Here is a 57,671-nt window from a genome sequence, read left to right as displayed (position 1 = left end):
TCTGTCGCAACAACGGGTTGTCCACCTCGATCAATATTCAGGAAATGTTTTGATCGATATGAGCTATGCAGACTATGGGCCGCTTGGAAAAGCGCTGGAATGGGGAATTAATACCCATATGGGCCAGCAGTTCGGTCTCGCCAACCAGATTATCCTGGCGCTTGCCTGTATTGGCATCGTGCTCTTGGCGGTTTCTGCCGGGGTTATGTGGTGGAAGCGGCGTCCCGAAGGCTCTCTTGGCGTTCCGCCGATACCGGGTGACAGGCGGGTATTCAGAGGCCTGTTGCTTATTCTCGTGATTGGCGGAATTGTGTTCCCACTCGTGGGAGCATCCCTGCTCGTGATGCTCGTCCTTGACTCGATTTACACACGCTCGCGAGACCGAGCGAGAGCCAATCGGAAAGCACGAGCCTAGCATCCACTTTGCTATTTCTTAGAGCACGAAACTGACCATCCTCGATGGTCAGTTTCGTAAAATTGAGGCCGATCTGGAAAGCTGGCCAGCCTTCGCGTAGCGGACTTAAAACTCCCAGTCTTCATCCTCTGTCGCCACGGCCTTGCCGATGACATAGGAAGAGCCCGAACCGGAGAAGAAGTCGTGGTTTTCGTCAGCATTCGGCGAAAGTGCTGACAGGATAGCCGGATTGACCTTACAGGCCTCAGCTGGAAACAACGCTTCATAACCGAGATTCATCAGCGCCTTGTTCGCGTTATAATGCAGGAACTTCTTGACGTCTTCGGTCAGGCCGACGCCGTCATAAAGCGCTTCCGTATAGCGAACCTCATTATCGTACAGCTCAAGCAGCAGCTCGAAAGCAAAGTCCTTAATTTCCTGCTTCTGCGCTTCGCCCAGCACTTCAAGCGTACGCTGGAACTTGTAGCCGATATAATAGCCATGTACGGCTTCATCGCGGATAATGAGCCGGATAAGATCCGCCGTATTGGTGAGCTTGGCGCGGCTCGACCAAAACATCGGCAGATAGAAACCCGAATAAAACAGGAAGCTCTCCAGAAACACACTGGCGATCTTCTTCCTGAAAGGATCATCCGCACGGTACTGTTCGAGGATCAGTTCAGACTTGCGTTGCAGGAACTCGTTTTCTTCCGACCAACGATAGGCGTCATCAACGTCTGGTGTCAGACAAAGCGTGGAGAAGATCGAAGAATAGGAGCGCGCGTGGACCGCTTCCATGAAGGCGATGTTGGAAAGCACCGCCTCCTCATGGGGCGTTGCCACGTCCTCCATCAGCCCCACTGCGCCGACGGCGTTCTGGATCGTGTCGAGCAGGGTCAGACCCGTGAAGACACGGATCGTCAGCTGCTTTTCCTGCGGCTTCAACGTTTCCCAGGACTGGATATCATTGGAGAGCGGCACCTTTTCCGGCAGCCAGAAATTACCCGTCAGTCGGTTCCAGACTTCCAGATCCTTGTCGTCTTCGATGCGGTTCCAGTTGATGGCGCGCACGAGACCCGGGGTCTTTCCTTTGCCGGTTTTGAATTGCATGTTCATTGGATTTCCTCTGGTCACATCTGGAACTTACAAAGCGCAGGAAACGCAGCCTTGCACCTGTGTCCCCTCAAGCGCCATCTGGCGCAGCCGGATGTAGTAGATCGTCTTGATGCCTTTCTTCCAGGCATAGATTTGAGCCCGGTTGATGTCGCGGGTCGTGGCCGTGTCGCGGAAGAACAAGGTCAGCGACAGACCCTGATCGACATGCTGGGTCGCAGCCGCATAGGTGTCTATGATCTTTTCCGGCCCGATCTCATAGGCGTCCTGATAGTAATCGAGATTATCATTGGTCATGAATGCAGCCGGATAATAGACGCGACCGATCTTGCCTTCCTTGCGGATCTCGATCTTGGACACAATCGGATGGATCGAAGAGGTGGAGTGATTGATATAGGAGATAGACCCGGTCGGCGGCACGGCCTGTAGGTTTTGGTTATAGAGGCCACCCTCCATCACCGCCTTTTTCAAATCGCGCCAGTCATCCTGCGTGGGGATCGCGATGCCTGCCTTTTCGAAAATCTCACGTACCTTTTCGGTCGCGGGCTGCCAACACTGATCCGTATATTTGTGGAAATATTCACCTGACGCATATTTGGATTTTTTAAAACCGCTGAACGATTTGCCCGCTTCGACGGCAATGCGGTTGGAAGCACGCAGAGCGTGGTAAGTCACGGTGTAGAAATAGATATTCGTGAAATCCACCCCTTCTTCCGAACCGTAGAAAATCCGCTCACGGGCCAGATAGCCATGCAGGTTCATCTGACCAAGGCCGATGGCGTGGCTTTCATCATTACCGCGCGCGACAGACGGCACCGAGCTGATATGGCTCATATCAGAAACCGCCGTCAGCGCCCGAATGGAGGTCTCGATGGTCTTTCCAAAATCCACTGAATCCATCGCGGCTGCAATGTTGAGCGACCCCAGATTACACGAAATATCCTTGCCGAGATGGGCATAGGAAAGGTCTTCATTAAAGATGCTGGCTTCGCTCACCTGCAGAATTTCCGAGCAAAGATTGCTCATGGTGATGCGCCCGTCGATTGGGTTGGCGCGGTTCACCGTGTCCTCGAACATGATATAGGGATAGCCGGACTCAAACTGGATTTCCGCCAGAACCTGGAAGAATTCGCGCGCGTTGATCTTCCGCTTGTGGATGCGCGCATCATCGACCATTTCACGATATCTTTCCGTGACCGAAATCTCGGTCAGCGGCTGACCATAGACCCGCTCCACGTCATAAGGCGAAAAGAGATACATATCCTCATTGTTGCGGGCGAGTTCAAAGGTGATATCCGGGATCACCACACCGAGCGACAAGGTCTTGATACGGATTTTCTCATCGGCATTCTCGCGCTTGGTGTCGAGGAAGCGCATGATATCGGGATGATGGGCATGCAGATAAACCGCACCGGCTCCCTGTCGTGCGCCAAGCTGGTTGGCGTAGGAGAATGAATCCTCCAGAAGCTTCATCACGGGAATAATGCCCGAAGACTGGTTCTGGATCTGCTTGATCGGCGCGCCGGATTCGCGAATATTCGTCAGGCTCAAGGCCACGCCGCCACCGCGTTTGGAAAGCTGCAATGCGGAATTGATGGAACGTCCGATGGACTCCATATTGTCCTCCACCCTCAACAGGAAACAGGACACGAGTTCGCCGCGCTGCTTCTTGCCCGCATTGAGGAATGTCGGCGTTGCAGGCTGATAGCGACCGGAAATGATCTCATCGACAAGGTCACGCGCCAGTTGCTCGCTGCCGCGCGCCAATACCAGCGCCACCATGCAGACGCGGTCTTCATAGCGCTCCAGATAGCGCTTCCCGTCGAAGGTTTTCAGCGTGTAGCTGGTGTAATATTTGAAGGCGCCCAGAAATGTCGGGAAACGGAACTTTCTCGCATAGGCCTCATCGAAAAGATCACGCACGAAATTGAAGGAATACTGGTCGAGCACGGCCTGCTCGTAATAGTTCTCGGTTACCAGATAATCCAGCTTCTCCCGCAGATTATGGAAGAAGACCGTATTCTGATTGACGTGTTGAAGAAAATATTGCCGCGCAGCTTGCCGGTCACGGTCCAGTTGGATGTTGCCTTCATCGTCATAGAGATTGAGCATTGCGTTCAGCGCATGATAGTCCAGCCCATCCGTAGATTTGACGGGCTTGGGGCTGTTCCACGCTGCCGCTTGTGGCGCGTCCTCCGCAATCGGCTCTGCATCGCGCTCGCGGATCAGGGTTGTGTCTGCCGTGTCCAAAATCGTTCCATCCCGTTCCTGACATTGCCAATGTCTTCATCGGTTCCCAAAAGCTCGAAGCGATAAAGATAGGGAACCTGACATTTGGCAGAGATTATTTTGCCGGCTATGCCAAAAGCTTCGCCGAAATTGCTGTTGCCCGCGGCGATCACGCCGCGGATCAGCGAGCGATTGCCCGCATTGTTGAGAAACCGGATGACGGGCTTTGGCACCGCCCCCTTGTTTCCACCGCCGCCATAGCTTGGCGTCATGAGCACGAATGGCTCGTCTATCTGCAACGGGCTCGTGTCATCCTCACCCCTTTGCAGGATGGGAATGCGCCTCGCGCGCATTCCAAGCCGCTCTACGAAACGGTGCGTGTTCTCGGAGCGACTGGAAAAATAGACAAGGAGACCCATTGCAGAACTCATGCAAAGCCACGGTCACGAAAGGCCGTTGATCATATCCGGGCGAAAACCGGCCCAGTGGGTTTCACCGGCCACGACGACCGGCACCTGTCGGTAACCCAGCCCCGTCACGAGATCGAAAGCCTCCATATCTGCAGAAATGTCGATGACCTGATAATCGATCCCCTGGCGGTCGAGGGCGCGGGTTGTTGCGGTGCACTGGACGCAAGCGGGTTTGCTATAGACGGTAACGTTCATTTCTTCCTCACTGGATTGGGAGCAAGCTGACTGGGACCCGTCCGCCGTATGGGGGACAGATGCGCATAAAAAATCGTTCGCGCACGGGACATGCGCGTGAAGACGGACAAAATGGGGAAAGTCAGCGATGCATGAGCACCACTGGACCGCGCAAAATCACCTCTGGAAAGGTGGTCCTGAACTGAAAGGACAATACAAACTGGACAATGTGTCAGACATGGACTTCACCCCGAAGCTAGTGAGCGGGTATTCGGGGTAACAATCGGCAAGAAGCACAACTCGCCTCAATGACTGCACACCAACCGGACACCCCGCCCGTGGACGTTCATTGCTCAAGGCAGGTCTCCTGGCTCACGGGTTAGCGCCCTTGTCGGTCTTCCCAGCTTACGCCAGTGACATGATCAACAAGAACTCACCGTTTACAGTTGCGGGGGCAGCTTCGGCTTCGTCTCAACCTTCATGGCGGCGACTCACCGAATTCCCTCTTAGCTTTCGACCCATCGAATCGAAAGAACCTAGAACACTATATATAGTATTCTAAGTTAAAAATCGGTCAATAGATAGTTGCGGAAAACGCGCGTCGGTGGGCGAATACGTCAATCGCGACGACGAAACGACGAGGCATCGATGTCGTGCCTTTGCAGCCTTGCATAGAGACTACGGCGCGGCAGTTGCAGCACTTCAGCAGCAACGCCCACATCGCCATTGCATCGTTCGAGCGTGGCGCGGATGACCCCTTCCTCGAACCGATCCATCTGTTCGGATAACGGCAATGTGCTCGGTTCATGTTCAGGGTCATGCCGCAAGCCAAGCACCACCTGTTTGGCATAATTGCGCAGCTCGCGCACATTGCCCGGCCAGTCGTCGGAATGGAGCCGTGACTCGATGGCTGCATCGATTGCGGGGCGCGGTTGCCCGAACTGGCTGGCGGCCTCGTCGAGAAAATAGGCAAAAAGGAGACCTATATCCTTGCGGCGTTCACGCAAGGGCGGAATGCGCAACCGCACCGTTTCTAGCCTATAGAAAAGATCAGAGCGAAAACGCCCCGCTGCAACGGCACCGTCCAGATCGCCTTTGGCGGCCGCAATCACCCGCAGATTGACAGCACGAGGCTCTCCGGTCAGCGAAGGCAACTCGCGCTCCTCCACAACCCGCAGCAACTTGCCTTGCAGGTTGATTGACATGCTGTCGATCTCGTCAAGAAAGAGCGTACCCCGATCAGCATCGGCAATCCTGCCGCGCTGAATACGATTGCCAAACAGGACGTCATCTGCAACCGCATCGGGGAGCGCAGCGCAATCAATCGCAACGAAGCCGCGAGCATGGCGCGCACTCCAGCGATGCAACAGTCGGGCGACAAGTTCCTTGCCCGTACCAGTCTCGCCTTCGATCAGTACATCAACATCGACGCTCGCCAATTGGCGAATCGTGTCGCGCAGCCGCACCATGACCGGCGTTTCGCCCAGCAATGGATAATCCTGCTCGGCTTCCGCCGCAGCACGGCGCAGACGCCGGTTTTCCAGCACCAGACGGCGCATTTCCAGCGCACGGCGCACACTGGAAATCAGGTGATCGGCTGCAAAGGGTTTGGCAATAAAATCGAAGGCGCCCTTCTTGAGCGCCGTGACGGCCATGCCGATATCGCCATGGCCTGTCATCAGAATGACCGGCAATTCGGGGTCACGCGCCAGCAGCGCTTCCATAACGGCATGGCCATCGATACGCGGCATCCGAATATCGGTGACGACAACGCCGGGAAAATCGGCGGTCAGATTGGCTAGCGCCGACTGGCCATCGCCGTGGGTTTCAATATCGATCCCGGCAATCTCGAAGGAATCCGCAAGGGCCGTGCGAAACGGCGCATCGTCATCGACCAGCATCACGCGCAAGGGTTCACTTTCCGTCATGCTCACCGTCCTTATGCACCCGCTTCCACGTCGCAGCAAAAGCCGCACCACCCAGTGGTGAAGGAACGACCAGCAACGTTCCCTCCAGTTCCGTCATCAGATCGCGCGCGATACCGAGCCCAAGACCAAGCCCGTCCGGTTTGCCGGTGACAAAGGGGCTGAAAATCTCGTCATCCAGTTCCGGATCAATACCCGGACCGTTATCTGCAACGATCAACGACACTTGCTCATCGTCTTGCTCGATGATGATTGCGACATGTGGATCGGGCTGCGCCGTCACGGCATCGAGCGCGTTTTGCAGCAAATTGACGAGCACCTGTTCCGAGCGGATACGGCAGGCGAACACCATCAATTCTGATTGCTCCGGCATATCCAGCGGTACATTGGCATTGCGAAAACGGTCGCCCATCAACACCATCGTGCCATCGACCAGTTCGTTCAGTGGTATCGGACGCGCAACGCTGCCGCGTCGACGGGCAAAGCGGCGCATCTCCTGCGTAATGGAGCCGATGCGCGCCGTTAGATCGACGGAGGTCGTCAGATTTGCGGCAACCTTGTCGAGCTTGCCCTTGGACAGATAGTGCTGCGCATTCTCGGTCAGCGTACGGATGGTCGCGACCGGCTGATTGATTTCATGCACAAGGCCCGCAGTGATCGAGCCAAGCGAGGCCAGCCTGTTTGCTTGCGCCAACTCCTCACGGGCATCACGAAAGCGCTTGTCGGCGCGCTCGCGCTCGATCATCTCGGCACTTAGTTCCGCCGTGCGTTCGGCGACAGCTTTTTCCAGCGCAGCGCGATCAGCAGTTGCACGCGCAGCGTGCGTCATGCGCCAGTAGACGGCAGCGGCAAGCAAAAACACCACCAGCATCGCCGCAACGGTGATCAGTCGCGCCAGATCATGTGCCGCCTGCATGGACGGTGCGGTCGGCTCGATATGGACCAGTTTCAGCGCGGTCCCGGCAATGGGTTCTTCAACGACGACGAACAGATCGCCGGAAGGTCCGCGCATCACCCCTCCAGACTCAAAAACATAACGGCTCGGCTGGAGATCGGCGGCATGGAACTGCCCGCTTTGGATAATTTTCGTCCGTTCGGCGGTGGTAATCGGCTGGAAAGACCGCAGCGCTTCCGGCATATCGGTCGAGGCCAGAATGATTCCGCGTGGATCAATCACAAAGGTCTGACCCGGATCGTTCGTCCATGTGGTGACCAACCGGTGAAACTCAAATTTCACCACCACCACGCCGACCGGATTGGTCTGATCACCGATGCGCCGGGAAAGGAAAAGACCGAAACGTCCGCTCAGATCGCCGATGGCGTAATATTCGGCGTCACCGGCAGCCATGGCGCCCTGAAAATAGGGGCGATAGCTATAGTTGCGTCCAACAAAGCTTTCCGGCGTGCCTGCATTCGATGAGGCAATAACGACACCGTCACGGCCGATGACATAGATGATCGGCGAGCCGATCTCGCGGGCCAGAAAACCGAGATTGGCATTCAAGCGCGCGACGGCGTCCTGCGCCCCGCCTGCCAGCACATCCCGCAGATCGCTATATTCCTTCAACGCGACAGGAAGGAGACGAAACTTGGCCAGTTCACTGTCGATCAGACGTGTTTGCTGACGCGCAACAAGCGTTGCGTTCTGACGCAACCGTTCGGTCGCGCCCTGCTCCGTCCATAGTTTTGCAGCCGTCCAGATACCCGCCGCCAATATAATAGCAAAAGCAAGAAGCAGGAGTTTCACCGCGTTTCGGGACATCTTCATTTGTGCAGAATTATGCAATATCCAACGTAAAGTCACGCAGATTTTTGCACAAATTTTGCGGACTTACGCAGCCGCGGACCGTCTTTTCCAAATAATTTCAAAGAATTAAACTTTTTAACGTCGATCTATGGCGATTGAAATTCGCGTCCCGCATCTTATCGCCACCACGAAAATGGGAGTTTCGTCAGGAGGGGTTCACCTATGCAGCGATATCAATGCCCGCCTCAAGTTAGCCGAACGGGGATTTCAATTTCCTCAAAGCCAATGGCGCTTTTGTGGCGGAGCGCGGTTCATAGCTGAACCCTCCTTTCACAATTCAGACAATCCGGCTTCGGTTTTCAAGCCGTCCGGCACCACAGCCTTTTAAAACCCTCAACACAACAGAACCCGACTGGCAGCGCAACGAAGCTGCGCTTCTGCAACGGGTTGATCCTCAGATATCGAGACATGTGAAGGAACAATAATGGCCTCAATAACATCCGAACGGAGTGATGCGCCGAGCACCAACAGTCGGCTTAAATCGATCATCGGTGGTTCTACCGGCAATTTGGTCGAATGGTTCGACTGGTATGTCTATGCTGCTTTCACGCTCTATTTCGCACCGCATTTCTTCCCTTCCGACAGCCAGACCGCGCAGCTTTTAAGCGCCGCAGCCGTCTTTGCCGTCGGCTTCGTGATGCGTCCGATCGGTGCGTGGATCATGGGCATATATGCGGACCGCAAGGGCCGTAAGGCTGGTCTGGCACTCTCCGTGACACTGATGTGCGCTGGTTCGCTGATCATCGCGCTCACCCCAGGCTATGAGACCATCGGCATTGTCGCGCCAGCCCTTCTCGTCCTCGCACGACTGATGCAGGGCCTGTCGGTCGGCGGCGAATATGGTGCGAGCGCCACCTATCTTTCTGAAATGGCGGGGAAAGACCGTCGCGGCTTTTTCTCATCGTTCCAATATGTGACGCTGATCTCGGGCCAGCTCTTGGCCATTCTTCTCCTGATCGTTCTGCAATCGACCATGGAAACCTCGGCGCTGGAAGCCTGGGGCTGGCGTATTCCATTCTTCATTGGCGCTCTGCTTGCCGTTGTCGTCTTCTGGCTGCGTCGCGGCCTTGCGGAAACCGAAAGCTTCAAGAACGCGAAAGCGAAGGATGCGCCAAAATCGGGCTTCTGGACCCTGATCAAGTACCATCCGAAGGAAACTGCGCTGGTCATGCTTCTGACCGCTGGTGGTACGCTCGCCTTCTATGCCTACTCGATCTATATGCAGAAATTTCTGGTCAACACGTCGGGCTTCAGCCGTGAAGTGGCAAGCCAGATCAATGCCGTGACACTGTTTGTCTTCATGTGCCTGCAGCCGATAGCCGGTGCGCTTTCGGACAAGATCGGTCGCAAGCCCCTGATGATCGCCTTCGGTGCGGCCGGCGTGCTGTTCACCTACCCGATTTTCACCACGCTGGAACAGACCCGCGATGCATGGACTGCCGGGATTCTCGTTATGGCGGCACTGATCATTGTGACCGGTTACACTTCGATCAACGCGGTAGTAAAAGCAGAACTTTTTCCGGCTCACATCCGTGCGCTTGGCGTGGCGCTGCCCTATGCTCTCGCCAATACACTGTTTGGCGGCACGGCGGAGTATGTCGCGCTGAGCTTCAAGAATGGCGGCTGGGAACGTGGCTTTTACTGGTACGTCACCGTCATGATCGGCATTTCCTTGATCGTCTATCTCCGTATGCGGGATACGAGCAAGGACAGCATGATCAAGGAAGACTGATCATATTGCCTCCCAAGCGCAAAGAATGCCGGGCCTTATAGCCCGGCATTCTTTTAGGAAGGCTCTATTTTAAGAACGTAAAGCACTCTTTCCGATCCATTGGCATTAGCTTACCCAAACGGTCACCGGCGTTCTGAAACGGTGCGTGCGGCATTTTCGACGAGTGGCCCGAAACTGTCGCTGAAGCCTTCCGCCGACCATTCCTGCAGGCTGCCAGCCACATGAATTGCGCCGACCGGATTTCCGCCCGCATCAAGAATGGCCGCGCCAATAGCAACTTCGTTATGCAGAAGCTGGCGACACAAGACAGAATGCCCGCGTTCCCGCGTGGCATTCACCTGCTCCATCACCTCTTCCAGGGAGCGAATCGTATGGGGCGTGAAAGGCGTCAGGTCGGAACGGCTGACGATATCCGCGATTTTTTCGTCGGGCAGTCGTGAAAGAATGGCAACGCCACCCGCCGTGCAATAGGTCGGAACGGCATGGCCGACGAGCGTCGCGCTGAAGATTTCGTGCTTTGATGGCATGCGCACGGCGTAGACAACCCGGACATCGTCGAAAAGCGAAAGATCGACGCGTTCACGCACGCGGCGACGGAGCTCCAACATGATCGGGTTGGCGCGTTGTAGCATCGGATTGAGCCGCAACAGATCATGAGTCATATCGAGGATGCGCAAGCCCGGCAGGTAACCGCGATCTGCGGGATCGCGGGCGATCACATCAAGTTTTTGCAGTGAATGGACGATGCGCTGGGCTGCGCTTCGATCGATCCCAGCTGCAGTCGCTATCTGGCTCAGCGACAGCGGATGCCGTGCCTTCTGAAACGCCATCATGACAGCCACGGTCCGCGCAACAGAGCGCAGGAACAATGGATCTTCATTATAGGCTTCCCCCTCATCGGGGTCAAAAGTGGAGATGCCGCCCAAGTCTCGAAATGTGTTCATGGGAAAAATCTTTAGTCGCCGTTCAAGGATTGACAAGTACCAAAATTGGTCCCTAAGATAAAAATAGATATAGATGTATCGCTGACAGATACACGTTCCTGCCCGAGGGGGCAAATCGATGAAATGGGAGTATGCTCGTGTCAAAACGCGTGGCTGTCGCTGGCTTTTTGCATGAAACAAACACGTTTGCTGCGGCTCCAGCCGATATGGCGGCATTCGTTCAAGGTGGCGGTTATATTCCGCTGTCGCGCGGTGACGCGATTGTCGATCACGCGCAAGATGTCAATCTGGGCATTGCCGGTGCGCTGAAATTTGCACATGAAGCGGGATGGGAAATTGTGCCGATCCTGTGGGCAGGGGCCATACCGTCTGCACCGGTCACAGAAGATGCTTATGAAACCATCGTCTCGGAAATCGTTGCCGGGCTGAAGGATTGTGGTCCGCTCGACGGGATTTTCATCGACCTGCACGGTGCAATGGTTGCTGCGCATGTCGATGACGGTGAAGGTGAATTGCTTGAGCGGATTCGCGTCGTCCGCCCGGAAGAGCCGATTGCAGTCGCGCTCGATCTGCACGGCAACATTACAAAGCGCATGTTCGAACTTTCCGATGTGATGGTCGGTTTCCGCACTTATCCGCATGTCGATATGGCTGAAACCGGTTATCGTTCGGCCAAGGCGTTGCAGGCCCTGATTGATAAATCGGATGTCTGGCCGCATGGCTGGCACAAGACCATGCGTCAGGGCGACTATCTCATCCCGATTGCCTGGCAATGCACGGACGAGCAACCCGCCAAGGCCCTCTATGGCATGACGGTTGACCTGCCGGAAAATGTGCTGACAGCCTCGCTTTTCATGGGGTTTCCCGCCGCTGATTTTGCTGAATGCGGCCCTTCTGTCTTCGCCTATGGCTGGGACCACGCCGCGGTTGAGCGTTGCGCGGACGCCATCGCCAATGCGCTGGCCGCGGCGGAAGGGTCGTTTGCAGGCATTGCCTATCAACCCGAGGAAGGGGTCGAAAAGGCGATTGAACTCTCCCGCGATGCAAAGCGACCCATAGTAATTGCCGATACGCAGGACAATCCCGGCGCCGGAGGCAGTTCCGACACGACAGGAATGCTCCGGGCACTTGTGGCCTGCGGTGCCAATAGGGCATCCATCGGCTGCATGCACGATCCGGAGGCGGCGGCACTCGCCCATCGCGCTGGCGAGGGAGCAGAAATTGAAATTTCGCTGGGCGGCAAATCCGGGATAGCCGGCGACGAGCCGTTCACAGCCCGGTTTCAGGTCGAGAAACTGTCTGACGGGAAAGCCCATGCAACCGGGCCCTATTATGGCGGCACGTGGCTCAACATGGGACCATCAGCATGTCTGCGGCTTGGCGGCACGCGCGTGGTCGTGACGACCAATCTGGCGCAGATGGCCGACCGCGCCCTGTATCGCATGGTGGGTATAGAGCCGGAACAGGAAGCCATTCTTGTCAATAAAAGCTCTGTCCATTTTCGCGCAGATTTCGCGCCGATTGCCGAGAAACTTTTAGTCTGCACGGCTCCCGGAGCCATGCCGCTGAGCCCGGCCCAACTATCATGGAAACATCTTCGCTCGGGCATCCGGCTCGAGCCGCTAGGGAAAGAATTCAATCCATAAATAAAGAAAAAACCTTCAGAGGAACCACATAAATGCTGTTTTTCAAATCCCCCACCTCCGGTCCCATTCTTCGCCGGTTGAAATACGGAATAGCCGCTTCTCTGATCGCACTCGGTGCTGGCAGTTTATCAAGCAACGCATGGGCTGAAACAACCCTGACAGCCGTCATGCATTCGGATCTGCGTATCCTTGATCCAGTTATCACGACGGCGCATATCACACGCGATCATGCCTATATGATCTATGATGTGCTGATCGCCGTGGACGAGAATTTCAAACCGCAGCCACAAATGGCAGACTGGACGATTTCAGACGACCAGAGAGTCTACACTTTTACGCTGCGTGACGGTCTCAAGTTCCACGATGGCGCACCTGTCACCGCAGCCGACGCTGTGGCGTCACTGCAACGCTGGGCCAAGCGCGACGCGGGCGGCCAGCTCATCATGGACATCACGGAGTCGCTCAAGGCCACCGACGACAAGACGCTGGTATGGACGCTGAAGGAACCTTTCGCGCCGTTCCTCGATACGCTGTCCAAGCAGGCGGCCCTGCCGCCTTTCATCATGCCAGCCCGCATCGCTGCGACCCCCGCCGATACGGCGATTACCGAACATATCGGTTCGGGCCCTTTCAAATTCGTGCCTGCGGAATTCCAGCCAGGCGTCGGCGTCAGTTATGTCAAGAACGAGGATTACGTCCCGCGCAAAGAGCCTGCGAGCTGGATGGCCGGGGGCAAGATCGTGAATGTGGACAAGGTCCGCTGGGTCACGATGACCGACGCGCAGACTGCGGTCAACGCGCTGATGAGCGGCGAAGTCGATTACATGGAGCAGGTGCCGGTCGATCTGGTCCCGCTGTTCGACGGCGACGATTCCGTCGTTCTGGAAAAGCGCGATCCGCTCGGCTACCAGACCATGGGGCGTCTGAATTTCAAGCATCCGCCCTTCGACAATCCGGATATCCGGCGCGCTGCCTTTCTGGCAATGTCGCAGGAACCGGTGCTGGCAGCGCTGATGGCGGACCCGAGCTATTACAAGGTTTGTGGCGCGATTTTCGGTTGTGGCACACCGAATGCCACGGATATCGGCGCCGAAAGCCTAACGGCGAAGGGCAATATCGAGGAAGCCAAGGCGCTCCTGAAAAAGGCTGGTTATGACGGCACGCCGGTCGTGATGATGCAGCCGACCGATGTGACCAGCCTGTCGCCCCAGCCGGTTGTTGCCGCGCAGCAATTGCGTGCGGCCGGTTTCACGGTCGATATGCAGCCGATGGACTGGCAGACGCTGGTTGGTCGCCGCGCCTCCAAGGATGAGCCTTCAAAGGGCGGCTGGAACATTTTCTTCACCAACTGGCAGATTCCCGAAATTGCAACGCCGCTCAATTCGGTGATGCTCAATGGTCGTGGCGATCAGGGCTGGTTCGGCTGGCCGAAGGACGACCAGATCGAAGCCCTGAAGAAGGACTATATAGCCGCGCAATCGCCGGAAGACCGCAAGGCCGTGGTCGAGAAGATACAGGCGCATACGCTTGAAAATGTGCTCTATATCCCGCTCGGTGAGTACAACCCGCCACAGGGCCGCCGCGCCAATGTGGTCGAAATGCTCGGCTCGCCAGTGCCGGTCTTCTGGAATGTGAAAAAGACAGAGGAATAATTCTGCCCCGGCTATCGCGCTGCAAATCTCTCTGGCGCGATAACTCCCTGTCCAACGCGGAACCGGCTCCTCCCTCCGGTTCTGCCTCACACGGGACGTGTATATGGCTGTCTATCTGATAAAACGCATTTTTGCGCTCGTGCCGGTTCTGTTGCTGGTATCGATCTTCGTCTTCCTCCTTTTACGTCTCACGCCCGGCGATCCGGCGGCAATCCTCGCAGGCGATGCCGCGACGACCGAGCAACTGGAGCGTATTCGTGAGGCCATGGGTCTCAACGAGCCGATCCTGACGCAATATTTCACCTGGATGGGCAAGATATTGCAGGGCGATCTCGGCGTGTCGCTGATCTCTGGCGTTCCGGTGCTGGACATGGTTTCGCAACGCATCGGTCCGACCATTTCGATTGCCGTTCTGACCATCATCATTGCGGTTCTGGTGGCTATCCCCATGGGCGTTGTCGCAGCCTGGCGGCATCGTTCCTGGATCGACTATCTGGTCATGAGCTTTTCGGTTCTCGGCTTTTCCGTGCCCGTGTTTTTGGTCGGTTATGTGCTGTTGTTGATCTTCTCCGTCAATCTCGGCTGGCTGCCGGTGCAAGGTTTCAAGCCGATTTCATCGGGCTTCGGCGGTTTTATGGAACGGGCCATTCTGCCCGCCCTGACATTGGCCTCGATCTATATCGCGCTTATCGCCCGCATGACCCGTGCGGCGATGCTTGATGTGTTGGGTGAGGACTATATTCGTACCGCGCGTGCCAAGGGTGTGAGCGACCGCCGCCTTCTTTTCGTGCACGCGCTCAAGAACGCTGCCGTGCCGGTCGTGACGATTGTGGGTACGGGCTTTGCCTTGCTGATCTCCGGTGTCGTCGTCACCGAGAGCATCTTCAATATTCCGGGCATCGGTCGCCTGACCGTGGATGCCGTGCTCGCGCGCGACTATCCCGTCATTCAGGCCATGATCCTTTTGACGAGCGCGCTTTATGTGTTCGTCAACTTGCTGATCGACCTTTCCTACACCCTGTTCGACCCAAGGATTCGTTATTGATGCGCTCTGAATCGACATCGGCGGGCATGCACTGGATGCTTCGCCTGTTCTCGTTGCCGCGCGTCGCTCGCGTCGGTATCGGGCCACTGGTTGCGGGCGCTCTTCTCGCCGCAATCGTTCTGCTTACCCTCATCTCACCCTGGATCGCACCGCACGATCCTCTGGCTATGAACCCGTTGATGCGTCTGAAACCGCCTTCGGATGAATATCTGCTTGGCACGGACAATTATGGTCGCGACCTCTTCTCGCGCATGATCCTCGGCGGGCGCATATCCCTCCTGATCGGGCTTCTCGCAGCGGCGGCATCGATTGCAGCCGGTGTGTTTATCGGTCTCATCGCCGGTTTCTTCCGTACTGCCGATACCATCATCATGCGCATGATGGATGCCCTGATGGCGATGCCTTCGATCCTGATTGCCATCGCACTCGTTGCGCTCAATGGGCCGTCCATCGGTTCGGTGATCGCTGCGATCACCATTCCCGAAATCCCACGCGTGGTGCGTCTGGTCCGTTCGGTTATTCTGAGCGCCAGAGAGGAGCCCTATGTTGAAGCGGCAATGGCCCTCGGGTCCAGCACACCGAAAATTCTCTTCCGGCACCTTCTGCCGAATACGATGGCGCCCTTGATCGTGCAGGGCACCTATATCGTCGCATCAGCAATTCTGACCGAAGCGATCCTTTCATTCCTGGGTGCGGGTATCAGCACTGAAATCCCGACCTGGGGGAACATCATGGCGGAAGGCCGCCAGTTCTTCCGCATCAAGCCGTCGATTGTGCTTTGGCCCGGCCTTTTGCTGACATTGTGCGTGTTGTCGATCAATCTTCTGGGCGATGCAGCGCGCGATAGTCTCGATCCACGTCTCAAGAAGCGGGAGGGCTGATATGGAACTGCGCAATCGTGATTTCTCGCAAGAGCCTGTTGTGCTTGAGGTGGAGAACCTCATCGTTGCCCTGCCGGGTGGCACGCCCGTCCTGCGTGATGTCAGCTTTGATATCCGCAAAGGTGAAACGGTTTGCCTTGTCGGTGAATCCGGATCAGGCAAATCCGTGACCTCCCTGACGGCGATGGGACTGTTGCCCAAGGATGCCCTCAAGGTGAAAGGCGGCGCAATCCGGCTGGATGGCAACGACCTTCTCAAACTGTCGCTTGCCGATATGAAGAAAATGCGCGCCACGCGCATTTCCATGATCTTTCAGGAACCGATGACGGCGCTCAATCCTGTCATGCGGGTTGGCGAACAGATCACCGAGGTCCTCGACATTCACACAGCACTGTCGGCGGAAGCCAAACGCGCCAAAGTCATCAACATCATGGAACAAGTGCACCTGCCGGATGTGGAGCGCATCTATCAGAGCTATCCGCATCAGCTTTCCGGTGGTCAGCGCCAGCGCATCATGATCGCCATGGCGCTCATTCTGGAGCCGATGCTGTTGATTGCCGATGAACCGACCACGGCGCTTGATGTGACGACGCAAAAGCAGATTCTGTCGCTGATTGCTGAATTGCAGGAAAAGCATGGAACCGCCGTGCTGTTCATCACGCATGATATGGGTGTGGTTGCCGAAATCGCAGATCGTGTCTGCGTGATGCGCAGCGGCGAGATCGTGGAGCGCGGCACCATCCGGCAGGTGCTGACGCGGCCGCAGCAGCAATATACCAAAGACCTGCTCGGTTCGGTGCCAAGTCTCGTTCCACGAGCGGCGCGCGAACCGCTGGGACATGATCCTGTTATCCGCGTCCGCAATCTTGGCATGACCTATCAGAGCGGCAGCATTTTCAGCAGAAAGCCCGGTGTCAAAGCATCGCGCGAGGTGACCTTCGATCTGCAACCGGGTCGCACGCTCGGTATCGTCGGTGAATCCGGTTCTGGCAAGACGACGGTAGCGAGATCTATCATGCGCCTGATCGAGCCGACCGAAGGTGAAATCGTTGTCGACGGTCGCGATATCGCCCATCTCGGCAAGCGCGATATGAAGCCGTTTCGTAAAAAACTTCAGGTCGTTTTTCAGGACCCGTTCCGCTCGCTCAATCCGCGCTGGACCATCGAGCAGAGCCTGACCGAAGGCCCGGTGAATTATGGTGTCCCTTATGAGGAGGCCGTGGCGGAAGCCAAGCGGCTCCTGAAGATCGTATCGTTGCCGGAAGATGCTTTGAAGCGTTATCCCCACCAGTTCTCGGGCGGGCAGCGCCAGCGCATCGCTATCGCCCGCGCGGTTGCGCTGCGCCCGGATATTCTGGTTGCAGACGAGGCAGTGTCGGCGCTTGATGTGTCGGTGCAGGCGCAGGTTCTCGATCTTCTGGCGGAACTACAGAAGGACACCGGTATCGCCATCATCTTCATCACGCACGATCTGCGGGTCGCAGCGCAAATTTGTGATGAAGTGCTGGTGATGAAGCGTGGCGAGGTGGTCGAGCAGGGTGAGGCCGCCAACGTTCTGGGCAGCCCGTCACATGACTACACGCGCGCACTGATTGAGGCGGCACCCGGTCGCTTCTGGGATTTTGCGGCGGGCCAGCCCGTCGCCTAATTGGGGGCCGCAGGGAGCGGCCCCGATTTTCCGAGTGATTTTGAACAGGAATGAAATCATGCCCATCATACCGTTTATTGAGGAGAAAGCCGGCGAGATGCGCGCGGTTTTCGAGGATCTGCATCGCCATCCCGAGATTGGCTTTGAGGAGAAACACGCTTCGGGTGTCGTTGCCGGTCTTTTGGAAAAGTGGGGCTTCGATGAAGTTCATACCGGCATTGCCAAGACCGGCGTCGTCGGCATCCTGAATGGGCGCAACGCCGGCAATCGTCGGGTCGGCCTTCGCGCGGATATGGATGCGCTGCCCATCGACGAAATTTCCGGCGTTCCTTATAGCTCGCAAAATCCCGGACGCATGCATGCCTGCGGCCATGACGGACACACAACAATGCTGCTGGGCGCCGCGCAATATCTGGCCGCAACCCGCAATTTTGAAGGCAGCGTTGTATTCGTTTTCCAGCCCGCTGAAGAAGGGCTCGGCGGTGCGCGCGGCATGATCGCGGAAGGCCTGTTCGAGCGCTTCCCGTGCGATGAAATCTATGGCATGCACAACCAGCCTCTGGGCACGCTTGGCAAAGCCGTCATCCGCAAGGGCGCGGCCATGGCCGGTGCCAGCTTCTTCGACATCAAGCTGACCGGCAAAGGCAGCCATGCCGCCCAGCCGCATAATGCGCGCGATGTACTGGTGATCGGTGCCGATCTGGTCGGTCAGTTGCAGACCATTGTTTCCCGCAACATTCCAGCGACCGAAGCCTGTGTCGTTTCCTGCACGCAGTTCCACACCGGCAGCGCCTATAACATCGTGCCGGAAGTCGCGACGATCACCGGGACGATCCGCTATTTCGAAAAGCGCGTCTGCGATCTTGCTGAAAGCCGCTTGCGCGAGATTTGCGCCGGTGTGGCTGCGGGTTACGGCATCACGGTTGATGTCGATATTCGCAATGTGTTCGATGTGCTGCGTAACGATCATGAACTGGCCGACGCCTATGTCGCGGCTGCACGCGATGTGCTGGGCGAAGAAAATGTGACCGACGACTGCCCGGCTTTCATGGGCAGTGAGGATTTTGCCGATATGCTCGCCCGTGTACCTGGCGCTTACATCAATGTGATGCATGGCGGCAAATCCGCCCTTCACAATCCCGCCTTTACGCTCGATCCCGCGACGCTGCCCATCGGGTCGTCTATCTATGCCCGGATCGTGGAAACTCGCCTGCCAGTGAATAAGGAATTAGCCGCATGAGTGCGCATGAACTGCCGTTTGATCTCGACGATATGATTGCGCGCCTGCGCCCATGGATCGAGACGGAAAGCCCGACCTTCGACGCGGCGGCCGTAAACCGCATGGTGGATGCTGCGGCTTATGATTTTGCCGCCGCCGGTGCAAGCATCGAATTCATTCCTGGACGCATGGGCTATGGCGGCTCATTGCGCGCACGCTTTCCGCATGCGGATCAGGGCAAGCCGGGCGTTCTGGTGTCCGGCCATCTTGATACTGTGCATCCACTAGGCGTCATCGATGTGAACCCCTATCGCCGCGAAGGCGGCAAGATTTATGGTCCCGGCATTCAGGACATGAAGGGCGGCAATTTCGTCGCTCTGGAAGCGATGCGCCAGATCGTTCGCTCGGGGCTGACGACAAAACTGCCTGTTACGTTCCTGCTGACACCCGACGAAGAAGTCGGCACGCCTTCGACGCGCGACCTGATCGAACAGGAGGCGCTCAAGAACAAATATGTGCTGGTGCCCGAACCGGCGCGGCGCGATGGCGGCGCTGTGGTGGGGCGCTATGCAATTGCCCGCTATAATCTCGAGACGGTCGGACGCCCCAGCCATGCCGGCTGGCTTTTGGCGGAAGGCCGTTCCGCCATCCGCCGCATGGCGGAAAAGATCATCGATATCGAAGCGCTCACTACGGATGACTGCACCTTCTCCGTCGGGGTTATTCAGGCGGGGCAATGGGTCAATTGCGTTTCCTCAAACTGCAAGGCCGAAGCGCTTAGCATGGCCAAGACCCAGAAAGACCTCGAGGAAGGCGTTGCGCGGATCATGGCGCTTGCGGGCGTGAAAGACGATGTCGAATTCATCGTGACCCGCGGCGTGACCCGCCCGGTTTGGGAAAATGCGCAGCCGCAGGATATGGAGCTCTTCAACTTCGCCAATGACATTGCCAAGGAGATTGGCTTTACCATGACCGCACAAAGTTCGGGCGGTGGATCGGACGGTAATTTCACCGGCGCGCTCGGTATCCCGACGCTCGATTCCATTGGCGTGCGCGGCGAAGGCCTGCATACTTTGGGCGAGCATATCTTCGAGGACAGTCTTGTCGAACGGGCACGGCTCCATGCGGGCCTGTTCCTCGGTCTTGAATAAAGCGTGACGGGTGCGGCATGCTCGATGCAAAGTCGGATGAGATGAAACTTGATGCCCATCAGATCACGGGCCTGAAAGAGAACGTCGCCATCACGGTGGATCGGTGGGGTGTTGCTCATATTCGAGCCAACAACCTTCATGATCTTTTCTTTGCACAGGGTTGGAACGCCGCACGAGACCGCCTCTGGCAGATCGATGTGGCGCGCAAGCGCGGCCTCGGCCTGCTGGCGCGCGACTTCGGCCCCGGTTATCTTGAACAGGACAAGGCTGCACGGCTGCTGCTCTATCGCGGCGATATGGCTCCCGAATGGAACGCCTATGGGCCAGATTCGGAAGAAATCTGCACCGCATTCGCCGGTGGCATCAACGCCTATGTCGATGCCTGCGATGCGGGGTCGATAGCACTTCCTCCTGAATTTCTGCTACTGGGCAATCGACCGGATCGCTGGAAGCCGGAAGATGTCGTGCGTGTGCGGACTCACTCGCTCACGCGCAATGCATCGTCCGAACTTCTGCGGTCGAAAGTGATGGCAGCCGGCGGGATCGAAATTGGCGCAAAACTCGATCAGTTACGGAAAGAATTGTCGCACGGTGTCGTGCCGCAACCGGTTGACGGGTTCGATCCGGTGATCATGACGGATCGGGTTCTGCGCGATTTCAATCTCGCCGTCAGCCCGGCGACCTTCTCCATGGACCGGCTTGCAGCCACGCTTGAGGAGGCCAGCCTCTGGACCACGATTACCCCGTCTGGTGAAATCGTCAGGGCTGCTTTCGAAGAAGGGTCGAACAACTGGGCGATATCAGCGGCGAAAACCAGTACGGGTCGGCCAATTCTGGCGCTCGATCCGCATCGCACACATGTCTTGCAGTCGATCCGTTATGTCGTGCACCTGTCCATGCCGGGGCTGGACGTGATCGGTGCCGGTGAGCCGATGGTGCCCGGCATATCGATGGGCCACAACGGCACTGCCGCTTTTGGATTGACCATTTTCGGTGCGGACCAGGAAGATATTTATGTCTATCGAACAAAGGAAAGCGACCCCGATCTTTATGCCTATGGCGAGGACTGGGAAGCCGTCAAGACGATAGAAGAACCGATTTCCGTCAAGGGATATCGAGATCAAACGGTTGCGCTGAAATTCACCCGCCACGGCCCTCTTCTCTATCAGGATGCTGAAAGTAATCGTGCCTTCGCATTGCGCACCGTCTGGATGGACCCGGGTATGGCGCCCTATATGGCCAGTCTTTCGGTCATGCGTGCAACCAGTTATGCGGACTATGCGGATGCACTGGCAGGCTGGGGCTGCCCATCCGTTAATCATATCTATGCCGATACCAGCAACACGATCGCGTGGAAGCCATCCGGAGCGACGCCCGTTCGCAAAAATTGGGACGGGCTTCTGCCTGTGCCGGGCGATGGGCGTTATGAATGGGACGGATATTTACCGCCGCAAGTCGGTCCTCAAGAGATCAACCCCGCTCGCGGTTTCGTGGCGACGGCTAATGCGATGAATGTGCCCGACGATTGGTCGCGTTCGAATCCGGCCATCGGCTATGAGTGGCTCGACAGCAGCAGGCATAATACGCTTCATAACGAACTATCCCGAATGGATCCAATTTCGATAGCCGATTGCGCGCGCCTGCAATGCTCAACTTTTTCACCGATTGCCGCGCGCGTGTGCGCCTGTTTATCAGCCATGCCAGCGGTGACTGCATCACGGGTCTGGCCGCTGCTTCGAGACTGGGATGGCGATCTCGCAGCCGGATCTGCGAGCGCTGCGTTTTTTGAGGTTTGGTTCAGCAAGCATCTCGGTCCGCTTGCCGCTCGATCGGAGGGCGCGACGCCGCAGATTATCCCGTTGCTCAGGCCATTTGATGCACCGAGCATCGTGACCTGGCTGGAAGGCGCACAGGCCGATGAGCAGGTGGTTGAGCGCATCATCCAAAGCCTCAATGACGGCTGGGCAGAGTGCGAAACCCTGATGGGTACTGATCCTGATTGCTGGTCATGGGGACAAATCCACAAGCTGTATTTGCAGCACCCGCTGCAAGCGCTTACCGAAGAAAACTGGTCTCTGCCACCCATCGGTCTCGGCGGAAGCAGTTCGACACTCAACTATGCCAATTATCGTCTTGAGGATTTTTCTGTTCTGGCCGGGCCGTCTGTCCGCATGGTGATCGATGTTGGGGCTTGGGATAACAGCCTGTTTGTCAATAATCCCGGACAGTCGGGCATTCCAGAAACATCACATTATCAGGACCTTCTTGAGAATTGGCACGAGGGAATTCATTGTCCGCTCGTCTATTCGCCAAAGGCGATACAAGCCGCAGCCAAGCACACGATCATGCTAAAAGCATAGTTGCGGGATATTCAGATAAATTGCGGAAGATATCAGGCCGTCACTTTCCGCCCGGCCTATTACCTTTCAGCAGTAATCATATCACCAATCATCGGACCGATTTTGACAATAAGCGAAGGAAAAATCCCCCGCCAATAAGAGAGGCAAGCAGGCCCGCCGACATGGGCCACGGATAGGCGAGATTGCGCCCAAGCCAATCTGCAAATACGAGCAGCAAGGCGCCGAGCAGAGCGCTGGCCAGAAGTCGCATCGTCATCCCTCGGAACCCGAGCATTGCTGCAAAATGCGGCACCATAAGACCAATGAAGCTGACGGGCCCGACAGTGATCGTCGCCGCCGTTGTTCCAAGTCCTGCAATGGCAAGAAGGATCGCCCGGCTTGACGAAACTTTAAGGCCAACAGAGCGCACCGTTACATCGCCCAATGGAAAGATATCCAGCGGTCGCCTGAACAGAAGGGCTGCAAGCAGAACGATAGTCGCGCAGATGCAAACCAAAGCCGCGTCATTCCAGCCGATGTTACCCATCGAACCTGAAAACCAGTTCAGGAGGCCAGCCACCCGCGGATTGCCACTGGCGAGAAGCAGGATCATCAGAGCATGGAACATGCTCCCCAAGCCAACGCCGATGAGAAGAACGCGTTCGGGCTGAAAAGCAGTACGCCAGCCGATCCCGGCAATGACACTCAGCACGACCAATGCGCCGAAGGTGGCGACGGCAAGCTTGGAAAAGCCGCTCGCATCGCCCATGAAGAGCACCGCGATTGCAAGCCCAAAACCCGCACCATAGCCAATGCCGAGCAAGTCAGGACTGGCCATCGCATTTCGCAGCGTACCCTGCAGAACAAGGCCCGCAACTGCCAGACATATGCCGGCGCCCGCCGCAGCAAAAATTCTTGGCCCGCGCCACCCTGTTACGGCCTCTGGCGCGGCAAAACTCCAGCCGTCAGGCGTATTCGACACCAGCACTGAAAGGATCATGCAAAAGGCAAGAGCGCATGAAAGTGCAAAGAGGAGGCGCAACGGCTTCTGGAGTCTCTTTCCAGTCGAGGTACCTTCTTGTGCTGACGAAACACCGGGCAGACGAACGCGGCTTGCCAGAATGACGAGAATTGGTCCTGTGAAGAGGCCCGTAGCGGCGCCTGCGGGAATATTGCCGACGAAAGGCGCAATGGCCCGCAACAGCTGATCGATACCGACAAGCAGCAACGCGCCGAGCAAAGCCGACCACACGAGCCTGCGCCCGTCCTGTCCGGGGGCAAAGGCGCGCGCAAGGTTGGGCGCGGCAAGTCCGATCATACCAATCAGCCCAAGACTGCTGGTAATGACAGCAGCAGTCGCGGCAGCGGCGGCAAGCAGAACCAGCCGCATCATTGCTGGTGAAATCCCAAGCCCCTTCGCCTGGTTATCACCGAGCGATAGAAGATTGAGCGGTCGTTGCAGAATGAAGATGAGCACTGCAAGCGGCAGGAGGCGTGGAAGCAGATAGAGACAGACTTCCCACCCACCCTGCTCCAGGGAACCTGCCTGCCAGGTCAGCAGGTTGATGAGGTAATCATGATTGAAGAGTACAAGCAGGCCGAAGATTGCGTTGCAATAAAGTCCAACCATCAAACCGGCCAATACGACAGTCGTCGAAGAAAACTGTCCGCGAGAGGCGATGAACAGCGAAAGGCTGAGTGCCATTCCCGCACCGATGATTGCTATAGCTTCATTCCTCGCGATCCACAGGCCGGGTGCGAAAACCAGGGTGAAAGCCAGTGCGATCTGCGCGCCGGAGGCGACGCCCAAAAGTCCGGGTTCAGCCAGCGGATTGCGCAGAACGGTTTGAAACACCGCGCCGCCAAGCCCGAGCGCACCGCCCACGAGCAGGCCGACCGCAAGACGCGGCAGAAAGCTGTAATAACCGATCACATGGCGCGGATCGTCGGGATTGGGAGCTGTTATAATATGCAGCCATTCTGCGGGCTTAGCGATGCTAAGAAAGCCCTGGACAATCAACAGCGCTACACATGCCACCGAGAAGGCCAGCATTATCCAGCGCAGGGAGGATTGTCGCGGGCGGGCGCAGGTTGTTTCAAGGCCGCTCACGCCATGTTCTCCAATGCCGAGGCGATGAGGTCCGCCAGATGGGCCGCGGAAGGCACGCCGCCAAAGGGATGAAACTGGTTCAGCCATGCGACGCGTCCATCGCGCACCGGTCGGAGCAGTTTCCACATGGTGTTTTGCTGTAAGGAGCGTTCGGTCTGAATCCGTTGCGAGGGAATGTCCACGACGAGAAATGCCGCGTCAGCGCTTTCCACCAGCTGATCAAGCCCGACACGAGCCATGCCGGTTCCATTCACCGGGCCAGACCAGACATTCGAAAGTGCGAGTTTTCGCAACACGGCATCGGGAAGCGTGCCTTCGCCATACATGGTCATTTCACGGCCGCCAATATCAGGCAGCATGACACCCACCGCATACTTATGTTTTGAGACCGTTTCACGCGCCTTTGCAAAGCGCGTTTCCGCATCCTCCACCACGGAAGATGGCACGGAAGGCGAAACACCACACAAATTCGCGACGCGCTTCAATATCTCGATCGCCAGCTGGTATCGTTCGACATCGGGCGTCGTGATGCTCGGCACCAGCGCGACACGGGCAACATCGGCGATGCGCGGGGTCATCACCAGATTATAATCCGTCGCGATCACAAAATCGGGCTTCAGCGCTGCAAGCGCTTCAAGATTGATCTCCCAGAAAGGCCCGACATCAACGACCGTTTCCGGTAAAACCGGCGCCGCCATACGCTGACGGTAGAAACTTGTATCGGAAAGCCCCACGGGTACAATTCCGAACGAGAGCATGGCTTCCGCCGCGGCCCAATCGATCGCCACGACACGCGGAGCAGATGCGGCGGCGACTGCGGAACCAAAGCCTGAAAGCCCCGCGCAAAGCGCGAGGCCCGAACCCAATATTATCTGGCGACGTGTCAGCACAGCAGTTGCCTTAGAAGCTGACCTTCACCCGGCCAATAACCGAGCGGCGGTCGCCTTCATAGCAGCTGACGGTATCTTCACAGGTGGTGAAATACTTCTTGTCGAAAAGGTTCGTCGCGTTGAGCTGGAAGGTCATGTCCTTGTATTTGTAGCTCACACCGGCGTCGACCAAAGTGCGGCCGTCAACCTTGACGGTATTGGCCTTGTCACCATAGCTGGAACCGACATAACGCACGCCGCTACCAAGGCTCAAGCCTTCCAAAGCGCCGCTGTTGAATGTGTAATTCAGCCATGCCGAGGCCTGATGTTCAGGCACCATCGTCGACTGCTTGCCGATATAGGCAGCGGCGTCTTCGGTGATTTCGGTATGGGTGTAGGTATAGGACCCAATGAAGTCCCAGCCATAGGAAAGGTTGACTTTGCCTTCCAGTTCCAGACCGCGTGAATGGACCTCGCCGGTTGCCTGCGGGCCATCGATGTAGCTGTAGGAAACAACATTCGACTTCACGATGTCGAACCACGCCATCGTGAACAGGCCGTCAAATTCCTTCGGCCGGTATTTGACGCCAGCTTCCCACTGACGCCCCTCCGACGGATCGAAGGTGTTGCCGCTATTGTCCGTGCCAAGATTTGGAACGAAGGATTCCGAATAGCTGACATAAGGCGCGATCCCCCATGGCGTGACATAGGTGATGCCGGCGCGACCGCTGAACTTGCCGATATTCTGGTCGGTATCGCTGTCGTCGAGACGATTGTGATTGTCGAGGTTCAGCCAGTCATAGCGACCGCCGAGTGTGACGATCCAGCTGTCGTTGAACTTAATCTGATCCTGCGCATAGACACCGGTCTGATTGTATTTCTGACGATAGCTCTGCGTCAGCGTCGTCGGCACGGCGATCGGAATACCGTAAGACGGGTTGAACGGATTGAGGCTCGGCGCCGGGTCACGATATTGCGTGACATCGGAGTTGGAATAGGAATAGTCAAGACCGAGCAACGCTTCATGCGCGATATTGCCGTTTTCAAATTCGGCAACTGCCTGATTGTCTACGACAAAGCCGCTCATGTTCTCGTCGAAACGGCGCGCCTGCCGGGTAATCCCCGTCGGTCCGAGACCGAGCGCCAGCACGTTGTCGAGGAGGAAACTCACCTGACCGTAACGCAGGTTCTGCTTCAACGTCCAGGTGTCGTTCAGATGATGTTCGAACTCATAGCCGATACTGCCCTGCTTCTGCACGCTTCTGTTGAAGTCGGGATCACCAACCAGAATATTCGGAGAGTTCGGATAGAGATTGCTGATCGTGGCGGGCAGAACGCTGCCGCCGCTGTCGTCACGCAAAAGCTGGCCGGAGACAGTCAGCGACGTGTCGGCGTCCGGCGCCCAGGTGAGCGACGGTGCAAACATGTAGCGGTCGTCCTTGACCTCGTCGCCATTGGAATATTCGAACTGCGTATCGCTTTTGCGCACCACGCCGATCATACGATAAAGCAGCGTCTTGTCTTCATTGACCGGCCCCGTCAGATCGACGCCGAGCTGCTTGCGGTTATAGCTGCCATATTCCAACGAGGCTTCATGGAAGGCTTCGGCCTGCGGCTTCTTGGTGACGCGGTTGACCAAACCGCCAGCATCGCTCTGGCCATAGAGCGATGACACTGGGCCGCGCAGCACTTCAATCGAATCCAGCTCATAGGGATCGGTGCGGAAGAAGGTGTAGCTGTTGGAAAGCTGGCGCAGCCCATCCTGATAGGAGCTTGTGGACTGGGCGTTGAAGCCACGCATCAGGATCCAGTCATAACCTTTCGGGTCGGGGCCATAGGTTTCAATGGTCACGCCCGGCACATAGCGCAGGATTTCCGTCACGCTTTGCGCATTCTGGGTTTCGATCTGCTTGCGGCTGACCACCGAAACCGACTGCGGCACTTCAATTAAGGGCGTATTGGTCTTGGTTGCGCCTCTGGAGTTTTCGACCACAACGCTGCCCGATGTATCGCCTGCCACTGCGCCTTGCAGAGTAATCGTGTCGAGAAGCAGCGAACCGTCCGCAGCCACGGCTCCCGCCACGCCAGCCTGTTGGGCTGAAATGGTCACGGTGTTACTGCGAATGCGATAGGACAGGCCCGAGCCGGACAGAATGCTCTTCAGTGCTTCCGAGCGGGTAAGCGAGCCTTTTGCGCCAGTGGAATTCTTGCCGCGCACGATATTGGCATCGTAGAAAAGCTGGACGCCGGTATTATTGGAATATTGCACCAGAGCCTTGGACAAAGGCTGCGCCGCAATATTGAAAGATATACGCTGCACCTGTTGCCCGGCACCTGCGGCCTGCGCCCAGACCGGGTTGGTCGCAAACGAAACGACGGCAACCAGTGCGCTTGCTGCCAGAAGATCCAAGAATAGCTTCGATTTGAGAAGAAGAACTGCGCGTCCCTGGCCAATCCCTGTGTGAATTCCGCTCGTCTTATCCACGCGCATGCTGCAATCCCCAATGTCTGACACCCCGCCGACGGGCGGGAAACTCTGTTTCATGGCGGCCGCCAAGCAGCCCCTCAGATGGTTAGACACCTCGGAAGCGCGAACTAATGATCGGTCCGGAAAATATTTTTGATAATTTTTGTCATATTAACGCCGCGTGACGACTGTTACCCAGCCGGAAGCGTTCATAACCTTGACGGGAAGGGTTTCCGCAATGGTGGCAAGCGCCGCTTCCGCATCGCGGGTATCGAAGATCGCCGTCACCGGCATATTGCCTATTTCGGCATCGGTCAGGAAAATCCTGCCCCGGCGATAACGTTCGAGTTCCGTTAGCACACGGCGCAGCGGTACATCTTCAAAGATAACGCGATCATTGCGCCATGCTTCGACGATCTGACTGTCAGAGCGATGCGGCGCGGCGATAGTGCCACCAATGAACGTCAGCTGCCAGCCTTCATCAAGTCGAACTGGCGCAGCATCACCAAAGGCCACCGACACGGCATGTTCAACAACGGAAACGGTCACGGCATCTTCGTCCAGCTTGACATCGAAGGCTGTGCCAAGCGCGGTAATTGTGCCACCTTTGGCGGAAACCACGAAAGGGCGCGTCGCATCGGCGGCAACCTGAAAGAAGCCCTGTCCCTGATGCAGCACCAGATCGCGGCGCTTGTCCGAAAATTCGACCGAAAGGGCGGAATAACTGCCAAGCTCCACCGTGCTGCCATCGGCAAGGGTAAAGCTTCGGCGCTCGCCCACATCCGTCTTGTAGGTCGCAAACAAGCCGGGGCGCGACAGCATATAGCCACCGGGCGCCAGTACCAGCGCCGCGAAGCCGCCCAGAACGACCCCGCGCCTGCTGACACGGTTCGATCCTTTGTACCTATCATATTCCGGTTTCACGGCATCAAAGCGCTGCCACAGAGCTTGCGCACGCTCATAAGCAAGCTGGTGGGCCGGATCGGACGCCATCCAGACCGAGAACGCACGCCGGTCATCGGCGCTAACGGCTTTGTCCTGCAAAAGCACGAACCATTCCAGCGCTTTCATGAAAACCGGGTCAGTCTCGAAATCCTTCATGCCTGTCCACAACTGCCTTGGCTCTTCCTATGCGGAGAGCCGTTTGTCGAGTTCGGCCAGAGCCGCCACAATCTGGGTTATAACCGTATTGCGCGAAATTCCCATACGCGCGGCCACTTCATCGTAAGTGAGGCCTTCGATCCTATTGAGGACGAAAGCCTGACGGCGGCGGGGCGGCAAATCCGCGATGGCCTGCAAAAGACGTCGCAGCTCGCTGCGAAATAGCGCCGTCATTTCCGGCGAAGGCGTGCCGTCGGCGTAACGCTCCGGCGCGTCGTCTTCCAACTCCACATCCGCCCTGCGACGGGCGTCACGTAAGTGATTAAGCGCAAGATTGCGCGCTGTGCGCTTCACATAAGCGGGACCCGGCACCTGTGCCGCATTGTCATAGTGGGAAAGCAGGTTCAGGAAGGCCTGCTGAACGACATCTTCGGCTGCGGCGGCGTTTCCGACAATACGACGCACAAAAGTCCGCAGACTAATCTGCTCGCTCTCATAAAGTTCAGTCAGATCCCAAAACCGGGAAGTCATTCCTTCGCGCGCTCCAGACAACATGTTTACAGCCGCATTTGCGAAATAGCAGCTGTCTCACGCCATAGAGGTCCGAAAAATATCGCGCAATCACAATGATTTAGAAGAATTCTAGGCGGACAAAATAAACATGCATAAATTACTCAGCTTTTATCGTTAGAAAACATCGACTTCGGTTGAAAAATACACGCGCCGGTCGTTGGCGGGGAAAGGCAACCATCAAAATTCTAATATCTTAATGTATCTAAAATATCACATAAATCGCCTTGATTGCTTGGGCGAATATTATCGAAACATCTTTAAACCGGATCTATGCCACCCTCCTGAAAGCCATACGGTGAAACATGATCGCCAGAAGCGCCGGCTCGACAAGCGGCGCGGTATAACGGTATTGCAGGCTGATAGCCTCCCTGTGCATGAATGCTCAGCACATGTGCCGTCCATCGCGCGATCTTCCGGGTCACAACACCGTCAGATACAAACCGTATGGCAAACCTAAAAATCCCATCTGTGGTCGTTGAAAATAGTTTGCGATATTAACGCTCTAACTAGTTCTTGTCGTTCGTTGTTCAGCACAATATGGTTTGGGTGTTAACTCCTGTATTGACCTTTGTTTTTGGACAGAATGCGCATGAATGACAAACGAGGTTCTGGCGCTTCGAAGCCACTTAATCCGGCAACATCATTCCACGAGAATGACCGGCCCACTTTGAAGACGATCGCGTTCATGACTGGGCTCGGTGTCACGACCGTTTCGCGCGCTTTGAAAGATGCTCCTGAAATCGGTCCTGAAACCCGAAAACGCGTTCAGCTTATTGCGCGCCAAATCGGTTATCGCCCCAACCGGGCGGGAGTGCGACTGCGCACAGGCAAGACGAACGTCATCGCACTTGTCCTCAATACACAGGACGAAATCATGGGCTTTACCAGTCAGGTCATTCATGGCGTGGCCGACGTTTTGGCCGAGACCCAATATCATCTGATCGTGACTCCCTATTTCGACTCCAGAGCGCCCATTGAGCCCATACGCTATATCGTAGAGACCGGCTCCGCTGACGGTATCATTTTTTCACGTACCGAGCCCGACGATCAGCGCGTGCACTATCTGATCGAGCATGATTTTCCATTCGCTACCCACGGGCGAACGGATGCAGGCATTGACCATCCATATCACGACTTCGATAATCAAGCATTTGCCCGAAGGATGGTGGGGGAGCTATGCGCTCGCGGGCGCAAAAAGCTTGTGTTGTTGACCCCTCCAGCGCAGCTGACCTATTACCGCCATATGGTCAATGGGTTTTATGAAGGGTTGCGGGAATTTGGTTGCTTCGGTTCGCCATTAGAAGGTGTTGATCTCGATACACCACTTGAATATCTTCGTGTTTATATCGCCGATCTGATGAAAAGCCTTGATCGCCCCGATGGCATCATATGTTCAGGCAGCGCAGCAGCATTGGCTGTTGTTGCGGGCATTGAAGATGCCGGATTGCATATCGGTCAGGAAGTTGATGTTGCGGCGAAGCAGTCCACTCAAATTCTACGCTGGTTCCGCCCCGGCCTGATTGTGGTGGAGGAAAGTTTCAAACTGGCCGGGCAACAGCTCGGCAAGGCGATTTTGGGGCGCATCAATGGAGCGGATATAAAATCGCTCCAGACGATAGGATAATGAAAGCACAAGTTGAGCTACAAGCCGTTCCGACGATCGAACGGCTTGCGCTATTCGAGAAAAGAAGAAGCTAGCTTATTGCCCGCTTTGCTTCGGCTTGTGCCGGAAGCAGTAAAGCCTCGGCGGCGGCAATATCAAGCGCTTCAGGTCTGGTGCACGTTGTCGCCACCTCAACGAAACGCCCCTCCTCGCCCGATTTGAGAATGGCGAGCATGACATCGACACCATGCAAGGCGCGTTCAAGCGAACAGCGCATGTCACGGCCTTCCAGAATAGAAGTCGCCATGTCGGCCAATCCGGCTGTACGATAATTCGCCATCATGCCATTGGAATGTTCTTCATTCGCAATGCCAAATGGATGGCTCCAATTTTCAACAGTCGTCGCAGGCTGACCCGGTTTTACCACCTGCACGTCACCGCCAAAGAAGTTCGGATCGGGCAGATAGAGCGATCCTTCCGTGCCATATAGTTCCATATTTGCATGGCGATGCGACCAGACATCCCAGCTTGCAGACAATGTGATTGTCGCGCCTTGTTCAAACTCAAGGAGCGCATGGATGGTGGTTGGGGTTTCGACCGGGATGGTTTCACCGTTGCGTGGCTCCGACAGGATAGTCCGCGTCGGCGTCGCGGCTGAGGTCAGCGCCGCAACCCGTTTTACCGGACCGATCAGGTTGATCAGATTGGCAATGTAATAGGGCCCCAGATCGAGGATGGGACCACCGCCGCGCTTGAAGAAGAAATCCGGGTTCGGGTGCCAGTGCTCCATGCCATGGCTCATGACATGGCAAGTGCCCGATGTGATGCGTCCGACATGACCACGATCGACTTCACGCCGGGCAAGCTGATGCGCTCCACCAAGAAATGTGTCGGGAGCGCAGCCCACTTTGAGGCCGCCACCATCGGCGAGCGCCTTCAGTTCAAGCCCCTGTTCCATGGACAAAACCAACGGCTTTTCCGAATAGGCGTGCTTGCCTGCGGCCAGTATCTGTTTTGTGACGGCGTAATGCGCATCAGGAATAGTCAGGTTGACGACGATATCGATGTCGTCATTCTGCAGCAATTCATCGATGGTCTGAGTCTTTATGCCAAATTCTACAGCGCGCGCCTTGGCCGCCGCTGGATTAATATCGGCACATGCGCGAATTTCAATGGATCGAAACATCGGCGAAAGCCGCAGATAGGCCGCCGATATATTTCCGCAACCGATAATGCCGACACCAAGTATGTTCGTCATTTTCTTCTCCAGATCAAAGTGTCTTTACGGTTTCGATGGAACGGCTGGCAAACCGCGTATCGTCCGATGGATTATCGTGTTCCATCACGAAATAGCGCACCGGCGTTTTGCGCAGGGCTGCGAACAATCCAGCCCAATCGACCGTTCCATGGCCCACATCTTCCCAACCGTCCTCGTTGGTCTTTTCACCGCTAACCGCAATATCCTTGACGTGCACAGCGAGGATGCGGTCACCATAGCGTTCGATCCATCGAAGAGGGTCGGCCCCGCCCTTGATGATCCAGGCTATATCGGCCTCCCATGCGAGTTCCGGCGACGCATCGAGAATATGTTCTTGCGGAACCGAGCCGTCCGGCAGCACCCGAAACTCGAAATCGTGATTGTGCCAGCCGAACGCGTAGCCTGCCTTGCGATAGGGTTCACCGGCAGCGGCAAGCCGTTTGCCGAACGCCTGCCAGCCTGCAACCGTATCCGGACGGCGATCCGCGTCGAGATAGGGACAAAAGATTGCTTTCATATCGGCAACCTTTGCGATCTCCAGAACACGGTCGACTTCGTTTTCCAGCATATCGAGGCCAAAATGACCGGTCGGCATGGACAGTCCGAACGTATCCAGATTTTTCTTCAGTTGCGCCGGATCGGCATAGATGCCGCCATATCCTTCGACCCTGCTGTAGCCGAGATCGCGCAGCATGGTCAAAGTTCGCTCTAAAGGTTGGAAATTGCGGGAGCTGTAGAGTTGATAGGAATAACCATTCATGTCTTTCATCCTTTGAACCTGATCCTGAATTTTAACCGGATTTCGACGAGACAAGCTCTCCCGTCACGGCGCGAATTCTTCGTGCCGTCTCTTGAACGTCAGTCGTTTCACATATGATGGAAGCGCTATCGCGCGTGTGCGTAGCTGTTCATCTAGAGCCTTTCCTCAGACTGAGAATCGAATAGCGACAGGGCGTCGGCTTTGAAGCCGATCCTGACCCTATCGCCTGCCCGATAACGCTTGCCGGCCTCGACACGCGCAGACAGCGCATGTCCGTTTAGCTTGAGCCAAACCAGACTATCCGCGCCCATCGGCTCATCCAGATCGACCGTGGCCTCGAACCCGTCTGCGACATCAAGCTTGATATGTTCGGGTCGGACACCCAGCGTCACCTTCCGCCCTTGTTCCAGCGCACCGTCATAACCGTCGAGTTGCACCGCGGCTTCGCCTATGTGGAAGACCGGCTTGCCGCTTCGCGAAGCGATTTCGCCGGAAAAGAAATTCATGGAAGGCGACCCCAGAAAACCGGCAACAAAACGGTTTTTCGGGCGATTGTAGATTGTCAGCGGGTCGTCAAGCTGCTGGACGACGCCGCCTTTCATCACGGCGATACGATCGGCCAGTGTCAAGGCTTCGATCTGGTCATGGGTAACGTAGATCATCGTATTGCCAAGCTTCTGGTGCAGGCGTTTGATTTCGACACGCAACTCGGAACGCAGTTTGGCATCGAGATTGGAAAGCGGCTCGTCGAACAGGAACACATCGACATCGCGAACAAGCGCCCGCCCGATAGCGACGCGCTGCCGTTGGCCCCCCGACAAGGCCGAGGGTTTCCTTTGCAGCAATGGTTCAATCTGGAGAATTTCGGCGGCGCGTTTAATGCGCTTGTCGATCTCGGCCTTGGGCAGGCCCGCGACGCGCAAACCGAAAGACAGGTTCTTCTCAACAGTCATTTGCGGATAAAGCGCATAAGACTGGAACACCATGCCGATGCCGCGATCCTTGGGCTCTTGCCATGTGACATTGCGCCCTTTGATAAAGATGCTGCCCTCGGAAATATCGAGCAGACCTGCTACACAGTTCAGCAAAGTCGACTTGCCGCAACCGGATGGCCCCAGAAGCACGAGGAACTCGCCCTCGCCGATTTCCAGATTGAGATTTTGCAGAACGTTGACGGAACCGAAATCGAGCGACAGATCCTGAATAGAGACACTGGAATTCATGAGGTTCATCCTTTCACTGCGCCCGCAGCGATACCGCGTACGAAGTAACGGCCCGATACGAAGTAAACGAACAAAGGTACGGCGCCTGTCAGAATGGTGGCGGCCATATTGATGTTATATTCCTTCACACCCTGCATGGAGTTGACGATATTGTTGAGCTGAACGGTCATCGGAAAATTCTGTGTCCCTGCGAACACGACGCCGAACAGAAAATCGTTCCAGATTCCGGTCACCTGCAGAATGATCGCAACCACGAATATGGGGAACGACATTGGCAGCATGATTTGAAAAAAGATGCGCCAGAACCCGGCGCCGTCTACCCGCGCGGCTTTGAAGAGCTCGGGCGGCAGGGCGGCAAAATAGTTGCGGAACAGTAGCGTCAGTATAGGCATGCCAAAAATCGTGTGGACGAACACCACGCCTGCCAGCGTGCCAAATATGCCAAGCTCCCGCGTTATGATGACCAGCGGATAAAGCATGACCTGATAAGGAATAAACGCCCCGAACAACAGGATCGAAAAGAAGATTTCCGATCCTTTGAACTTCCAGTTCGCCAAGGCGTATCCATTGACCGAAGCAATGGCGATGGACACGATGACACTTGGCACGGTGATCTTGACGGAGTTCCAGAACCCGGCGCGTATGCCTTCGCAATAAAGGCCGGTGCAGGCCTGGCTCCATGCCTTGACCCACGGTTCGAACGTGACTTCGACGGGTGGTGCAAAGATATTGCCGAGGCGTATTTCCGGCATGCCCTTCAATGAGGTCACAACCATCACATAGAGTGGCAAAAGGTAGTAAACAGCGGCTACAAACAATATGCAGTAGAGCATGATGGTCGTAGGGGCAAAGCGCCGTTTCGGCTTGCGCCCCCAGGGCTGCGCAGCACTACCTTGCGCCACACCCGTAGGAATTTCGGTTCGCTCCAGCGCAGTTTCCATTTTCCGGTTCAGCACTGCTTCCGTCATCGCGCTTTCCTCCGGCTGTATTCGAGCATGGTCCATGGGACGAGGATGATGAGGACGGTGGTGAGCATGACCGTCGAAGCGGCAAGCCCCTGTCCAAGATTGGCCCAGCCGAACATGAAATCGTAGACATATTTGGCTGGCACTTCCGACGCTATCCCCGGACCACCATTGGTCATGGCGACAACCAGATCATAGAGTTTCACAATGCCGGTCGCGATCAGCACCACTGTCGTTACCAGCACCGGGCGCATCATAGGCAGAATGATGAAGAGATAGGCTTTCCACTTGGGAATGCCGTCGACACGGGCGGCCTTCCAGATTTCATCATCCACATTGCGCAATCCGGCCAGCATCAGGACCATCACCAGTCCGGTCATCTGCCAAAGCCCGGCGATAACGATTGCGTAGATGACATAGGTTCGGCTTGACAGGATCGCCATTTGAAAACTGTCGAACCCTATATCGCGAATGACTTTTTCCAACCCCAGTTGAGGGTTGAATATCCATTGCCAGACAAGTCCGGTCACAATGAATGACAACGCATAAGGATAAAGAAAGATCGTTCGAAACGTATTCTCGAAACGGATCTTCTGGTCCATCAGCGCCGCCAGCAAAAAGCCAACCACCAGTGAGAACCCCATGCAGAGAACACCGTAGATTGCCAGATTGCGGACAGACACATGCCAGCGGGAAGCGCCGAAGAGCCTGACATATTGATCGAAGCCGACAAAATTCCATACCGGCAACGATTTGGAGGACGTGAAGGAATAGGCGACGGTCCAGAGTGTACAACCGATAAAGACCACGAGAACAGTCGCAATCATTGGAAGTGCTGCAATTTTCGCATTCAGATTGCGAAACATTCCGGAGGGCTTTCTGCGACTGCCCTCTTCTATAACGGCCATGTTATCCTCCCTGTCCCATTGCCGGAAAATCCGGCACTGCCCTCCTCAAAGCAATGCCAGACCTTGCAACCGAGCTAATGCGCCTGTTCGATGATCTCCGCAAAACGTTCCTGGATATCATCGACCGTCATATCGGGATTAGAAAAGAATTCCGCCGAAAGGCTTTCGATCTGCCCCTGCGTGTCGGGCGCACGCAACTGCTCAACCGACGGAACGATATTGTCGGGATTCTTCAGGATATCAATGCCTGCGCGCATGCAGCTCGAAGCCGTATCGAGGTCGATGTCGCCACGGATCGGCAGCGATCCTTTTGCGAGATTGAAAGCCACCTGCGTTTCCTTGGAAACGAGCATGCTCGCCAATTTGAGCTGGGCCTTAGTGACTTCTGGATCCTTATTCTTGGGGAAGTATATCGCATCGCCACCCGTATCGAGATATTGATGGACGCCGAGCCCCGGCAAACAGTCATAGTCTTTCCCGGCAACCTTGCCCGCCGTGCCGAATTCGCCCTGCGCCCAGTCGCCCATGATCTGAGTACCGGCCCGGCCTGTCAGCACCATATTCGTGGCTTCGTTCCATGAGCGACCGACATAACCGGGATCAGCCAGCCCGCGTGCCTCAGCCAGCGCCTCGAAAACCTTCTTCATTTCAGGACCGCGCGCCGCTTCGGCATCCTTGTCCTTATTGACTTTGAGGTAGAGGTCCTTGCCACCAATGGCTGTCGTCAAAACCGTCAACATGCCGTTCACTTGCCATCCATCACCGGTAGCCAGCGGCACGATGTTCTTTTCCTTGAGCTTTGGCCCCGCAGCAACGAGGTCGCTCCAGTTTTTCGGCGGTTCTGCGCCAGCGTCTCGAAAGGCTTGCGGGTTGATCCACATCCATTCCCAAGAATGAATGTTCAATGGCACACAATAAAGACGCCGCTCATAGGTACAGGATTCAAGCAGGCTCTTCGGGCGTATAAAATCGGCCCATCCTTCCTTTTCAGCGAGTTCAGTGAGATCGGTCATCAAACCGCCCTGAACCAGTTCTTCCGCCTGCCGTCCGTGATTGAGCTGGGTGGCGCCCATCGGATTACCGCCCAAAATACGGCTGATGATGATGGGACGCGCCGTAGAGCCACTGCCGGCGATGGCACCATCGACCCACTTATCCCCACCGAGCGTATTGAATTTTTCAGCCAGAACCTTGACCGCAGCCGCTTCGCCGCCCGAAGTCCACCAATGCGTCACTTCAAGATCGGCCGCGAATGCCGATCCGGTCATTACGCAGCACACCGATGCGACCAACGTCGCGAACTTCAATCGATACATTTCATCTCCTCCCAAATCTGAAACGTTACAGGTATCGTATTCAAAACCATCTGCATTGCAAGAGTTTAATTTGGAAATGATCATAACTCACTGAATTAGCAGATTAATATCCTATTTCTTCCCAATTTTTTGGTCACGCGATAGTGCCAGAGCTCCTTGATAAAGAGAATGCCCATTACTTTCCAAATCATTTTCTGAAACGTTACAGATTTTATAAAACCTTAGGTTTATACATCGCGGCTTTGGCGTCACCACCAATCTTTCGTCTCGTTGTGCGCTGCGCACAACCTATCATCGGCGACGATAGAAGATCATCCCGGCGTGATGAAAAATGTCATTGATCAAATTGCCATCGAGGATGAAACCGGTGTCGTGCCAGTATCTGATGCGGTTGCCGGACAGTTCGTAACGGCTTCGCAGGCGCGTTCTCGTATGCCACGCGCCTCCACAAATCGGGCCAGGAGTTAACATCGGGCGTTTCCGCGCTCAGTCACCCCAAGGCCGAAGTAGGTGATTGATCGATATTCAGTTTTTGCATCGATGCGGGTTGCCCCGCTCAACGCTGCCGCCCACTCGTAAAAGAGCGGGAGGCTTACAATACATCAGCCAAGGCTTGGATGTTCAAATCATCATTGAATCGGGCACCGAGCTGGAAACGACATAGAACCCCATGGCATAGAAAATTAACTCAGCTTCCTGCCGACGGTTTTCGCGACCAGCGCCAGCGAAATGGCCCCTGCATCCGCATGTCCGATGCTCTTCTCAGCCAAGGGTCTTGCTCGACCGAGTTTCGGCACAAGTGGCGCCGTCGCGTCTGCCGCCGCCTTTGCAGTCTCTGCAGCATTGTTCCAGGCATCGGCCAACGTCTTGCCAGATGCAAACGCCCTTTCGAGCGTTTCCACGAAAGGAACAAACGCATCAACCAATGTCTTGTCGCCTGGTTTAGCCCCGCCAAGGGTTGTCACTGAATCAAGCGCGCGTCTGCCGCCGCGAACGACCGCACCATCCTCCATCTTGCCATTATCGGAAAGCTCTGTGCTCCAAGAGCGCACTAGAAGACCCCATAGCGCCCCAGATGTTCCTCCGGCCCGGTCTGCCCAGGCGTCGCCTGCCACAGCCAATACGCTTGCGGCACCGGCACCTGCCTTAACAGCCTGATCCGCTGCATCTTTTGCAGCCGCAGAGCCTCGACGCATACCTTGTCCATGATCGCCGTCGCCTGCAAAAGCATCGATACGACCAAGTTCTTCTTCGGCCTCGACCAGTACGTCGGCGACAGCGTGCAAAATACCCTGAATGCAAATGCCACCGGCCTGCCCCGCCTCATCGGCTGGAGCAAAAACAGAAACCGCATCCTCGTTGGCAATGACATCATCCGCAGGCTCGACTGCGATTGCTTCGCCGCGACGCAGAACCGGCGTATCGCAAGCTGCCGTCCAATAGCGCTCGAGTTCGTCATCGAGCCAAAGAAGGGTCAACGAGCAGCCTTGCATGTCGAGACTGGTAACAAACTCACCAGCTTCCGGAGCGACAACGTGAAGATCAGCTTTTTCCAGCAGCGACGCAAACGCCGTCCACAAGACGAACAGTTCTTCATATTTGGTCGCACCAAGACCGTTCAGGATAACGCCAACTTTTTGCGTTCCTTCGGGGCGTTCCGCCAGAAGTTTCTCAACCAGCAGGTTTGCCAGACCGGAGGCAGGCAGGATCGCCTCTTCCTTGATCCCCGGTTCGCCATGAATGCCGAGACCAAGCGCCATCTGGCCTTCCGGTACGGTAAAGAGCGGGTGCGGAGCGCCAGGCAAAGTACAGCCTTTGAAGGCAACACCGAAAGACACAGTATTAGCATTCGCGAGACGTGCAAGGCGTTCAACCTCATCCAGTGACAGACCAGCCTCAGCAGCGGCACCGGCAATCTTGAACACGACCAGATCACCAGCAATGCCGCGCCGCTTCTCGTGCATATCCATCGACGCGCTAGCCACATCATCGGTCACGGGCACGATGCGGACGTCGATACCCTCGGCACGCAGACGTTCGGCGGCCACGCCAAAATTGAGGACGTCCCCGGCGTAATTGCCGAAGCCCAATAGAATACCGCCGCCCTTATGCGCCTGCCGGCAGATACGCGCCACCGCCGCCGTGGAAGGTGACGCAAATACGTCACCGGCAACGGCTGCATCCGCGAGTCCCGGCCCCACATATCCGGCAAATGCAGGGTAATGGCCAGAGCCGCCGCCCACGACAACAGCGACCTTGCCGTGAGGCACCTTTGTGGAGCGCACAACGCCGCCACGCACGTGGCGAACATAGCGGCTAAAGATACTGGCAAAACCGGCAAGAGCGGTCGAGGCAAACTCCTCCGGCGCGTCGAAAATGGTCGTCATTAAAACAGTCCTTAATCTGGGTCATTAGCCGCGAGGCAGGATGCGGCGTAGGTAGTCACGATTTGTTGCCGCAACGGAAAGCCCGTCGCCTCCATAATGTTCACATAATAGCGGACTGGCAAATCCGTGATCCAGCGCCATTCTGATCGCTGCACGATAATTGATGATCCCGCTTTCAAGGGGAGCAGGATGCGTGACGATGACACCGGACGCTGGATCTTCTGTACGGGTGTAGTTCTTGACGTGCCAGAACTTTGCGTAAGGCGCGACCTTCTCCATCATCTTCTGCCAATGCTCGACGGGGCGGTGCAGACGAATGAGATTACCCAGATCGGCATTGATCCCAACATTTTCGAGACCCACGTCCTCGACAAAACGAACTGCGCTGTCCGCAGTGCCGAGATAAGTATCCTCGTACATTTCAAGCGACAGCTCTATACCAAGCTCCTCTGCGTGGCGACCGAGTTCGCGAATGCGTTCAACAGCCTTGTTCCAGATAGCCGGATCGTCAGGATTCTTCGCTCCATCGACCGTCCAGAACCACAATGCCTGTTTCTGCGCGTCCGTCAGCGGTTCAAAAAGCCCGAAGGAAACGCAACTGGCGCCGACTTCCTTGGCCGTGTCGATGACCTTGTGCCCATAGGCCAGATATTCGTCGCCGTGTCGTGCATCGATCACGCTGCGCCGCGAGGTGGAAATCGCAGGTATCGTGAAGCCAAGCGATTTGGCGACCGACATAAACTCGTTAAGACGGGCCGGGGACAAATCCGCCAGCCGCAACCAGCTGTCAGTTGGATCGAGTTCGGTAAACCCTGCATCCGCAACGTCAGACAAAGTGCGCGCCCAATCTTCTGGCGACTGATCCTGCACCGAACTGCCATCCGGCAGCATATTGGGATACTGGATCATCGCCGCTGCAATCGGCCAGGTTTCACGTGTCCATTTGGATGTCGTCTGTTTCAACTTGTGTTCCTGTTCTTTTGTGTGATCCATCAAAGTCACGCCATATTGCTGTTACCGGAGGAAATTTCGGTTTTTCGGCTGCGCAGTTTGGCAATACCCCAGAAGATGGCGGGAGAAACAAGCAGGAAGACGCCGAGCGTCATTAACGACGCAACCAAGCCATTCGACCAGAATATGGAAAGTTCGCCGCCGGACATCATCATCGACTGACGGAATGCATCTTCTGCCTTGTCTCCGAGAACCATGGCGAGAACCAACGGCGCCAGCGGATAATCTAGTTTCTTGAAGATATAACCCAGCGCCCCGAATGCGATAACCAGCCAGACGTCGGTTATCGAGTTGGCGACCTGATAGGCACCGGAGAAAATGACCGCAACAATGATCGGTCCGATGATCGAGAACGGCACGCGCAGAATAGATGCGTAGAGCGGCACGGTCGCGAGTACCAGAATAACGGCGACGATATTGCCAAGATACATGGACGCAATCAGGCCCCACACGAAATCCGGACGATCCGTGAACAATGTCGGGCCGGGAGTGAGGCCCCAGATCATCAGGCCGCCCATCATCACAGCAGCGGTAGCCGAACCCGGCACGCCAAGCGCAAGCATCGGGAGAAGCGCAGATGTACCGGCTGAATGGTCAGCGGTTTCCGGTGCCACGATACCGCGAGGGTCTCCCTTGCCGAACTTCGATTTATCACGGGCGGAACGACGGGCCACGCCATAGCTCATAAAGGATGCGGCCGTTGGCCCGGCGGGTGTTATGCCCATCCAGATACCGATCAGCGTCGATCGTGCAAGCGTAAACCAGTAGCGCGGCATTTCCAGCAGCGTACGCCCAATCTCACCGAGACGCACCCGCGCCTTGATTCCATCAAAGCGTAACCCCTCTTCCGTCGTCAGCAACAATTCGCCGATCCCGAACAGGCCCATCACTGCAATCAGAAAGGAAATACCCTTGATGAGTTCCGGTATCTCGAATGTCAGGCGCAAATTGCCCGAGATCGTATCCATGCCCACCGAAGCAAAAGCAAAACCGATCATCATGGAAACGAGCGTCTTGAAGGGCGATTGAGCGCCCATGGATATGAAGCTGGCAAAAGCCAGAAAATAAACAGCGAAATATTCCGGCGATGAAAACCGCAGGGCGAAATTGGCAACCCAACTGGAGAGCAGTGTAATCATCACCACGCCCGCCAGTGCTCCGATACCAGCGGAAACGAATGCCAGCGTCAAAGCGCGGCTCGCATGTCCGGCCTTCGCCATCGGATAACCATCGAACGTGGTGGCAACAGAGGAAGGCTCGCCTGGAATATTGAACAGAATGGACGTTGTCGATCCGCCGAACAATGCTCCCCAATACATACAGGAAAGCAGAATAATCGCGGAAATAGGGTCCATCGTGAATGTCAGCGGCAAAAGCAGGGAAACGCCATTGGGCGCGCCCAATCCCGGCAAGACGCCAACCAGAATTCCAAGCGTCACACCCAGCATCATCAACAGAACATGATTGAAACTGAGTATATGGGCGAAGCCATCCATCAAGAGACTGAAGTTTTCCATGTCTTTCCTCCAAAGACATCGGACTTTCCGGTATCAATAAATGCCGAAGAAAGCCTCGACCGGGCCTTTAAGGAGCGGAACCTTGAAGCCGATTTCAAAAATGACGAAAAAGAACAGGGAAATGGCGATACCGGCTGATATGGAAGCCCACCACTTGTAGCGTCCCTGAAACATCATCGCTCCAGCGATGTAGAGTGCCGTGCCGACATACAACCCGAGAACCGAGGATATGGCAGCGAAGGCAACGAGCGGCAAGGCGAAACCGAAAACCGGTTTCAGCCGGGAGAGTTCAACGAAGACTTCCCCGCTACCGCGATGTTTTACAAATGCCACACCGAGATTGACCGCACTTCCGAACATGATCAGCAGCCCGATGTAGAACGGAAAATAACCCGCATCCGGCCCCATTTCCGTCCAGCCCGTACCAGCCTGTTGTGCGCCGAAAGAGACCGCCGCTCCCAGCCCGCCTGTCAGGAGAGCAACGCCCGTCTCGATGACGAAGCGGGAAATGCCGCCTTCACCTTTATCACTCATGGGATGAACCCCTTTGATGAATGATGCAGACGCCATCGGCGTCTGCATGAATGCACAAAACGTCAGTTGGCGAGCCAGCCTTCACGCTTGAGCACGGCTGTTACCGCTGTTTCATCGTTCTTGATAAAGGATGAGAGTTCACCACCGCTCATATAGGCGGAAGATTGCGAACTATCGGCAAGATACTTCGCCCATTCAGGTGTCTCTGCAACCTTCTTGAGTACGCCTGCATAGTAATCGACGACGTCCTGATCGACGCCGGCTGGAAGCCATACGGTGCGTGGCATGGAGTAATTTTCGATTGTAATTCCTGCTTCCTTGCAGGTCGGGATGTCGCTCCAGCCCATGTCGCCAGCAACCTTGCCGTCACCCTTGAGCTTTTCTCCCTTGAAAACACAAAGTGGCTTCACCATACCCGCCTGCCATTGACCGAGGTTCTCACTCGGATTGTTGACATTGGCCGCGATATGCTCGCCCGCAAGCTGAACGGCGGCTTCGCCACCGCTTTTGAACGGGATATAGCCAAGCTTTGAGCCTGTGGCATCGTTGATCATGGATGTCAGAATCTGGTCAACGTCCTTGGACTGGCTGCCGCCAACCTTCATGCCCGCATCATCTTTCGCCTTGGCGATAAACTCTGCGGCTGTCTTGAAGTCGGACTTTCCATTGACCCAAAGAATGAATTCATCCGAAGCAAGCGCCGAGACGGGGAGCAAATCTGTCGATTTATAAGGAACTTTGGCGCGCACTGGCAGAAGGTAGGCGTTGTTGGTTCCGAATGCGAGCTTGTAAGGATCGCCCTTATAGCCAGCAGTATAGACAAAGCCTTCCGCCCCGCCTGCGCTGCCTTTGTTTGTGACAACGATTGGCGCGCTCATCAGATCATATTTACCGATGATAGACTGGATCGTACGCGTGAAAATATCCGTGCCACCGCCCGGTCCGGCAGTCACGACAAACTCCACAGGCCGTATCGGCTCGAATGCCAAAGCAGATGATGCGATTATTGCCACACCTGCCGCCAGGCACGCGATATGCAAAGACTTCTTCATGGTCCATCCTCCCAGTTAAGCGGCACAGGCCTCCCCCCATGCCGATAGTGTCAAAATGTCGAAAATCAGGCCGCGTCTGAAAGTGCAGCTGCTCTTTTCGCCATTCGTGCCGCGAGCAGGATCGCTTCGCGCGTGGCCCCCACGTCGGCGACGCCCTTCCCGGCAATATCGTAGGCAGTGCCGTGAGCAGGAGTGCAAAGGGGGAACGGCAATCCGCCCATCATTGTCACACCTTTGTCGAAGCCCATAAGCTTCATCGCGATCTGCCCCTGATCGTGATACATGGTCAGCACCGCCTGAAAGCCATCCTTCAGCGCGCGCAGAAATACTGTGTCAGCCGGAAACGGACCATCGACATCGAACCCCTTGGCCTTCGCCGCCTTGACTGCAGGCTCAATGATGTCAATTTCTTCCATGCCAAAGCTGCCGCCATCACCGGCATGCGGATTGAGTCCGGCCACTGCGATCTTCGGATTGTCATATCCCGCCTTCTTCAAGCAAAACCAGGCCAGTTCCAGCTCGGCGAGAATTCCTTCAACAGTCAAGGTCGCAGCTACATCCTTGAGTGGAATATGCGACGTCACGCGTGCGTTCCAGACTTTCTCCAGAACATTGAACTCACGCACCTTGCCTTTGAAGCCCAGCACATCGGCAACAAAGCGGATTTCGTCGTCATAACCTGGATAGGCGAACCGCATGGCCTGCTTGTTGAACGGCGTAAAGCAAACAGCCTGTGCATGCCCGGCATCGGCAAATTCCAATGCAGTACGAAAGTTCTGGGTTGCAAAAGTTCCACCGACCAGCGTGGCTTCACTGCGCACAACATCCTTCGGATCGAGATTCCTCAAGTCAATGAAGACGTGCTTGCCGACCGGCATGTTCGGTGCATTTTCGAGAGTGGATTCCTGAAGATCAAGCTCAACACCCGCAATATGCGCACCTTCGTTCAGAATGCGGCGATCACCAAACACGATGAGATGCGCTTCCTTTCTGACATCGGGCAAAGCGAGGAGGCGTGCTGTCAGCTCGGGACTGACACCGGCTGGATCCCCCATTGCAAGCGCAATCACGCTCGGTTCAGCGCCATTAGCGGTCATTCGTATCCTCCTCGTCTGCATTCTGTATGCAATATGCATATGGCAGGTCTCAGCGCGATGCAAGTATTTTGTATTCTGTATGCAGCATTTTATATTGACGGTTGAGAGCAGGCCAGCCATCTTCACCTCGAACGGTGAGGTAAGGATTCGGGCTCACCCTTTGAGAAAAAGGCCGATGGACGAAAATCAGAAAACCGAGCAAGCCGAACACGGCTCACAATCGTTCCGCCGCACGGCTTTGCACGATATGCTTGTCAACCATCTGCGCGACATGATCATTGAAGGACAGCTGGAGCCCGGCACGCGCCTGCATGAAGGGCAGCTTGGAGAACAGCTCGGCGTGTCCCGCACACCGCTGCGTGAGGCTATCAAATATCTGGCCAGCGAAGGATTGGTCGAGCTTGTTCCAAGCCGCGGCGCAGTTGTGAAACGGTTCAGCGCAGCTGATGTCAAGGACATGCTCACCGTCCTGCGCACCCTGGAAGAACTAGCAGGCAAACTGGCCTGCGAGCTCGCAACCGACAAGGAAATTGCTGAGGTTCGTTCGCTGCACGATGAAATGATCAAGCGCTACCGAACCGCTGATCGGCTGCAATATTACAAACTGAACCAGCAGATTCATATCGCTATTGTTCGTCTTGCCAAGAACCCTACGCTGGCAGACGTTCACCAAATGCTGCAGACACGATTGAAACGGATTCGTTTCGTCGGCCATGAAGGCGCCGAGAAATGGGCGGCGGCTGTATCGGAGCATGAAGAAATGATCGAGGCCCTGGAGGCCCGTAACGCGACCCGGTTGTCCGAAGTATTGGGCCGCCATTTGACCAATGCATGGGAGCGCGTACGCGAATCGATGTAGGCGAGCGGTTCGCGGAAGCGCGCGGCGAAGCCAATGCCACGCCGAAAAATATCGAATGGCATGCACACGAAACATGCTGACACTGGGTTGGCGGCAAAAAAGCCGTCGATTGCGCTAGTAATGCGGGTGCCGATATAAGAATTCGGAGCTGACACGACCCGGAAAGGACCTTTATGCTGCCGACCGAACCCGATCCTCACCGCCTGGAAATGACGGTTTTGATGACGCCCGACATGGCAAATTTCAGCGGCAAGGTTCACGGCGGCGCCTTGTTGAACCTGCTGGACCGTGTCGCTTTTTCCTGTGCATCGCGCTATTCGAAACAATATGCAGTTACGCTTTCTGTCGATCAGGTCACGTTCAAGGAGCCGATCAACGTCGGTGAACTCGTGACGTTTCGGGCTTCGGTAAACCATACTGGCCGAACGTCCATGGAGATCGGCATTCGCGTGGAAGCGGAGCATATCCGCTCGGGCAAGCGCCGCCACACCAATTCCTGCTATTTTACAATGGTAGCGGTCGATGATACCGGGCGACCTGTTGCAGTGCCTGCCTTGATCCCAGTCGACGCTTTGGATCGCAGGCGCCATGAAGCAGCCGAACTCCGACGGACGCTCCGACGGGAATTCGCACAGCGGATGGAAATGGTTGCCGCGACCGGGCGAGACATCGTCGACACCACGGAGTTGTAAAAGCAATCTTTGCTACAAAGATCGCTTGGCGGACAGCCGAAATCGCTGATGGGCGTCGGCTAGTGCTTAGATCACCAATACCGTATGCAGGACTGAGCAAGAGAACGGAAAGGCCCTTTCACCCCAAAAAAAAGTGCCTGCTCGGCGGAATCTTCATTCAGCAAGCGCGTGGGTGGCGACGTACTGCGTTTCAATTCTCTTGCCGGTGTGGCGATCAAAGCTGGCGCCGGAAATGGCGGCGGACCTTCCACATGAAAAGCGCATCCGCCAATATCTGGAGCGCTATGTCGATTTTATTTGGGAAGATGCTGAGCGGGCGGCTTTGTTCGATTATTTGAACAACAACCCGGTCCGGACGCTGGAACAAACCGCTGATTTGTTCCGGGATTTCCTCGCATATACCGATGCGATCATTCTCGCCGCGCAGGAAGCGGATTCGGTTCATTCAGGATCGCCAAAGCTCCTTGCAAGTTTTGCTCGCGGTGCGACCCGTCATACCCTGAAACGAAGACGTCCCAACCCGCTTCCCCTTGAGCCCGAGGAAAGGCAGTTGATTATCGATATGTGCTGGAGTGCTCTGACGGGCGCCAACAAGGCGTAGCTATTAAGGAATTTAACGAACCGCGACTGGCATTTGGAATAACGGCCTGACTTTTTTGCGAGTAGGCCAGCTCACTGATCTTACATGGTGAGAACAAGGGGCTGACAGTCCCAGTTTGTACGAAAGCTTTCTATTCGTTTCGATGTTTCCCACCTATCGTGTTCAAAGCACCTTGCGAGTCGTTCCCGCATCAACGTTGAAAGTTGCCGGTTGACTACTATAAATGTATTTTAGTGGGAGTTAAAAGCCAAAGGCAGAAAGAATGACCCAAAGCAATCTTTCGAGCAATTCATCCCAGATCGAACCATTACAAATTCATGATATCAAGGTCATAGATAACGTAAAGCTCAAAAAGGCTATCACCGCTGCAGCCTTGGGCAATGCCATGGAGTGGTTTGATTTTGGCGTATATGGCTTCGTCGCCTATGCTTTGGGCCAAGTGTTCTTTCCAAATGCCTCGCCCGGCACGCAGACCATTGCAGCCCTGGCTACTTTTTCCGTACCATTTCTGGTGCGTCCCCTTGGTGGGTTGTTTTTTGGCGTCATGGGTGACCGTTTTGGCCGCCAGAAAGTCCTTTCCCTTACCATTATAATCATGGCCGCCAGCACTTTTTGCATCGGCCTCATCCCCTCTTACGCCACCATTGGCATCTGGGCCCCAATCCTTCTGTTGATCTGTAAGCTGGCGCAGGGCTTTTCCGTCGGTGGTGAATATACCGGAGCTGCTATTTTCGTAGCAGAATATGCACCCGATAAACGTCGCGGCTTTCTGGGCAGCTGGCTCGATTTTGGCTCGATTGCCGGTTTTGTTCTGGGAGCCGGTTTCGTTGTTTTTCTCAGCACAATGCTCGGCGAAACAGCCTTTCTAGAGTGGGGATGGCGGGTTCCATTCTATTTTGCTGCGCCTCTCGGGCTGATCGGACTGTATCTGCGTCATGCGGCTGAAGAAACGCCAGCGTTTATGCAGCAACTTGAAGCACTGGAAAAAGAAGATCGGGATGCAATCGAAGACCGCCCGATGGTGTCATTCAATGAAATTGTCAGCAAATATTGGCGTGCGTTAAGTGTGTGCACCGGAATGGTGCTGGTGACGAACATCACCTATTACATGCTGCTGACCTACATGCCGACCTACCTGTCGCAAAGCCTTGGCTATTCCGAGGACCGCGGTGTGCTCATCATCATCGTGGTGATGATCGGCATGCTGTTTGTTCAGCCAGTTGTGGGATTTCTCAGTGATCGGTTTGGCCGCAGACCGTTTCTGATTATCGGAAGCGTTGGCCTGCTGTTGTTGTCTGTTGTTGCCTTTCACCTGATCGCCAGTGGCAACATCGCAACGATATTTGTCGGGCTGCTGATACTGGCAGTCCTGCTTAATTGTCTCACTGGCATTATGGCGTCAACACTTCCGGCGCTTTTCCCCGCGCGTATTCGATACAGTGCTCTCGCGGCGGCATTCAATATTTCGATTATCATCGCGGGACTGACGCCGACCGTTGCTGCTTGGCTCGTCGAGGCCACAGAGAACCTCTATTTGCCCGCCTATTATCTTATGTGCGCTGCAGTTATCGGGCTGATCACGGCGTTCTTTCTACCCGAAACGGCTAACCGTCCACTGAGAGGAGATACACCGAGCGCATCGAGCAAGACCGAAGCCAAACAGTTATTGCAGGAAGCCTATTCCAATATAGAGCAGCGCGTTCAGGCAATCGATGAGGACATTCTCACGCTCGAACAACAGATCGAGGATTTGCGCCTGCGTAGACAGGCACTCGTGGATCGACATCCAAAACTTTCTTGATCTCGCGTGGAAGCAATACTGCGCCGACGAGTGGCAGATGTAACCTACCCTGCTTGTCAGAACGGTGCTTCTAAAGTGTAAACCTGCCCGAAGAAGCCGCGACGGAACAGGCGACGAAGCTTAAACGGGATTGCTACTTACGAAAGGGTTTTAAGTTGAAATTCTGAACATGCACAGTGAGTTGTGCCCCCATTGAAGCATGGCGTCAATCTCTGGCGCGCCTAAAATAAGACAAATGCACTCTTGTTTTAAAAACAACATTTGGATTATAGGAAAGCCAGTTCCACAAGGCCGACGGAAAAGAGCGTCCCGCAATCCAGGATTTTATCAGTGACTGCAATGAAAACTCTTCTGGCCGCTACCGGCCTTGTTGCTGTGTTCGCGCTTCAGAACAATGTAGCAGATGCCGCCACACAATATCCGCTGACGCTCGAAAACTGCGGTACGAAAGTAACGTTTCAGAAGGCGCCGGAGCGCGCGATCAGCCTTGGACAGAACAGCGCTGAAATCATGTTGCTTCTGGGCCTTGAGGACAAAATGGCGGGAACGGCGTTCTGGCCAAGCAAGGTTTTGCCGCGGCTTGAAGCCGCCAATTCTAAAGTAAAGCTTCTCACCGTTGAGTTCCCGACATTTGAATCGATCCTTGCAGAAAATCCGGATTTCGTAGCGGCAGCTCTTCCAAGCCTCATTGGCCTGAACAGCAAGGTTGCAAAGCGCGAGGATTTCGACAAGGTAGGCGTCCCCACCTATCTTTCGCCCAGCACGTGCCTGAGCACAGAGAAGGTCAGGGATGAATATGGCAGCCGCGACAAGCTGTGGAACATGGATCTTCTTTATAAGGAGATCGACGAGCTTTCGCAGATTTTCGATGTTTCAGATCGCGGTCAGGCGCTGATCGCTGATTTCAAGGCACGCGAGGCGGCCTTGCGCGCAAGCGTTCCCGCGAGCGGTAAGAAACTTTCTTATGTCTTCTGGTTCTCCAGCCCGTCGCCATCGGCGGACGCCTATCTGGGTGGAGGAAACGGTGCCTCGAGCTTCATCGCTGACGTTCTGGGCGGCGAGAATGCCATCAAGGCAGAAGCCGAATGGCCGACGCTTGGTTGGGAAAGCATTATCGCCGCCAACCTTGACGTCATTGTTGTTGCAAATCTCGACCGTAATCGTTGGGAACTCGACAAGCCAGAAGCCAAGATCCAGTTTCTCAACACAGACCCTGCGGTCAGCCAGATGCCAGCCGTCAAGAACAAGGCCATTGCCGTCATGGATGGTCAGGCGATGAACCCGACCATCCGCACGATTTATGGCGCAGAACAGGTCGCGGAACAGCTGAAAGCGCTTGGTATTCTCAAGTGAGTGCTGCTGGACCATCTTTAAGGCATTGGGGCGCCTTCAGCATGATGCTGTTGGCGTCGCTTGTTGCAATCGGATTGGTGGTGGGTATCAGTGTCGGGATCGGAGATCTGCCGATCCCTTTATCGACAACGTTTGCAGCGATAACCAATCGTCTTGGATGGAGTTCCGTCGAGCTCAATCGCATTCATGAAACGGTCATCTGGGATTACCGCCTCAGCCGCGCGTTGGTGGCGGCATTTTGTGGTGCGGGTCTCGCGCTTTCAGGCGCGATCATGCAATCGCTTTTGCGCAATCCGCTGGCTGAACCCTATGTTCTGGGTATTTCGGCGGGAGCATCGACCGGTGCTGTAACAGTTGTCATCCTTGGCATCGGTGCTGGCGCAGTTTCATTATCAGCAGGCGCATTCGTTGGCGCGTTTGCGGCCTTCTTCTTTGTTGCGCTCCTCTCCAATGGAACAAGGGGCGGTGCGGATCGCACCATTCTGGCGGGCGTAGCGGCTTCACAACTTTTCAACGCTGCGACCTCGTATATCGTCACCACATCCGGCGATGCGCAGCAGGCTCGTGACGTGATGTTCTGGCTCCTTGGCAGCTTCGGTGGCGTTCGCTGGCCAGAATTCACGCTGGTGTCGGTGGTCATCACCTTCGGTCTTATCGCCTGCCTTCTCTATGCCCATGTTCTGGATGCTTTCGCTTTTGGCGATGAAGCCGCCTCATCGCTCGGCGTTAATGTGGCCCGTGCGCGCATTGTTCTCTTTGCGCTCACAGCAATGATGACAGCCACTATCGTCAGCATGGTCGGTTCGATAGGCTTCGTCGGGCTCGTTGTCCCTCATGCCGCACGCTTCATCGTCGGTCCGCTACACATAAGGTTGTTGCCCGCCTGCGCGATCGTCGGTGCAATCTTCATGGTGTTGGCCGATATCGCCTCACGCGCGTTGATACCGCAACAGGTCCTCCCCATCGGTGTGGTGACAGCACTTGTCGGCGTGCCTTTCTTCTCGATCATTCTATACCGTTTTCAGCGCCCATCATGACGATCAGAGCCGAAAATCTTGTCTGGAAAATTGGCAAGAAAACGATAATCGACGACGTGTCTTTCGAGGCAAAGCCTGGAAAGATGCTGGGGCTTTTAGGACCAAACGGTTCTGGAAAAACATCCCTGCTGCGTCTGATCGCGGGCTTAAAACGCCCCCATTCCGGGCATGTCCTGCTTGACGAAAAAGATATCAATACAGTTGCCCGGCGTAGCGTCGCGCAGCGTGTGGCTTTTGTTGAACAACACGCCACGACAAACGCTGGTCTGAAAGTCCTGGACATTGTAAGACTTGGGCGTTTTCCACACAGATCGATGTTCTCGGGCTGGACAGGCGCGGATGAAGGAGCCGTTCAAGATGCAATTGAACGCACCGGTATGACGGCCAAGAAAAACGACACGTGGCAAAGTCTGTCAGGTGGCGAAAAACAGCGCACGCATATTGCAAGGGCTTTGGCCCAGACGCCGAAAGAGCTCATCTTTGATGAACCAACCAATCATCTGGATATTCAGCACCAGATGAGCTTGTTAAAGCTGGTTTCAGGGTTACCAATCACGAGTATCATTGCACTGCACGACCTTAATCATGCCGCCATGTTTTGCGATGAATTGATCATTATGCTATCTGGAAAGATCGTGACTTCGGGGACACCGGAAGAGGTCATCAACGAGACTATTCTGAAGCAAGTCTTCTCGATTGAAGCGCGCGTGGAAACTTCTCCGTTCAGCGGGCGCCCACATATCCACTATCTGAGATAAGAAACGCGCCAGATAAAACAGGGGCGTTTAATAATATACCCCGATCCATTTGCCCCCACCACGCGGCGAAGAACTCTGGATGAGTTGCGCAAGAAGGCGCCACACCTACTGTCGACCAGCCTCACCAGATGCGCAGGCTGCGCGCGGCGTCGGCAAACAATACGGCAGCTCGCGAAGTCAGCAGTCCAACGGATTGTAGACGATTTTGTCGTGGTCACCACCCTCGCCCGTTCGGTCTGCATCATCCTGGCGGATAACGAGCCAGCCGGAGTGTTGAAACATCGATTAACTCTCGCTTTTATTAGCCAAATCGAATAGAAGCGTTGAGTACTGCCGACGCAACGTCCTCATAAAAATTGGAATAAACTATGGATAGTGCTGTGCTTTTTCTGCATGGACGTGGTCAGTCGGCTGATGAAATCCGGTCGCTGGATTGGAGTCGGAAACCGATCGGAGTGCCTGGGAATTGGCCAGCGCCTCTGGTCACTGCGGTGCAGATGATGCTGGCTTCACAATTTCCCAAAGCAATCATTTGGGGTCCGGAATATACGACGATTTATAACGACGCTTTCAGGCCTATTCTCGGTGAGAAAGAGAACTGCATGGGAGCATCCTTTCGCGATATTTGGTTTGAAGTCTGGGATGAACTGCTGCCGATGGTCCAGAAAGCTTATGCTGGCGAAGCGACGTTTATCGAAGACTACCCTCTCGTGATCGATCGACACGGTTATGATGAACAGTGCTACTTTACTTTCTGCTACAGCCCGATCTTTGACGAGCAAGGGCGTGTTGGCGGGATGATCGATACAGTCATCGAAACTACCGAAAAGGTGGAATCCGAAAAACACGCCAAGATTCTAAATGCCGAACTCGCTCATCGCATCAAGAATACATTCAGTGTGGTATCTGCAATTGCGAGCCAGACATTCAACAATAATGCCGACGAAGAGGTCATCAACACTTTTACTAAGCGGCTGTGGGCGTTGGGCAATGCTCATGATGTTCTTCGGCTTGGTAAAAGCTCAGAAGGTTCATTGCGTCAAATCGTGTCTGGAATAACAACAGCGCTGGCTGTTGCCGAGCGCGTTCACATGAGTGGGCCCGATGTAATGATCGGTCCGAAGGGCGCGTCTACCCTTTCGCTTTTGATTCACGAACTGACGACCAATGCGATCAAATATGGAGCGCTTTCCAATGATTCCGGACAGGTGCAATTGAATATTGCTGTATCCAAGAAACGAGTTGATCCGGTTTTTTCAATGAATTGGACCGAAGTCGGTGGCCCGCTCGTTACTCAACCGACAAAAACAGGATTTGGCTCCAAGCTCATAAGAATGGGTCTGCTAGGCTCCGGGGAAGTTAGGTCTGAATTTAGACCCGAAGGCTTCAATGCAGAGTTTTCCGCGCCCTTACGGCAGTTGCAGGGGGAAGGACGACTTTTTGGCTCGACTTGAATTTTGATGGGGTCGCAGTCTTCCGAAATATGAAGAATGTGCGTCTCAAGCTGAAGATACACAGCGGAAAAGCCACGCGCGGTTAGGCACCAACGTATCTGAACTCTTCCTTGGAAAGTTTGCCGACATGCGGTTGTGGTTAGCTTATGAACGCATTCGCCTCACATGTGATAACTGGGAAGCTTGCAATGTCTTCCAGTTTGATGCTCCTCCCGACGATTATAAATCCACCGAAGATTAGTTGCCGAGCGCGTCCATTCAGAAGCGAACCAGGGCAACCGCCAACCTCTGCCCGGCTCTCTCGAAGAAGCCAGCTGCAGGAAGGGAACATCAAGGAAAGCCGTTCGTTATTCTGCTTCAGCCAAGGAGAAATGAATGCGCAAGTCCGTACTGTTCCTAATTCTAGCTATTGGTGTCATCTTGGGATTTATATTTGCAACGCCTTATTATTATGGAGTAAGCCCTCAAAATAGCGGAGAGCAAGGAACCAATACCGTCCGATGATATTTCTCCTAAAGGACCGGAAAGGGCGCGTTCGGGGTCATCATCGATCTGAGCGCGCAGACCGCGGCTTCAAACATTCGCATCTGGAACGATGCTAAACGGCCTATCAATGTTCAGGCCAGAATATACCGCTGGAGTCAGAGCAACGGAGCGGACACTTACGCGGAAGCAACCGATGTCGTCGTCAGCCCGCCCATATCGCAGCTGAAACCGGGCAGCGAAAACATCGTGCGTATCGTTCGCACGTCGAAAAGTCCGGTCAAGGCGGAAGAAAGCTACCGGCTGATTGTCGATGAACTTCCTTATATTGCGCAGCGACGATCCGGCACACTCAATCTGGTGATCCGTCATTCCATTCCGGTTTTCTTTTCGCAACCCGGTACGCCGGATGCGAACCCGTCATGGAGCGTCCAGCGTCAATCGGGCGGATATCGGGTGACCGTTAACAACACAGGAAACAAGCGTCTGCGTGTCTTCGACCTTGCATTGCAGGGTGCGGGCGGTCGTGCCGTCGCACAGCGGAAAGGCCTTGTTGGATATGTTCTGGGGCAATCAAGTGCATCTTGGTTTATTCCTGGAACAGGTGGAAGTCGGGGTGGTGGCTCGCTGGCGATTTCAGCTCAAAGCGAAGCTGGCCCGATAAATGTGCAAGCGAGCGCCCGGGGCGGTCGATCTTGCGGTTTTGACGATTGCGTTTCTAACGGTCTGCACAGGATGTCTGAAAGCTGCGGCGCAGGAATTGCCACCTACGTCGTCGGGGACGCTTGTTTCCGACGATACCCCTCTGGAGCTTCAGCTTGAGGTCTATGTGAATGGCGCATCATCGGCACTGATCGCTACGTTTCGTCAAACACCGGACGGATCACTTCTTATTGAGCCGGAACAGCTCAAGAATGTCGGGATCAAGCCCGCTAGGGAAGCTGCGCGGGACGACGGATGGATCGACGTGAACCGGCTCTCCGGGGTTAACGTCACCTATGATAAGGAGGACCAGATCGTTCGTTTCAATGCGCAAGAAAACAAGCGCGCCGCGCGTGTCATTGATGCGCAGTCTGGCGAGGAAGTCGCGTCTGAGGAAGAGGACGACAAGCCCAAAGCCAAGAGCAATTTCGGCAGGCTGGTGAATTATACGATCTATGACGCCAGCGGTGGACAGGATTGGTATGATCTGACGCAGTTCGAAGGTGTATCGGGCCTAATGGAAGGACGCCTGTTCGGTCCCTATGGCGTCTTCTCGTCGTCGCAGGTGATCAGTTTGTCCGATGCCGACAGGTTCGGCTCGACGCGGCTCGATACGAGATGGTCCTTTCCGGATCAGCAAACACTGATGACCTATAATGTTGGCGACTTCATCACGGGTGGCCTTTCATGGACGCGACCGACCCGTCTGGGCGGCGTGTAAATCCGGCGCACTTTTTGACTGCGGCCCGATCTGGTCACCATGCCGTTGCCTGAACTGTTGGGGTCTCCGGCCGTGCCGTCAACGGCCGATGTCTATATCGACAATGCCCGTCGTGCGATCAGCAATGTTGCGTCCGGGCCGTTCTCGATCACCATCCTCCCGGTGGTCACTGGCGCAGGCACAGCGCGTATGGTGGTTCGCGACGTTCTGGGCCCTGAAACGGTGACGGAAGCGCCGTTCTATGCTTCGGCTGATTTGCTGGCGAAGGGGCTCGCGGATTTCTTCGCTGAAACCGGCTTTGCCCGCCGATACTACGGCACGGAATCGAATGATTATGATGGCCGGATCGTAGGAGGCGGCACATTGCGAGATGGCCTCACAAGTAACACAACCATTGAGGGGCATGTCGAGGGTACTGAGAACTTTACAATGCAGGCATTGGTGGCGTTTTCAATATAGGGCCCTTCGGCGTGGGGGCACTATCTGGAGCGAACAGCAAATTTGGCGGCGAAACCGGCTACCAGTATGGCGCAAGCATTGAAGCTGAACTCTGGGAGGAAGACTGGACTTTCGGATGCAAGCAGCAGATGGGGGCGGCCATGTCTTGTTTGATCACGATATTGCAAAAAGAACTCAACCGGCTGAAGATCGTTCAGTAAATCAGAGAACCATCTTGCCCAGATGCAGGCAAAGCGCCGCTTGATCTCAGTCGCAGCCAGATGCACGGGCCTTCACAGGACTTTGTAAAGCGAAGCTAACGGTAAGGAGAGACTGGATTCCTATGAATGTAACGAGGCACGTAGCCTCCACCCGAACGTGAAGGCCGTCCGCCACGGGCCGCAGAAACGCGTAACCATCGCCAAAACTGATAACACTGTTCCGGCCAATGATTTCGAAAGACACCAAACACGCGCTGAACTCAATGCATAGAAATTTGCCTGCCTCATCCGGATTTGGATGAGTTACGAACGTTTCGGTACTGTGCGTGTATGTGATATTTTTTATCATGGAAGCCGTAGGTTCCTTACGTCGCGACGTGCAACGTGCATTTCTCCGCTTACGGTCGCGAAACTGATTGCACCGTCGTCGTTGTTCTCAGCCAGGAAATCTATTATCGATTGACTACTGCTGATCGTCACGAAAGTGAGGTGTCATGGAGCAGACCGGTTCTCGATAACTTGATGATTATAGAAATCTGTTTCCCTGATCGAGCCAGTTGGGGCTAGCCATTATCGATCAGGAGCTCTTTGACAGCGCTGCAAAAACTCTCAATCTCATTCGCCTGATGGCTGGCGGTAATGGAAACCCGTAGTCCTGCTTCGCCCCTGGCTACGGTTGGAAAGAAGATAGCTGAAGCGTAGAAATTTTTCTTCAAAAGCTCCTGGGCACACCCAATGGATGTCATTTCATCGCCGATGCGGATAATGCGGATCGGCAGCGCGGAGCCCGATTGAGCTGTGGGGATCAGTCTGTCGAAAAATGCGATATTGTCCTGCAATGCGGCCTGTCGTTGCCCTAGCTCTGAAGACTGATGGATTTCAGCTGAAGCTAGCCCAGCACCAATAGCGGCAGTATTGAGTGACGCTGAGAATGCGTGCGCAATAGCATAACGGCGAAACAAACTTTCCTGGTGGGCGGTTCCAAGCATCAGCAGCCCCCCAGATGCTCCAAATCCCTTCCCTAACGATGTGACAATTATGGTTCGATCTCCAAGGTTATCGAACTGGGATCTCGCATAACCTTGCCCTTTCCTTCCGACAATGGATATACCGTGTGCATCGTCAATGTAGAGAAACAACCCGTATTTTTCTTGCAAACGTTTCAATTCATCAATGTGCGCGCTGCCTCCCATGGAGTAAACGCCATCGCAAATGTAGGCTACGCTTCGGTTTTTCTTACAGATGTCCTCAAGCATTTCATAGTCGTTGTGAGGAATCGTTTGAACGGCGGTTTCATCGGCCACGGTGTTGTCACGTTAACTGGGCTGCAGTTGCCTGCCTGACGGTTTGGGCGTAAATTTTGGCGATGCAGACATCAGATATCATCTTCAAGCGTCACCGTTTTCCGCCACAGATCGTTGCTCATGCGGT

At 55.4% G+C, this 57,671-nt stretch carries 48 protein-coding genes, 1 pseudogene and 1 riboswitch (1 of these 50 running past the window's edge); of the genes and pseudogenes, 23 read left to right on the top strand and 26 right to left on the bottom strand.

What is annotated here, in order from left to right; genetic code table 11:
- Window positions 1-415, top strand: partial view of a PepSY-associated TM helix domain-containing protein gene (locus tag ABWW11_RS22900; RefSeq protein ID WP_181375982.1) — the end only. Its footprint begins 962 nt before the window's first position; only the last 415 of its 1,377 coding nucleotides appear in the window; its start codon lies off the left edge, out of view; the stop codon is at window positions 413-415.
- 105 nt (window positions 416-520) lie between these two features.
- Here the strand turns inward: ABWW11_RS22900 and nrdF are convergent, their stop codons facing one another.
- The 6 genes from nrdF to ABWW11_RS22870 all read right to left on the bottom strand — a co-directional run bounded on the left by nrdF (window position 521) and on the right by ABWW11_RS22870 (window position 8,073).
- On the bottom strand, window positions 521-1,510 hold the full coding sequence (gene nrdF / locus ABWW11_RS22895) for a class 1b ribonucleoside-diphosphate reductase subunit beta (protein ID WP_371830840.1): 990 nt from the start codon (window positions 1,508-1,510) through the stop codon (window positions 521-523).
- A 27-nt stretch (window positions 1,511-1,537) separates the two neighbouring features.
- Entirely contained in the window at window positions 1,538-3,757 is a 2,220-nt protein-coding gene (gene nrdE / locus ABWW11_RS22890) for a class 1b ribonucleoside-diphosphate reductase subunit alpha (protein WP_109366289.1), read from the bottom strand.
- Complete coding sequence (gene nrdI / locus ABWW11_RS22885; protein ID WP_109366290.1) at window positions 3,733-4,155, bottom strand: class Ib ribonucleoside-diphosphate reductase assembly flavoprotein NrdI; 423 nt, start codon at window positions 4,153-4,155, stop codon at window positions 3,733-3,735. The genes nrdE and nrdI overlap by 25 nt, the downstream gene beginning before the upstream one ends.
- 24 nt (window positions 4,156-4,179) lie before the next feature.
- On the bottom strand, window positions 4,180-4,401 hold the full coding sequence (nrdH, locus tag ABWW11_RS22880) for a glutaredoxin-like protein NrdH (protein WP_109366291.1): 222 nt from the start codon (window positions 4,399-4,401) through the stop codon (window positions 4,180-4,182).
- A 319-nt stretch (window positions 4,402-4,720) separates the two neighbouring features.
- A riboswitch (cobalamin riboswitch) is annotated at window positions 4,721-4,935 on the bottom strand.
- Between the two features lie 62 nt (window positions 4,936-4,997).
- Window positions 4,998-6,308: a sigma-54-dependent transcriptional regulator gene (locus tag ABWW11_RS22875; RefSeq protein ID WP_109366292.1), complete on the bottom strand. Its 1,311-nt coding sequence runs from the start codon at window positions 6,306-6,308 to the stop codon at window positions 4,998-5,000.
- Complete coding sequence (locus ABWW11_RS22870) at window positions 6,295-8,073, bottom strand: sensor histidine kinase (protein WP_109366293.1); 1,779 nt, start codon at window positions 8,071-8,073, stop codon at window positions 6,295-6,297. The genes ABWW11_RS22875 and ABWW11_RS22870 overlap by 14 nt, the downstream gene beginning before the upstream one ends.
- A 463-nt stretch (window positions 8,074-8,536) precedes the next feature.
- Here ABWW11_RS22870 and ABWW11_RS22865 point away from each other — a divergent pair, with 463 nt between their 5' ends.
- Entirely contained in the window at window positions 8,537-9,844 is a 1,308-nt protein-coding gene (locus ABWW11_RS22865) for an MFS transporter (RefSeq protein ID WP_109366294.1), read from the top strand.
- Between the two features lie 122 nt (window positions 9,845-9,966).
- Here ABWW11_RS22865 and ABWW11_RS22860 read toward each other — a convergent pair whose 3' ends face one another.
- Entirely contained in the window at window positions 9,967-10,788 is an 822-nt protein-coding gene (locus ABWW11_RS22860; protein ID WP_109366295.1) for an IclR family transcriptional regulator, read from the bottom strand.
- 131 nt (window positions 10,789-10,919) lie between these two features.
- Here ABWW11_RS22860 and ABWW11_RS22855 point away from each other — a divergent pair, with 131 nt between their 5' ends.
- From ABWW11_RS22855 to ABWW11_RS22820, 8 genes are all read left to right on the top strand, one after another.
- Window positions 10,920-12,434: a M81 family metallopeptidase gene (locus ABWW11_RS22855; RefSeq protein ID WP_109366296.1), complete on the top strand. Its 1,515-nt coding sequence runs from the start codon at window positions 10,920-10,922 to the stop codon at window positions 12,432-12,434.
- A 32-nt stretch (window positions 12,435-12,466) separates the two neighbouring features.
- Entirely contained in the window at window positions 12,467-14,086 is a 1,620-nt protein-coding gene (locus tag ABWW11_RS22850) for an ABC transporter substrate-binding protein (protein WP_109366297.1), read from the top strand.
- Window positions 14,087-14,189: 103 nt separating this feature from the next.
- Window positions 14,190-15,131, top strand: a complete 942-nt coding sequence (locus tag ABWW11_RS22845; protein WP_109366298.1) for an ABC transporter permease — start codon at window positions 14,190-14,192, stop codon at window positions 15,129-15,131.
- Window positions 15,131-16,012 carry an ABC transporter permease gene (locus ABWW11_RS22840; RefSeq protein WP_078340590.1) on the top strand — a complete coding sequence of 294 codons (882 nt, stop codon included), beginning with the start codon at window positions 15,131-15,133 and terminating at the stop codon, window positions 16,010-16,012. Before ABWW11_RS22845 ends, ABWW11_RS22840 begins: the two co-directional genes overlap by 1 nt.
- Window position 16,013: 1 nt before the next feature.
- Window positions 16,014-17,660: an ABC transporter ATP-binding protein gene (locus tag ABWW11_RS22835; protein ID WP_121539211.1), complete on the top strand. Its 1,647-nt coding sequence runs from the start codon at window positions 16,014-16,016 to the stop codon at window positions 17,658-17,660.
- 58 nt (window positions 17,661-17,718) lie between these two features.
- Window positions 17,719-18,900 (top strand): M20 aminoacylase family protein, encoded by a 1,182-nt coding sequence (locus ABWW11_RS22830; RefSeq protein WP_109366300.1) that lies wholly within the window; start codon window positions 17,719-17,721, stop codon window positions 18,898-18,900.
- Entirely contained in the window at window positions 18,897-20,030 is a 1,134-nt protein-coding gene (locus tag ABWW11_RS22825) for a M20/M25/M40 family metallo-hydrolase (RefSeq protein ID WP_109366301.1), read from the top strand. Before ABWW11_RS22830 ends, ABWW11_RS22825 begins: the two co-directional genes overlap by 4 nt.
- Before the next feature lie 17 nt (window positions 20,031-20,047).
- Window positions 20,048-22,390, top strand: coding sequence for a penicillin acylase family protein (locus tag ABWW11_RS22820; protein ID WP_319080492.1), 2,343 nt, complete (start codon window positions 20,048-20,050; stop codon window positions 22,388-22,390).
- Window positions 22,391-22,478: 88 nt separating this feature from the next.
- Here the strand turns inward: ABWW11_RS22820 and fhuB are convergent, their stop codons facing one another.
- The 5 genes from fhuB to ABWW11_RS22795 form a co-directional block, all read right to left on the bottom strand.
- A complete protein-coding gene (fhuB, locus tag ABWW11_RS22815) occupies window positions 22,479-24,479 on the bottom strand; it encodes a Fe(3+)-hydroxamate ABC transporter permease FhuB (RefSeq protein ID WP_121539213.1) in 2,001 nt (666 codons plus the stop codon).
- Window positions 24,476-25,369 (bottom strand): ABC transporter substrate-binding protein, encoded by an 894-nt coding sequence (locus ABWW11_RS22810; RefSeq protein WP_235859028.1) that lies wholly within the window; start codon window positions 25,367-25,369, stop codon window positions 24,476-24,478. Before ABWW11_RS22810 ends, fhuB begins: the two co-directional genes overlap by 4 nt.
- Before the next feature lie 10 nt (window positions 25,370-25,379).
- Window positions 25,380-27,758: a TonB-dependent siderophore receptor gene (locus ABWW11_RS22805; RefSeq protein WP_235859029.1), complete on the bottom strand. Its 2,379-nt coding sequence runs from the start codon at window positions 27,756-27,758 to the stop codon at window positions 25,380-25,382.
- Between the two features lie 228 nt (window positions 27,759-27,986).
- On the bottom strand, window positions 27,987-28,916 hold the full coding sequence (locus ABWW11_RS22800; protein WP_109366304.1) for a FecR family protein: 930 nt from the start codon (window positions 28,914-28,916) through the stop codon (window positions 27,987-27,989).
- A gap of 27 nt (window positions 28,917-28,943) precedes the next feature.
- The gene (locus ABWW11_RS22795; RefSeq protein WP_109366305.1) at window positions 28,944-29,447 is read right to left on the bottom strand and encodes an RNA polymerase sigma factor; all 504 of its coding nucleotides are present in this window, start codon (window positions 29,445-29,447) and stop codon (window positions 28,944-28,946) included.
- 631 nt (window positions 29,448-30,078) lie between these two features.
- On the opposite strand from ABWW11_RS22795, the gene ABWW11_RS22790 reads away from it, so the two are divergent.
- Window positions 30,079-31,113 (top strand): LacI family transcriptional regulator, encoded by a 1,035-nt coding sequence (locus tag ABWW11_RS22790; RefSeq protein WP_109366306.1) that lies wholly within the window; start codon window positions 30,079-30,081, stop codon window positions 31,111-31,113.
- 70 nt (window positions 31,114-31,183) lie between these two features.
- On the opposite strand, the gene ABWW11_RS22785 is transcribed toward ABWW11_RS22790, so the two are convergent.
- The 13 genes from ABWW11_RS22785 to ABWW11_RS22725 all read right to left on the bottom strand — a co-directional run bounded on the left by ABWW11_RS22785 (window position 31,184) and on the right by ABWW11_RS22725 (window position 45,120).
- Window positions 31,184-32,350, bottom strand: coding sequence for a Gfo/Idh/MocA family protein (locus ABWW11_RS22785; protein ID WP_109366307.1), 1,167 nt, complete (start codon window positions 32,348-32,350; stop codon window positions 31,184-31,186).
- Window positions 32,351-32,363: 13 nt separating this feature from the next.
- Entirely contained in the window at window positions 32,364-33,110 is a 747-nt protein-coding gene (locus ABWW11_RS22780) for a sugar phosphate isomerase/epimerase family protein (protein ID WP_109366308.1), read from the bottom strand.
- A gap of 152 nt (window positions 33,111-33,262) precedes the next feature.
- Window positions 33,263-34,333 carry an ABC transporter ATP-binding protein gene (locus tag ABWW11_RS22775; RefSeq protein WP_121539228.1) on the bottom strand — a complete coding sequence of 357 codons (1,071 nt, stop codon included), beginning with the start codon at window positions 34,331-34,333 and terminating at the stop codon, window positions 33,263-33,265.
- 5 nt (window positions 34,334-34,338) lie between these two features.
- A complete protein-coding gene (locus ABWW11_RS22770) occupies window positions 34,339-35,301 on the bottom strand; it encodes a carbohydrate ABC transporter permease (protein WP_109366309.1) in 963 nt (320 codons plus the stop codon).
- Entirely contained in the window at window positions 35,298-36,206 is a 909-nt protein-coding gene (locus ABWW11_RS22765; RefSeq protein WP_109366310.1) for a carbohydrate ABC transporter permease, read from the bottom strand. The genes ABWW11_RS22770 and ABWW11_RS22765 overlap by 4 nt, the downstream gene beginning before the upstream one ends.
- A 74-nt stretch (window positions 36,207-36,280) precedes the next feature.
- Window positions 36,281-37,522, bottom strand: a complete 1,242-nt coding sequence (locus ABWW11_RS22760) for an ABC transporter substrate-binding protein (protein WP_109366311.1) — start codon at window positions 37,520-37,522, stop codon at window positions 36,281-36,283.
- A 291-nt stretch (window positions 37,523-37,813) separates the two neighbouring features.
- Entirely contained in the window at window positions 37,814-37,993 is a 180-nt protein-coding gene (locus tag ABWW11_RS22755) for an Atu4866 domain-containing protein (protein WP_244597054.1), read from the bottom strand.
- Window positions 37,994-38,205: 212 nt separating this feature from the next.
- The gene (locus ABWW11_RS22750; RefSeq protein WP_319080493.1) at window positions 38,206-39,909 is read right to left on the bottom strand and encodes a dihydroxyacetone kinase family protein; all 1,704 of its coding nucleotides are present in this window, start codon (window positions 39,907-39,909) and stop codon (window positions 38,206-38,208) included.
- Between the two features lie 24 nt (window positions 39,910-39,933).
- The gene (locus tag ABWW11_RS22745) at window positions 39,934-40,902 is read right to left on the bottom strand and encodes a sugar phosphate isomerase/epimerase family protein (protein WP_319080494.1); all 969 of its coding nucleotides are present in this window, start codon (window positions 40,900-40,902) and stop codon (window positions 39,934-39,936) included.
- 5 nt (window positions 40,903-40,907) lie between these two features.
- The gene (locus tag ABWW11_RS22740; RefSeq protein ID WP_109366314.1) at window positions 40,908-42,437 is read right to left on the bottom strand and encodes a tripartite tricarboxylate transporter permease; all 1,530 of its coding nucleotides are present in this window, start codon (window positions 42,435-42,437) and stop codon (window positions 40,908-40,910) included.
- A gap of 33 nt (window positions 42,438-42,470) precedes the next feature.
- Window positions 42,471-42,971: a tripartite tricarboxylate transporter TctB family protein gene (locus ABWW11_RS22735; protein ID WP_109366456.1), complete on the bottom strand. Its 501-nt coding sequence runs from the start codon at window positions 42,969-42,971 to the stop codon at window positions 42,471-42,473.
- A 62-nt stretch (window positions 42,972-43,033) separates the two neighbouring features.
- On the bottom strand, window positions 43,034-44,023 hold the full coding sequence (locus ABWW11_RS22730; RefSeq protein WP_109366315.1) for a Bug family tripartite tricarboxylate transporter substrate binding protein: 990 nt from the start codon (window positions 44,021-44,023) through the stop codon (window positions 43,034-43,036).
- Between the two features lie 65 nt (window positions 44,024-44,088).
- Window positions 44,089-45,120: a 4-hydroxythreonine-4-phosphate dehydrogenase PdxA gene (locus ABWW11_RS22725; RefSeq protein WP_319080495.1), complete on the bottom strand. Its 1,032-nt coding sequence runs from the start codon at window positions 45,118-45,120 to the stop codon at window positions 44,089-44,091.
- A 175-nt stretch (window positions 45,121-45,295) separates the two neighbouring features.
- On the opposite strand from ABWW11_RS22725, the gene ABWW11_RS22720 reads away from it, so the two are divergent.
- The 12 genes from ABWW11_RS22720 to ABWW11_RS22665 all read left to right on the top strand — a co-directional run bounded on the left by ABWW11_RS22720 (window position 45,296) and on the right by ABWW11_RS22665 (window position 56,240).
- Window positions 45,296-45,979, top strand: coding sequence for a GntR family transcriptional regulator (locus tag ABWW11_RS22720; protein WP_109366317.1), 684 nt, complete (start codon window positions 45,296-45,298; stop codon window positions 45,977-45,979).
- Between the two features lie 173 nt (window positions 45,980-46,152).
- Window positions 46,153-46,671 (top strand): acyl-CoA thioesterase, encoded by a 519-nt coding sequence (locus ABWW11_RS22715; protein WP_167836138.1) that lies wholly within the window; start codon window positions 46,153-46,155, stop codon window positions 46,669-46,671.
- Between the two features lie 232 nt (window positions 46,672-46,903).
- Window positions 46,904-47,272 carry a hypothetical protein gene (locus ABWW11_RS22710; protein WP_109366318.1) on the top strand — a complete coding sequence of 123 codons (369 nt, stop codon included), beginning with the start codon at window positions 46,904-46,906 and terminating at the stop codon, window positions 47,270-47,272.
- 262 nt (window positions 47,273-47,534) lie between these two features.
- Window positions 47,535-49,073, top strand: a complete 1,539-nt coding sequence (gene proP / locus ABWW11_RS22705) for a glycine betaine/L-proline transporter ProP (RefSeq protein ID WP_121539222.1) — start codon at window positions 47,535-47,537, stop codon at window positions 49,071-49,073.
- Between the two features lie 330 nt (window positions 49,074-49,403).
- Window positions 49,404-50,426 (top strand): ABC transporter substrate-binding protein, encoded by a 1,023-nt coding sequence (locus ABWW11_RS22700; protein WP_319080496.1) that lies wholly within the window; start codon window positions 49,404-49,406, stop codon window positions 50,424-50,426.
- A gap of 41 nt (window positions 50,427-50,467) precedes the next feature.
- Window positions 50,468-51,463 carry a FecCD family ABC transporter permease gene (locus ABWW11_RS22695; RefSeq protein WP_121539224.1) on the top strand — a complete coding sequence of 332 codons (996 nt, stop codon included), beginning with the start codon at window positions 50,468-50,470 and terminating at the stop codon, window positions 51,461-51,463.
- Window positions 51,460-52,221 carry an ABC transporter ATP-binding protein gene (locus ABWW11_RS22690; protein WP_121539225.1) on the top strand — a complete coding sequence of 254 codons (762 nt, stop codon included), beginning with the start codon at window positions 51,460-51,462 and terminating at the stop codon, window positions 52,219-52,221. The genes ABWW11_RS22695 and ABWW11_RS22690 overlap by 4 nt, the downstream gene beginning before the upstream one ends.
- 368 nt (window positions 52,222-52,589) lie before the next feature.
- Window positions 52,590-53,675, top strand: coding sequence for a sensor histidine kinase (locus tag ABWW11_RS22685; protein ID WP_319080497.1), 1,086 nt, complete (start codon window positions 52,590-52,592; stop codon window positions 53,673-53,675).
- A gap of 543 nt (window positions 53,676-54,218) precedes the next feature.
- The gene (locus tag ABWW11_RS22680) at window positions 54,219-54,980 is read left to right on the top strand and encodes a fimbrial biogenesis chaperone (RefSeq protein WP_121539633.1); all 762 of its coding nucleotides are present in this window, start codon (window positions 54,219-54,221) and stop codon (window positions 54,978-54,980) included.
- On the top strand, window positions 54,919-55,581 hold the full coding sequence (locus ABWW11_RS22675) for a fimbria/pilus outer membrane usher protein (RefSeq protein ID WP_319080498.1): 663 nt from the start codon (window positions 54,919-54,921) through the stop codon (window positions 55,579-55,581). Before ABWW11_RS22680 ends, ABWW11_RS22675 begins: the two co-directional genes overlap by 62 nt.
- A 72-nt stretch (window positions 55,582-55,653) precedes the next feature.
- Window positions 55,654-56,040, top strand: coding sequence for a hypothetical protein (locus ABWW11_RS22670; protein WP_167836180.1), 387 nt, complete (start codon window positions 55,654-55,656; stop codon window positions 56,038-56,040).
- Window positions 56,041-56,051: 11 nt separating this feature from the next.
- On the top strand, window positions 56,052-56,240 hold the full coding sequence (locus tag ABWW11_RS22665) for a hypothetical protein (protein ID WP_319080499.1): 189 nt from the start codon (window positions 56,052-56,054) through the stop codon (window positions 56,238-56,240).
- A 563-nt stretch (window positions 56,241-56,803) separates the two neighbouring features.
- Here ABWW11_RS22665 and ABWW11_RS22660 read toward each other — a convergent pair.
- Window positions 56,804-57,547 (bottom strand): annotated as a pseudogene (locus ABWW11_RS22660) (aminotransferase class I/II-fold pyridoxal phosphate-dependent enzyme); the annotation flags it as partial.
- Window positions 57,548-57,671: the final 124 nt, after the last annotated feature.

Origin of the sequence: Brucella sp. NBRC 113783 (genome assembly GCF_040372265.1) — a bacterium.
In the GTDB taxonomy this organism is placed as follows: domain Bacteria; phylum Pseudomonadota; class Alphaproteobacteria; order Rhizobiales; family Rhizobiaceae; genus Brucella; species Brucella teleogrylli.
This window is presented reverse-complemented; position numbering and strand designations above follow the sequence as displayed.

Coding starts and splice junctions, on each gene's coding strand:
- nrdF (WP_371830840.1), bottom strand. CDS start 1,510: ATGAACATGCAATTCAAAACCGGCAAAGGAAAGACCCCGGGTCTCGTG.
- nrdI (WP_109366290.1), bottom strand. CDS start 4,155: ATGGGTCTCCTTGTCTATTTTTCCAGTCGCTCCGAGAACACGCACCGT.
- nrdH (WP_109366291.1), bottom strand. CDS start 4,401: ATGAACGTTACCGTCTATAGCAAACCCGCTTGCGTCCAGTGCACCGCA.
- ABWW11_RS22875 (WP_109366292.1), bottom strand. CDS start 6,308: ATGACGGAAAGTGAACCCTTGCGCGTGATGCTGGTCGATGACGATGCG.
- ABWW11_RS22870 (WP_109366293.1), bottom strand. CDS start 8,073: ATGAAGATGTCCCGAAACGCGGTGAAACTCCTGCTTCTTGCTTTTGCT.
- ABWW11_RS22865 (WP_109366294.1), top strand. CDS start 8,537: ATGGCCTCAATAACATCCGAACGGAGTGATGCGCCGAGCACCAACAGT.
- ABWW11_RS22860 (WP_109366295.1), bottom strand. CDS start 10,788: ATGAACACATTTCGAGACTTGGGCGGCATCTCCACTTTTGACCCCGAT.
- ABWW11_RS22855 (WP_109366296.1), top strand. CDS start 10,920: ATGCTCGTGTCAAAACGCGTGGCTGTCGCTGGCTTTTTGCATGAAACA.
- ABWW11_RS22850 (WP_109366297.1), top strand. CDS start 12,467: ATGCTGTTTTTCAAATCCCCCACCTCCGGTCCCATTCTTCGCCGGTTG.
- ABWW11_RS22845 (WP_109366298.1), top strand. CDS start 14,190: ATGGCTGTCTATCTGATAAAACGCATTTTTGCGCTCGTGCCGGTTCTG.
- ABWW11_RS22840 (WP_078340590.1), top strand. CDS start 15,131: ATGCGCTCTGAATCGACATCGGCGGGCATGCACTGGATGCTTCGCCTG.
- ABWW11_RS22835 (WP_121539211.1), top strand. CDS start 16,014: ATGGAACTGCGCAATCGTGATTTCTCGCAAGAGCCTGTTGTGCTTGAG.
- ABWW11_RS22830 (WP_109366300.1), top strand. CDS start 17,719: ATGCCCATCATACCGTTTATTGAGGAGAAAGCCGGCGAGATGCGCGCG.
- ABWW11_RS22825 (WP_109366301.1), top strand. CDS start 18,897: ATGAGTGCGCATGAACTGCCGTTTGATCTCGACGATATGATTGCGCGC.
- ABWW11_RS22820 (WP_319080492.1), top strand. CDS start 20,048: ATGCTCGATGCAAAGTCGGATGAGATGAAACTTGATGCCCATCAGATC.
- ABWW11_RS22800 (WP_109366304.1), bottom strand. CDS start 28,916: ATGAAGGATTTCGAGACTGACCCGGTTTTCATGAAAGCGCTGGAATGG.
- ABWW11_RS22795 (WP_109366305.1), bottom strand. CDS start 29,447: ATGACTTCCCGGTTTTGGGATCTGACTGAACTTTATGAGAGCGAGCAG.
- ABWW11_RS22790 (WP_109366306.1), top strand. CDS start 30,079: ATGAATGACAAACGAGGTTCTGGCGCTTCGAAGCCACTTAATCCGGCA.
- ABWW11_RS22785 (WP_109366307.1), bottom strand. CDS start 32,350: ATGACGAACATACTTGGTGTCGGCATTATCGGTTGCGGAAATATATCG.
- ABWW11_RS22780 (WP_109366308.1), bottom strand. CDS start 33,110: ATGAATGGTTATTCCTATCAACTCTACAGCTCCCGCAATTTCCAACCT.
- ABWW11_RS22775 (WP_121539228.1), bottom strand. CDS start 34,333: ATGAATTCCAGTGTCTCTATTCAGGATCTGTCGCTCGATTTCGGTTCC.
- ABWW11_RS22770 (WP_109366309.1), bottom strand. CDS start 35,301: ATGACGGAAGCAGTGCTGAACCGGAAAATGGAAACTGCGCTGGAGCGA.
- ABWW11_RS22765 (WP_109366310.1), bottom strand. CDS start 36,206: ATGGCCGTTATAGAAGAGGGCAGTCGCAGAAAGCCCTCCGGAATGTTT.
- ABWW11_RS22760 (WP_109366311.1), bottom strand. CDS start 37,522: ATGTATCGATTGAAGTTCGCGACGTTGGTCGCATCGGTGTGCTGCGTA.
- ABWW11_RS22755 (WP_244597054.1), bottom strand. CDS start 37,993: ATGTTAACTCCTGGCCCGATTTGTGGAGGCGCGTGGCATACGAGAACG.
- ABWW11_RS22750 (WP_319080493.1), bottom strand. CDS start 39,909: ATGACGACCATTTTCGACGCGCCGGAGGAGTTTGCCTCGACCGCTCTT.
- ABWW11_RS22745 (WP_319080494.1), bottom strand. CDS start 40,902: ATGGATCACACAAAAGAACAGGAACACAAGTTGAAACAGACGACATCC.
- ABWW11_RS22740 (WP_109366314.1), bottom strand. CDS start 42,437: ATGGAAAACTTCAGTCTCTTGATGGATGGCTTCGCCCATATACTCAGT.
- ABWW11_RS22735 (WP_109366456.1), bottom strand. CDS start 42,971: ATGAGTGATAAAGGTGAAGGCGGCATTTCCCGCTTCGTCATCGAGACG.
- ABWW11_RS22730 (WP_109366315.1), bottom strand. CDS start 44,023: ATGAAGAAGTCTTTGCATATCGCGTGCCTGGCGGCAGGTGTGGCAATA.
- ABWW11_RS22725 (WP_319080495.1), bottom strand. CDS start 45,120: ATGACCGCTAATGGCGCTGAACCGAGCGTGATTGCGCTTGCAATGGGG.
- ABWW11_RS22720 (WP_109366317.1), top strand. CDS start 45,296: ATGGACGAAAATCAGAAAACCGAGCAAGCCGAACACGGCTCACAATCG.
- ABWW11_RS22715 (WP_167836138.1), top strand. CDS start 46,153: ATGCTGCCGACCGAACCCGATCCTCACCGCCTGGAAATGACGGTTTTG.
- ABWW11_RS22710 (WP_109366318.1), top strand. CDS start 46,904: ATGGCGGCGGACCTTCCACATGAAAAGCGCATCCGCCAATATCTGGAG.
- proP (WP_121539222.1), top strand. CDS start 47,535: ATGACCCAAAGCAATCTTTCGAGCAATTCATCCCAGATCGAACCATTA.
- ABWW11_RS22695 (WP_121539224.1), top strand. CDS start 50,468: ATGATGCTGTTGGCGTCGCTTGTTGCAATCGGATTGGTGGTGGGTATC.
- ABWW11_RS22690 (WP_121539225.1), top strand. CDS start 51,460: ATGACGATCAGAGCCGAAAATCTTGTCTGGAAAATTGGCAAGAAAACG.
- ABWW11_RS22685 (WP_319080497.1), top strand. CDS start 52,590: ATGGATAGTGCTGTGCTTTTTCTGCATGGACGTGGTCAGTCGGCTGAT.